General features: G+C 65.6%; 58 protein-coding genes and 1 other RNA gene (2 of these 59 running past the window's edge). 22 read left to right on the top strand and 37 right to left on the bottom strand.

The features are described from left to right. Window positions 1–965, top strand: partial view of an LLM class F420-dependent oxidoreductase gene (locus tag M1247_RS17520; RefSeq protein ID WP_317157891.1) — the 3' portion only. It extends 7 nt beyond the left edge of the window; 965 of the gene's 972 nt are visible here — the last part of the coding sequence; the start codon falls outside the window, past its left edge; it ends in the stop codon at window positions 963–965. Between the two features lie 30 nt (window positions 966–995). Continuing rightward, complete coding sequence (locus M1247_RS17515; protein WP_317157634.1) at window positions 996–2,474, top strand: flavin-containing monooxygenase; 1,479 nt, start codon at window positions 996–998, stop codon at window positions 2,472–2,474. Between the two features lie 72 nt (window positions 2,475–2,546). On the opposite strand, the gene M1247_RS17510 is transcribed toward M1247_RS17515, so the two are convergent. Further along, the gene (locus M1247_RS17510; RefSeq protein WP_317157633.1) at window positions 2,547–3,314 is read right to left on the bottom strand and encodes an AraC family transcriptional regulator; all 768 of its coding nucleotides are present in this window, start codon (window positions 3,312–3,314) and stop codon (window positions 2,547–2,549) included. A gap of 19 nt (window positions 3,315–3,333) precedes the next feature. Between M1247_RS17510 and M1247_RS17505 the strand changes: the two genes are divergently transcribed. Beyond that, window positions 3,334–3,696, top strand: a complete 363-nt coding sequence (locus M1247_RS17505) for a DUF4345 domain-containing protein (RefSeq protein ID WP_317157632.1) — start codon at window positions 3,334–3,336, stop codon at window positions 3,694–3,696. 73 nt (window positions 3,697–3,769) lie between these two features. Here M1247_RS17505 and M1247_RS17500 read toward each other — a convergent pair whose 3' ends face one another. Both M1247_RS17500 and M1247_RS17495 read right to left on the bottom strand, forming a co-directional pair. After that, complete coding sequence (locus M1247_RS17500) at window positions 3,770–4,912, bottom strand: Rv3169 family protein (RefSeq protein WP_317157631.1); 1,143 nt, start codon at window positions 4,910–4,912, stop codon at window positions 3,770–3,772. Next, window positions 4,912–6,048: a phosphotransferase family protein gene (locus M1247_RS17495; RefSeq protein ID WP_317157630.1), complete on the bottom strand. Its 1,137-nt coding sequence runs from the start codon at window positions 6,046–6,048 to the stop codon at window positions 4,912–4,914. Before M1247_RS17495 ends, M1247_RS17500 begins: the two co-directional genes overlap by 1 nt. Before the next feature lie 45 nt (window positions 6,049–6,093). Here M1247_RS17495 and M1247_RS17490 point away from each other — a divergent pair, with 45 nt between their 5' ends. The 5 genes from M1247_RS17490 (at window position 6,094) to M1247_RS17470 (ending at window position 10,029) form a co-directional block, all read left to right on the top strand. Beyond that, window positions 6,094–6,699 (top strand): TetR/AcrR family transcriptional regulator, encoded by a 606-nt coding sequence (locus M1247_RS17490; protein WP_317157629.1) that lies wholly within the window; start codon window positions 6,094–6,096, stop codon window positions 6,697–6,699. Between the two features lie 33 nt (window positions 6,700–6,732). Next, window positions 6,733–7,131 carry an SgcJ/EcaC family oxidoreductase gene (locus M1247_RS17485; protein ID WP_317157628.1) on the top strand — a complete coding sequence of 133 codons (399 nt, stop codon included), beginning with the start codon at window positions 6,733–6,735 and terminating at the stop codon, window positions 7,129–7,131. 33 nt (window positions 7,132–7,164) lie between these two features. Beyond that, window positions 7,165–7,857 carry a PIG-L deacetylase family protein gene (locus tag M1247_RS17480; RefSeq protein WP_317157627.1) on the top strand — a complete coding sequence of 231 codons (693 nt, stop codon included), beginning with the start codon at window positions 7,165–7,167 and terminating at the stop codon, window positions 7,855–7,857. A gap of 100 nt (window positions 7,858–7,957) precedes the next feature. Then, window positions 7,958–9,430: an FAD-dependent monooxygenase gene (locus M1247_RS17475; RefSeq protein WP_317157626.1), complete on the top strand. Its 1,473-nt coding sequence runs from the start codon at window positions 7,958–7,960 to the stop codon at window positions 9,428–9,430. Then, the gene (locus tag M1247_RS17470) at window positions 9,427–10,029 is read left to right on the top strand and encodes a TetR/AcrR family transcriptional regulator (RefSeq protein WP_317157625.1); all 603 of its coding nucleotides are present in this window, start codon (window positions 9,427–9,429) and stop codon (window positions 10,027–10,029) included. Before M1247_RS17475 ends, M1247_RS17470 begins: the two co-directional genes overlap by 4 nt. Window positions 10,030–10,120: 91 nt before the next feature. On the opposite strand, the gene M1247_RS17465 is transcribed toward M1247_RS17470, so the two are convergent. After that, window positions 10,121–11,050, bottom strand: a complete 930-nt coding sequence (locus M1247_RS17465; RefSeq protein WP_317157624.1) for a TIGR03619 family F420-dependent LLM class oxidoreductase — start codon at window positions 11,048–11,050, stop codon at window positions 10,121–10,123. 117 nt (window positions 11,051–11,167) lie between these two features. On the opposite strand from M1247_RS17465, the gene M1247_RS17460 reads away from it, so the two are divergent. Beyond that, window positions 11,168–11,845, top strand: a complete 678-nt coding sequence (locus M1247_RS17460) for a TetR/AcrR family transcriptional regulator (RefSeq protein WP_317157623.1) — start codon at window positions 11,168–11,170, stop codon at window positions 11,843–11,845. Here the strand turns inward: M1247_RS17460 and M1247_RS17455 are convergent. The 18 genes from M1247_RS17455 to M1247_RS17370 form a co-directional block, all read right to left on the bottom strand. Beyond that, window positions 11,842–12,606, bottom strand: coding sequence for an enoyl-CoA hydratase (locus tag M1247_RS17455; protein WP_317157622.1), 765 nt, complete (start codon window positions 12,604–12,606; stop codon window positions 11,842–11,844). The genes M1247_RS17460 and M1247_RS17455 overlap by 4 nt on opposite strands. 70 nt (window positions 12,607–12,676) lie before the next feature. Further along, the gene (gene nuoN, locus M1247_RS17450) at window positions 12,677–14,242 is read right to left on the bottom strand and encodes an NADH-quinone oxidoreductase subunit NuoN (RefSeq protein WP_317157621.1); all 1,566 of its coding nucleotides are present in this window, start codon (window positions 14,240–14,242) and stop codon (window positions 12,677–12,679) included. 2 nt (window positions 14,243–14,244) lie between these two features. Further along, the gene (locus tag M1247_RS17445) at window positions 14,245–15,849 is read right to left on the bottom strand and encodes an NADH-quinone oxidoreductase subunit M (RefSeq protein ID WP_317157620.1); all 1,605 of its coding nucleotides are present in this window, start codon (window positions 15,847–15,849) and stop codon (window positions 14,245–14,247) included. Further along, window positions 15,843–17,723, bottom strand: coding sequence for an NADH-quinone oxidoreductase subunit L (nuoL, locus tag M1247_RS17440; protein ID WP_317157619.1), 1,881 nt, complete (start codon window positions 17,721–17,723; stop codon window positions 15,843–15,845). The genes M1247_RS17445 and nuoL overlap by 7 nt, the downstream gene beginning before the upstream one ends. A 7-nt stretch (window positions 17,724–17,730) precedes the next feature. After that, window positions 17,731–18,030 (bottom strand): NADH-quinone oxidoreductase subunit NuoK, encoded by a 300-nt coding sequence (nuoK, locus tag M1247_RS17435; RefSeq protein ID WP_317157618.1) that lies wholly within the window; start codon window positions 18,028–18,030, stop codon window positions 17,731–17,733. Window positions 18,031–18,052: 22 nt separating this feature from the next. Further along, a complete protein-coding gene (locus M1247_RS17430; protein ID WP_458695230.1) occupies window positions 18,053–18,814 on the bottom strand; it encodes an NADH-quinone oxidoreductase subunit J in 762 nt (253 codons plus the stop codon). Continuing rightward, entirely contained in the window at window positions 18,811–19,335 is a 525-nt protein-coding gene (gene nuoI, locus M1247_RS17425) for an NADH-quinone oxidoreductase subunit NuoI (RefSeq protein WP_317157617.1), read from the bottom strand. Before nuoI ends, M1247_RS17430 begins: the two co-directional genes overlap by 4 nt. Beyond that, window positions 19,328–20,551 (bottom strand): NADH-quinone oxidoreductase subunit NuoH, encoded by a 1,224-nt coding sequence (nuoH, locus tag M1247_RS17420; RefSeq protein WP_317157616.1) that lies wholly within the window; start codon window positions 20,549–20,551, stop codon window positions 19,328–19,330. Before nuoH ends, nuoI begins: the two co-directional genes overlap by 8 nt. Next, the gene (locus M1247_RS17415) at window positions 20,548–22,935 is read right to left on the bottom strand and encodes an NADH-quinone oxidoreductase subunit G (RefSeq protein ID WP_317157615.1); all 2,388 of its coding nucleotides are present in this window, start codon (window positions 22,933–22,935) and stop codon (window positions 20,548–20,550) included. Before M1247_RS17415 ends, nuoH begins: the two co-directional genes overlap by 4 nt. A 100-nt stretch (window positions 22,936–23,035) precedes the next feature. Continuing rightward, a complete protein-coding gene (nuoF, locus tag M1247_RS17410) occupies window positions 23,036–24,352 on the bottom strand; it encodes an NADH-quinone oxidoreductase subunit NuoF (protein WP_317157614.1) in 1,317 nt (438 codons plus the stop codon). Beyond that, window positions 24,349–25,080 (bottom strand): NADH-quinone oxidoreductase subunit NuoE, encoded by a 732-nt coding sequence (gene nuoE, locus M1247_RS17405; RefSeq protein WP_317157613.1) that lies wholly within the window; start codon window positions 25,078–25,080, stop codon window positions 24,349–24,351. Before nuoE ends, nuoF begins: the two co-directional genes overlap by 4 nt. Then, window positions 25,077–26,414 carry an NADH dehydrogenase (quinone) subunit D gene (nuoD, locus tag M1247_RS17400; RefSeq protein ID WP_317157612.1) on the bottom strand — a complete coding sequence of 446 codons (1,338 nt, stop codon included), beginning with the start codon at window positions 26,412–26,414 and terminating at the stop codon, window positions 25,077–25,079. Before nuoD ends, nuoE begins: the two co-directional genes overlap by 4 nt. After that, on the bottom strand, window positions 26,414–27,109 hold the full coding sequence (locus M1247_RS17395) for an NADH-quinone oxidoreductase subunit C (protein WP_317157611.1): 696 nt from the start codon (window positions 27,107–27,109) through the stop codon (window positions 26,414–26,416). Before M1247_RS17395 ends, nuoD begins: the two co-directional genes overlap by 1 nt. Further along, a complete protein-coding gene (locus M1247_RS17390; protein ID WP_317157610.1) occupies window positions 27,106–27,660 on the bottom strand; it encodes a NuoB/complex I 20 kDa subunit family protein in 555 nt (184 codons plus the stop codon). Before M1247_RS17390 ends, M1247_RS17395 begins: the two co-directional genes overlap by 4 nt. After that, window positions 27,651–28,019, bottom strand: coding sequence for an NADH-quinone oxidoreductase subunit A (locus tag M1247_RS17385; protein WP_317157609.1), 369 nt, complete (start codon window positions 28,017–28,019; stop codon window positions 27,651–27,653). Before M1247_RS17385 ends, M1247_RS17390 begins: the two co-directional genes overlap by 10 nt. A gap of 184 nt (window positions 28,020–28,203) precedes the next feature. After that, window positions 28,204–28,602: an Rv3143 family two-component system response regulator gene (locus tag M1247_RS17380; protein ID WP_317157608.1), complete on the bottom strand. Its 399-nt coding sequence runs from the start codon at window positions 28,600–28,602 to the stop codon at window positions 28,204–28,206. A gap of 65 nt (window positions 28,603–28,667) precedes the next feature. Further along, a complete protein-coding gene (locus M1247_RS17375) occupies window positions 28,668–29,186 on the bottom strand; it encodes a YceI family protein (RefSeq protein ID WP_317157607.1) in 519 nt (172 codons plus the stop codon). 20 nt (window positions 29,187–29,206) lie between these two features. Then, window positions 29,207–29,596 carry a nuclear transport factor 2 family protein gene (locus tag M1247_RS17370; RefSeq protein WP_317157606.1) on the bottom strand — a complete coding sequence of 130 codons (390 nt, stop codon included), beginning with the start codon at window positions 29,594–29,596 and terminating at the stop codon, window positions 29,207–29,209. Between the two features lie 62 nt (window positions 29,597–29,658). Between M1247_RS17370 and M1247_RS17365 the strand changes: the two genes are divergently transcribed. Continuing rightward, a complete protein-coding gene (locus M1247_RS17365) occupies window positions 29,659–30,288 on the top strand; it encodes a class I SAM-dependent methyltransferase (protein ID WP_317157605.1) in 630 nt (209 codons plus the stop codon). A gap of 7 nt (window positions 30,289–30,295) precedes the next feature. On the opposite strand, the gene M1247_RS17360 is transcribed toward M1247_RS17365, so the two are convergent. The 10 genes from M1247_RS17360 to M1247_RS17315 form a co-directional block, all read right to left on the bottom strand. Then, entirely contained in the window at window positions 30,296–30,670 is a 375-nt protein-coding gene (locus M1247_RS17360; RefSeq protein ID WP_410506890.1) for a DUF6285 domain-containing protein, read from the bottom strand. Beyond that, the gene (locus tag M1247_RS17355) at window positions 30,631–31,596 is read right to left on the bottom strand and encodes a phosphotransferase family protein (protein WP_317157603.1); all 966 of its coding nucleotides are present in this window, start codon (window positions 31,594–31,596) and stop codon (window positions 30,631–30,633) included. The genes M1247_RS17360 and M1247_RS17355 overlap by 40 nt, the downstream gene beginning before the upstream one ends. After that, entirely contained in the window at window positions 31,593–32,849 is a 1,257-nt protein-coding gene (locus M1247_RS17350) for an acyl-CoA dehydrogenase family protein (RefSeq protein WP_317157602.1), read from the bottom strand. The genes M1247_RS17355 and M1247_RS17350 overlap by 4 nt, the downstream gene beginning before the upstream one ends. A 19-nt stretch (window positions 32,850–32,868) precedes the next feature. Then, window positions 32,869–33,480 (bottom strand): TetR/AcrR family transcriptional regulator, encoded by a 612-nt coding sequence (locus tag M1247_RS17345; protein WP_317157601.1) that lies wholly within the window; start codon window positions 33,478–33,480, stop codon window positions 32,869–32,871. Window positions 33,481–33,487: 7 nt separating this feature from the next. Continuing rightward, a complete protein-coding gene (locus M1247_RS17340; RefSeq protein ID WP_317157600.1) occupies window positions 33,488–34,399 on the bottom strand; it encodes a hydroxymethylglutaryl-CoA lyase in 912 nt (303 codons plus the stop codon). 1 nt (window position 34,400) lies between these two features. Continuing rightward, complete coding sequence (locus M1247_RS17335) at window positions 34,401–35,600, bottom strand: CaiB/BaiF CoA transferase family protein (RefSeq protein WP_317157599.1); 1,200 nt, start codon at window positions 35,598–35,600, stop codon at window positions 34,401–34,403. After that, window positions 35,597–36,823 (bottom strand): alpha/beta hydrolase, encoded by a 1,227-nt coding sequence (locus M1247_RS17330; protein ID WP_317157598.1) that lies wholly within the window; start codon window positions 36,821–36,823, stop codon window positions 35,597–35,599. Before M1247_RS17330 ends, M1247_RS17335 begins: the two co-directional genes overlap by 4 nt. Further along, window positions 36,823–37,914 carry a homogentisate 1,2-dioxygenase gene (locus M1247_RS17325; protein ID WP_317157597.1) on the bottom strand — a complete coding sequence of 364 codons (1,092 nt, stop codon included), beginning with the start codon at window positions 37,912–37,914 and terminating at the stop codon, window positions 36,823–36,825. Before M1247_RS17325 ends, M1247_RS17330 begins: the two co-directional genes overlap by 1 nt. Window positions 37,915–38,012: 98 nt before the next feature. Beyond that, the gene (locus M1247_RS17320) at window positions 38,013–38,627 is read right to left on the bottom strand and encodes a GrpB family protein (RefSeq protein ID WP_317157596.1); all 615 of its coding nucleotides are present in this window, start codon (window positions 38,625–38,627) and stop codon (window positions 38,013–38,015) included. Further along, window positions 38,624–39,790: an acyl-CoA dehydrogenase family protein gene (locus M1247_RS17315; protein ID WP_317157595.1), complete on the bottom strand. Its 1,167-nt coding sequence runs from the start codon at window positions 39,788–39,790 to the stop codon at window positions 38,624–38,626. Before M1247_RS17315 ends, M1247_RS17320 begins: the two co-directional genes overlap by 4 nt. A 436-nt stretch (window positions 39,791–40,226) precedes the next feature. On the opposite strand from M1247_RS17315, the gene M1247_RS17310 reads away from it, so the two are divergent. Continuing rightward, window positions 40,227–41,204, top strand: a complete 978-nt coding sequence (locus tag M1247_RS17310; RefSeq protein ID WP_317157594.1) for an esterase family protein — start codon at window positions 40,227–40,229, stop codon at window positions 41,202–41,204. Between the two features lie 73 nt (window positions 41,205–41,277). On the opposite strand, the gene M1247_RS17305 is transcribed toward M1247_RS17310, so the two are convergent. The 4 genes from M1247_RS17305 to hisN all read right to left on the bottom strand — a co-directional run bounded on the left by M1247_RS17305 (window position 41,278) and on the right by hisN (window position 45,889). Then, window positions 41,278–42,276 (bottom strand): oxidoreductase, encoded by a 999-nt coding sequence (locus M1247_RS17305; protein WP_317157593.1) that lies wholly within the window; start codon window positions 42,274–42,276, stop codon window positions 41,278–41,280. An 87-nt stretch (window positions 42,277–42,363) separates the two neighbouring features. Then, window positions 42,364–43,584 (bottom strand): acyl-CoA dehydrogenase family protein, encoded by a 1,221-nt coding sequence (locus M1247_RS17300; RefSeq protein ID WP_317157592.1) that lies wholly within the window; start codon window positions 43,582–43,584, stop codon window positions 42,364–42,366. 23 nt (window positions 43,585–43,607) lie between these two features. Beyond that, entirely contained in the window at window positions 43,608–45,005 is a 1,398-nt protein-coding gene (locus M1247_RS17295; protein ID WP_317157591.1) for an acyl-CoA dehydrogenase family protein, read from the bottom strand. Window positions 45,006–45,106: 101 nt separating this feature from the next. After that, window positions 45,107–45,889: a histidinol-phosphatase gene (hisN, locus tag M1247_RS17290; protein ID WP_317157590.1), complete on the bottom strand. Its 783-nt coding sequence runs from the start codon at window positions 45,887–45,889 to the stop codon at window positions 45,107–45,109. Here hisN and M1247_RS17285 point away from each other — a divergent pair. Next, window positions 45,862–46,254, top strand: coding sequence for a hypothetical protein (locus M1247_RS17285; protein ID WP_317157589.1), 393 nt, complete (start codon window positions 45,862–45,864; stop codon window positions 46,252–46,254). The two genes, hisN and M1247_RS17285, sit on opposite strands and share 28 nt — an antisense overlap. A gap of 74 nt (window positions 46,255–46,328) precedes the next feature. Here the strand turns inward: M1247_RS17285 and M1247_RS17280 are convergent, their stop codons facing one another. Continuing rightward, on the bottom strand, window positions 46,329–47,705 hold the full coding sequence (locus tag M1247_RS17280) for an FAD-dependent oxidoreductase (protein WP_317157588.1): 1,377 nt from the start codon (window positions 47,703–47,705) through the stop codon (window positions 46,329–46,331). A 151-nt stretch (window positions 47,706–47,856) separates the two neighbouring features. Between M1247_RS17280 and prfB the strand changes: the two genes are divergently transcribed. The 10 genes from prfB to M1247_RS17230 form a co-directional block, all read left to right on the top strand. Beyond that, the gene (gene prfB / locus M1247_RS17275; protein ID WP_317157587.1) at window positions 47,857–48,969 is read left to right on the top strand and encodes a peptide chain release factor 2; all 1,113 of its coding nucleotides are present in this window, start codon (window positions 47,857–47,859) and stop codon (window positions 48,967–48,969) included. Next, window positions 48,959–49,954 (top strand): mechanosensitive ion channel family protein, encoded by a 996-nt coding sequence (locus M1247_RS17270; protein WP_317157586.1) that lies wholly within the window; start codon window positions 48,959–48,961, stop codon window positions 49,952–49,954. Before prfB ends, M1247_RS17270 begins: the two co-directional genes overlap by 11 nt. After that, window positions 49,951–50,466: an Rv3103c family proline-rich protein gene (locus M1247_RS17265; RefSeq protein ID WP_317157585.1), complete on the top strand. Its 516-nt coding sequence runs from the start codon at window positions 49,951–49,953 to the stop codon at window positions 50,464–50,466. Before M1247_RS17270 ends, M1247_RS17265 begins: the two co-directional genes overlap by 4 nt. Window positions 50,467–50,511: 45 nt before the next feature. Continuing rightward, entirely contained in the window at window positions 50,512–51,201 is a 690-nt protein-coding gene (ftsE, locus tag M1247_RS17260) for a cell division ATP-binding protein FtsE (protein WP_317157889.1), read from the top strand. Further along, window positions 51,202–52,095 carry a permease-like cell division protein FtsX gene (gene ftsX, locus M1247_RS17255; protein ID WP_317157584.1) on the top strand — a complete coding sequence of 298 codons (894 nt, stop codon included), beginning with the start codon at window positions 51,202–51,204 and terminating at the stop codon, window positions 52,093–52,095. A gap of 13 nt (window positions 52,096–52,108) precedes the next feature. Then, a complete protein-coding gene (gene smpB, locus M1247_RS17250; protein WP_317157888.1) occupies window positions 52,109–52,597 on the top strand; it encodes an SsrA-binding protein SmpB in 489 nt (162 codons plus the stop codon). 129 nt (window positions 52,598–52,726) lie between these two features. Further along, window positions 52,727–53,095, top strand: a transfer-messenger RNA (tmRNA) gene (ssrA, locus tag M1247_RS17245). Between the two features lie 103 nt (window positions 53,096–53,198). Then, window positions 53,199–54,674, top strand: a complete 1,476-nt coding sequence (locus tag M1247_RS17240) for a tyrosine-type recombinase/integrase (RefSeq protein ID WP_317157583.1) — start codon at window positions 53,199–53,201, stop codon at window positions 54,672–54,674. Further along, a complete protein-coding gene (locus M1247_RS17235) occupies window positions 54,671–56,365 on the top strand; it encodes a hypothetical protein (RefSeq protein ID WP_317157582.1) in 1,695 nt (564 codons plus the stop codon). Before M1247_RS17240 ends, M1247_RS17235 begins: the two co-directional genes overlap by 4 nt. Continuing rightward, window positions 56,362–56,803: the 5' end (the start) of a hypothetical protein gene (locus M1247_RS17230; RefSeq protein WP_317157581.1), read on the top strand. Its footprint extends 1,646 nt past the window's final position; only the first 442 of its 2,088 coding nucleotides appear in the window; the start codon lies at window positions 56,362–56,364; its stop codon lies beyond the right edge, outside the window. The genes M1247_RS17235 and M1247_RS17230 overlap by 4 nt, the downstream gene beginning before the upstream one ends.

The following is a 56,803-nucleotide window of genomic DNA, read 5'->3' as shown; positions in this document are numbered from 1 at the left end:
CGTTGTTCGGCCCGACCGATGCAATATCGCGCGCCCGGGCGTTGGCCGAAGCCGGGGCAAGCGGCGTGTTCACCTTCGAAGGTCCGCACGACGTGTTCGCACCGCTGACCTTGGCGTCCACGGTCGGTGAGCTCGACCTGATGACCAATGTGGCAATCGCGTTTCCCCGCAACCCCATTCATCTGGCACACCAGGCCATCGATCACCAGATCCTGTCCGGCGGCCGGTTCACGCTCGGGTTGGGCACCCAGATCCGCACTCAGATCGAAAAGCGGTTCGGCGCCGACTTCGACCGGCCGGTGGCCAGGATGACCGAGCTGATCGCCGCACTGCGGGCGATCTTCGAGGCCTGGCAGACCGGTGAGCGGTTGGATTTTCGTGGCGAGTTCTACCGGCATACGCTCATGACGCCTACGTTCAGCCCGCGTGAGCACCCGTACGGCCCGCCGCCCATCTATCTCGGTGCGTTGGGGCCCAAGCTCACCCGGGCCGCCGCGGAATTCGCCGACGGCCTGCTGGTGATGCCGTTCGGATCGAAACGGTTCCTGCACGACGTGACGATGCCTGCGGTGCGTGACGGCCTCACGGCGGCCGGTCGGGACGGCGCCGATTTCGCCATCGTTCCGGAGATCATCGTGTCGGCCGGGGACAATCACGACGCCGCGCGCCGGCTGCTGGCGTTCTACGGGTCCACCCCGGCCTACCGCCCGGTGCTCGACGTGCACGGGTGGGGCGAGTTGCAGCCTGAGTTGAACGCACTGTCCAAGCAGGGCCGCTGGCAGGAGATGGGTTCGCTGATCGACGACGACGTGCTGCACACGATCGCGGCCTGCGGTAGCCCTGCCGAGATCGCCGCACACATCACCGACCGGGTCGGCGGGGTGTCCGACCGAATCTGCCTGTACCAGCCCGGTCCGATCCCGGTGGAGTCCCTGGCCCAGATCGTCGACGCGCTGCACCACTGAGCCTTATCGTGGGCGTGAGGAGGTTCAACGATGACCGCCAACGCTGCCGAGTACACCGATGTGTTGATCATCGGCGCCGGTATCTCGGGGATCGGTGCTGCTTATCGGATTCATGAGAAGAGCCCTGGGCTGACCTACACCATCCTGGAACGTCGTGAGCGGATCGGCGGCACCTGGGATCTGTTCCGCTATCCGGGCATCCGGTCCGACAGCGACATCTTCACGCTGAGCTACCCGTACGAGCCTTGGACCCGCCCGGAGAATGTGGCCGAGGGTGCCGACATTCGCGACTATCTCACCCAGACCGCTCACAAGCACGGCATCGACCGGCATATTCAGTTCAACACCCGGGTGCACGCCGCGGATTGGGACTCGTCGACAGACACCTGGACGGTGCAGGCCGAACACGACGGCGAGGCGAAGGCCTACCGGGCCCGCTTCGTGTTCTTCGGCACCGGGTATTACAACTACGACGAGCCGTACACCCCGGAATTCCCCGGGATCGAGAATTTCCGAGGCGAGGTGGCCCACCCGCAGTTCTGGCCTGAGGCTTTGGATTACACCGGCAAGCGGGTGGTGGTGATCGGCAGCGGCGCGACCGCGATCAGCCTGATCCCTGCGCTGGCCGAGCGGGCCGGACACGTGACGATGTTGCAGCGCTCGCCGACCTACATGATGTCGATGGCGCGCATCGACCCGATGGTGCAGGGCATTCGGAAGATTTTGCCGCGCAGGCTATCTCATCAGGTCGTCCGGTTCCGCAATGCGATGATCCACGTGTTGATGTACTTCGTGTTCCGCAAGGCGCCCGCATTCGGCCGGTGGCTGATCCGCAACCGTACGATCGCCGCGCTGCCCGAGGGATACCCCGTCGACATCCATTTCAAGCCGCGGTACAACCCGTGGGATCAGCGCATGTGCCTGGTTCTCGACAAAGACCTCTTCGAGCAGATCCGCACGGGCCGTGCGGAGGTGGTCACCGATCACATCGATCACGTGGATGCCGACGGGATCGTGTTGAGCTCCGGTGATCGTGTCGACGCCGACGTGATCGTGACGGCCACGGGTCTGCAGTTGCAGGCGCTCGGCGGCGTCACGTTCAGGATCGACGGCAACGAGATCAAGCCCACCGAGCGATTCGTCTACAAGGAGTTCCTCCTCGAGGACGTACCGAACATGGCGTGGTGCATCGGCTACACCAACGCATCGTGGACGCTGCGCGCGGACATGACCGCCCGCGCGGTGGCGAAATTGTTGGCGTACATGGGCAGCCACGGCTACACCCATGCCTATCCGCACAAGGGGCCGGTCCCGATGCCGGAGAAGCGGACATGGGACCTGGAGGCCGGTTACATCCAGCGTTCCGAGCACGCATTGCCCCGCTCGGGTACCAGACGGCCGTGGCATGTGCGGCACAACTACGTGCTCGACGCGATCGATCACCGGTTCGACCGCATCGAGGAGTCGATGGTGTTCGGCCGGGCGCCGGCGGAGACCTCCGTGGCGTAGTTGCCCCGCGAGCGTGCGTGTCTGCTGGGCGACACGCCGCAAATTCTCGGTGTTTTACGCACACTCGTGCGATCACGGCGTGCGCACAATGAGGCCCGTGGCAAGCAACTGGGTCGCCGAGAGCCCGAAGGTGGTCTTGAACCGGTCGGCCAGATGGGACGGGCTGGCGAATCCGGCCTCGGCGGCGGCGGTGGTGAGGTTCCGTCCGGCCGCGATCTCTGCTCCCGCACGCACCAGCCTGCTCCACAGCCGGTAGCGGCGCAGGCTCGTGCCGGCCTCCTGGCGGAACAGGTGCAGAAATCGCGACTCGGACAAGCCGGCGGCGGCCGCAAGATCGTGTGCGGACACTGAGATCGCGGGGTCATCGCGGATCTGCTTGGCGGCCAGTTCGATCCGTGGATCGACAGGGTGCAGTGCGGCCGGTGCGGCGGCGTCCAGCCAGCGGGAAGCGCCGGGGTCGTCCTGCGGGATCGTCAGCAGTTGTCGTTCGGCGGCGTGGCCGACTCCGATGGGCCCGCGGAAATCGTCGAACTTCTGCCGGCATGATGCTGCCCCCTCAGCGGCAGGATCCAAATAGCACGACACCATCGGGCCGTCCAGCGCCAGGTGGTGGGTGAGCCGCGGCGGAATCAGCGCGCTGCGTGCGACGATCTGCTGACCGCTCACGGTCACCGTCAACGGTCCGTCGACGCCGACCACCAGACACCACACCGAGCCGGAGTGCGGTTCCAGGCCGAGACCGGGCCCGGCGTAGAGCGCCTGCCCCGGCCACAACCACACCGTCGGGTAGCAGGTTTGTGGAAGCGGTGCAGCGGTCTCGGGGGCATGCTGAGCGGACATCGTGGACAGGAGGTTACCCGTGGTGGTGACGGTGATTGTCGTTGCAGGCGTGTTCTTTGTGAGTATGGGCCTGTACGCCCTGGCTGCACCCGCGGCACTGGTGCGACCGTTCGGCATTGTTCCCGAACAGGCCACGGCGCGTGCGGAAGTGCGGGCGGTGTACGGCGGATTCGGTCTCGCGATTGCAGGGATGCTCGGTTATGCGGCAGCCACACCGTCGGTCCGCACCGGTGTGCTCATCACCGTCGGCGCCGCGCTGGCGGGGATGGCCTTCGGCCGCATCGTCTCGTCGATCATCGACGGCCGAACCTCTTTCTACCCCAGCTGGTTCTACTGCCTCGTCGAGGTGATTGCGGCCGCCGCGTTGTTCTGGGCCGCCTAGCTTCCCCGGCGAGCAGACACTAATGTCCCCGAAAACGCGGTATTTCGGGTACCGCAGTGTCTGTTCGCGCAGGTTATGGAGCGACGGTCAGCCAGTCGGCGAACCCCGACGGGTCGTGACGGCCGAGCGCGCCGTGCTCGAACAGCCCCCATCCTTCGACGGGTGCGCCGCTGCCTTCGGTGCACGCCGCGCGGCCGACATGGTCGATCACGCCGAACCCGGCACGGCCGACGATCGCGGGATCGTTCATGTCGTAGGTGAGCCGTTCGGTGAACTTCTCGCCCTTCCACACCCCGTGAATCCAGTCCGAGTCGCCGCCGTATCCACCGCCGACGTGAATCGGCACGGGCAGTTTGGATTCGACGTCAAAGCGCACGGGCGTACCGTCGGCCGCGGTGGCGTCGATGGTGGCGCCGGTCGGGATGCGGGTGCCCGAGCGGTAGTGGATCTTGACGCGCGGCCAGCCGAGTTGTTCGACGCGGCCGTCCTTCCAGATCCGAGTGCAGTCGTTGAGCGACCGGAAACCGTTGGGTTCCTCCTGAATGATCATCACGACCGAGAACTCGTCGAAGGCCATCGGCACGTAGAGCCACCACATGCCCTCGAACGGGGGGTCGGCGGGTCGTCCGGCGGGCTCGGGTTCACCGATCGGCCGGATCCCCCAGGACCGGTCGCGTGACCCGATCCAGGTTTGTGGGTCGACATCGATCCGTTGCCCGTCGATCTCCAGATGCCCACTCCACGAACCTAACTGGGCGAACCGCTGCGCATTCAGCGTGACCCGGTTGCCGGCGCGCAGGATGTGCGGCTGCTCCTGAACGACGTCGAACAGGCCGTTCCAGGTCAGATCGGCAGCGATCCCGTCGGTCTCCTTGAGCGTGATCCGCAGCTTGTGCAGCGGTTCGACGACGTCGACGTGGTAGTTCATCACGTGTTGGTTGAGCCGGTCGCCGTCGATCGCGTCGGACAGGTGCACGGCGGTCTGGGTGTCCCCGCTGCCGCCGAATTTGCCGCTGCCGCGGCGGGATACCAGCAAGAAAGCGTCCTTGACCCCGAGGTTGGGGTAGTAGCCGATGCCGGTGATGACGAAGATGTCACCGGTGCGGTCATGGGCATTGAAGTAGGAACGGTCGTAGAAGTTCCGGTCCGAGGAACCCGGCCACGCGATGGGCTGCGGAACCTGGTGTACCGGGTATTCATCCATCGGGCCGAGCATCAGGACTCCTCAATCAGTCGACGTAGCAGGGAAGCGTGGTAGAAGGTCGATTCCACATCGTCGGGCTTCTCCATCTCTCCGAAACGCACCCGGCGGGCGGAGGTGCGCATGAACACGCAACACCAGATCACCCCGGAGTAGATGTAGAACCAGCGCAGGTCTCCGAGTTGCGCGCCGGTCAGCTTCTCATAGGTGGCGCGCACATCCTCCTCGCGCATCACATCGGGCAGGCCCGGTAGTCCAGCCAGCCCGGAAAGTTCCTGGAATACCATGTGCGCGAAGATGATCCACGAGACATCGAGTTCGCGGGGACCGATCGTCGCCATTTCCCAGTCCAGTACGGCCGCAGGCCGGAAGTCGTCGTAGAGCACATTGCCGATGCGTGAATCGCCCCACGCCAGAACGGTGTCCGACGCCGCCACCTCCGTGGGGAAGTGGTCTTCGAGCCACTCCAGCGCCCGCTCCACCAATGGCGCACGGCCGATATCGGGTACGCCGAACTGATACCAGTCCTTGAGCCAGCCGAAGTGTCGGCGCAGCGGGGTGTCGCCCGGCGGATCCACCTCGGAGAGAAATCCGAAGATGTTCTGGGCGTCGGGGATCGAGTGCAGCTTGGCCAGCACCTCGATGGTGCTGTCCTGCAGTGCACGACGCCGCTCGGCGGGCGCGTCGAAGAACCAGTTGTCGCCGAAGGTGTAGGGCATCACGTCCGGCGGCACCACGCCGTCGACCCGATCCATCAGGAAGAAGGGCGTACCCAGCACCGAACCGGTGGATTCCAGCCAGCGCACGCGGGGGACCGGCACATCGGTGCGTTCGGCGACCTGCCGCATCAGTTCGAACTGGTGGTCCAGTCGATACGACGAGAACACCGGCACATCCTCGGCCGTCGGTGCGACGCGGGCGACCATCCGTTGCTCGACACGTTCGCCGTCCTCGACCCATTCTGCGGTGAGCAGGATCGTCTCCGACGACATGCCGTTCGAGTCGACCCCGCTCTCCACGGTGACGCGGGGCTTCGCCCCGTCAGGCAGAAGTGTCGACAGCCAGTCGGCGAGCACGACGGGCAGCGTGCTGGTGTCCCGGCTCGAATGCTGCAGGCGGCTGACATCTTCGACAGCCGGTTCTTGTGCCATTCGATACTTCCTTACAGACGCAATTACGATACTGTTAGTAGCGTTATGAAAGCAGAGCCATCATCGGTTGGCAAGAGCGTCGGCGCCGGACGTCCCCGCGATCCACGTATCGACGCTGCCATCTTGCACGCCACCGCGGACCTTCTCGTCGAAATCGGCTATTCGAATCTCACGATCGGTGCGGTTGCCGAGCGCGCGCAGACCACCAAGACTGCGCTATACCGCCGCTGGTCGAGCAAGGCCGAGTTGGTTCACGAAGCGGTGTTTCCTGCCACGCCCACCGCGCTGACCGCCCCGGCAGGCGACATCGCCGCCGACGTACGCGCGATGATCGGGGCCGCCCGCGACTTGTTCACCAGCCCCGTGGTGCGGGCCGCACTGCCCGGGCTGATCGCCGACGTCGCCGCCGACGCCGAACTCAATGCGCGCGTGATGGCACGGTTCACCGACATGTTCAAAGCAGTGCGTGAGCGCGTGGTCGACGGTATGGCGCGCGGAGAAGTGCACGCCGACGTCGACCCGGACCGGCTGGTCGAAATCGTCGGCGGGGCCACGATGCTGCGGATGCTCTTGTGGCCGGACCGTGATCTCGATGACGACTGGGTGGCCCAGACGACCGCGATCGTGGTGCACGGCGTGGTAGCAGGTTGACCTCAATGGTTGTTGAGGTTGAACACTGGGACGGTGAACGCGAACGACGAACTGGACATTACGGCCGTGATGTCAGAGGCCACCAAGCTCTGGATCGCTCACGAGATGGATCGTTGGGGCGAGTACTTCACCGACGATGCTGACTTCGTGGCGCACAGTGGGCTGTGGTGGGCCTCGCGTCGCGACAACGTCGACGGCCATAAAGACGTTCCGGACGCCGTTGTCGCACAGAAGCGCAACTACACCCAGCGGCTCCAGTCCATTGCAGAGGTTGCCGACGGTGTGGCTCTGGTGCACACCCGCTGGCACTGGCCGAACCACGTGGCGCCCGGCGCGCAGGCACATGACCGTGCCGGCATCATCACCTACGTGCTGGTGAAACGGGATGGCCGCTGGCTGATCCGTGCTGCCCAGAACACCCGGATCCGCTAGCCATCGCGATGCACGGTGTGATGGCATAGGGCCATGGCTGAGACGTTCCCGAGAGACTGGCGTGAGGCGCTCGTGCTGGTGCCGCATCCCGACGATCCTGAATACGGCATCGGTGCCGCCGTCGCGAAATGGACCGATACCGGCCGGAAAGTGCACTACGCGTTGGCCAGCCGAGGTGAGGCGGGAATTGCCGGTATGGCACCCGAGGTTGCCGGGCCGGTACGCGAACGCGAACAACGGCGTTCCGCGGCGATCGTCGGCGTGGACGACGTACAGTTCTGGGATTTCCCCGACAGCGACATCCGCGACACGCCCGAGCTGAGGAACCGGATCGCCGGCGTCATCACCGAACTTCAGCCCGACGTGGTGGTCACCATCTACAGCGGGCCCGAATGGGCGCCGGGCGCTCCGAACCAGCGGGACCACATCGAGTTCGCCAACGCCGTTCTGGCGGCTTACGATTCGCTGGACGAGCCGCCGCGGTGGTTGTTCGAGAACGGCCCGCAGGCCTCGCATTGCGAAACAGTTGACGGCTACCAGGACGTCGCCGTCGATTCGTTGGCCGCCCATGAGGCCTACCTGTCGGTGCTCGAGCCGGAGACGCCGGTCGACGAGCAGGCGCGCCGCCAGATTGCATCCGCGACGCCGCGGACCGAGGAGTTCGGCGGGCAGCGCACCGTGGGATTCATTCTGAAACGTCACCGATCGGATTCGTCGCCGGTCTGAATGTGGCCGGCGAAAGGGGCAACCATGCTCTGGCGGTAAGCGCGATGGCGGCGTACATTTAGTTACGAGTCCGTTTCGTTAATTAAATGAAAGGCGTCGCATGGCCCCCGACAAGGTTCTGGTGGTGGGCGCAGGCCCGGCGGGCCTGGCACTCGCGTGCGGGCTACTTCAGCACGGCATCCCGGTGCGGGTGATCGACAAGGCGTCCGGCCCGGCCACCACCTCACGAGCGAACTTCCTGCATGCCCGTGGCTCGGAGGTGTTGGATCGTCTTGCCGCACTGGGTGATCTGCCGCAACGCTCGGTGCGGGCGATGCGGATCACCACCTATCTCGGTGACAAGCCGGTGATGAGGATCCGTTTCGGCGATCCCGGCATGCACACCGCCGCGCCTCCGATGGTGATATCGCAGGCCGACGTCGAGGCGGCCCTGCGCGATCGACTCGCCGAGCTCGGCGGTCAGATCGACTGGGGTGCACCGCTTGTCGATGTGCGTCAGGACGAAAGCGGTGTGACGGCGACCGTGGGCGAGGACGATATACGCACCGCGTGGTTGGTCGGTTGTGACGGCGCGGGCAGCACCACCCGACGACTCGCCGGAATTGGATTTCCCGGAGTGAAGCTGTCCGAACGGTTCCTGCTGGCCGACGTCACTCTGGACTGGGACCTTGACCGCACCGGCACCACCGGCTGGATCCATCCCACCGGGATGATTGGCGCGATGCCGATGCCCGGCGGCACATGGCGCATCATCGCCTACGATCCGGGACAGCCTGCCGAAAAGCCGACCGAGGCCGAGATCCTCGCTCGGCTTGAGCAGATCCTGCCCGATCGGACCGGACGCGACGTCCGCATCCGCGAGGCCTCGTGGTTGTCGATGTTCACCGTGCACCGCCGGCTCGCCGATACCTATCGTCACGGCCGGCTGCTGATCGCCGGCGATGCCGGCCACACACACGCTCCGTTCGGCGGTCAGGGCATGCTGACCGGATTGGGCGATGCGGAGAACCTCGCGTGGAAACTCGCGCTGGTGTGTGACGGCCGCGCCGACAGCGCGCTGCTCGACACCTATGAAGCCGAACGTCGGCCGTTGGCCACCGAGGTGCTGCGCAGCACCAGTGCCGTTACCAAGGTCAACGTCGCCCAAGGGCGCTTCGGCCGGTTCCTCCGCGATCGCGTGGTGGTGCCGATCGTCAACCTCCCCGCCGTGCAACGCTGGGTGACCTACCAGACCTCGCAGCTGTGGGTGAACTATCGCAAGGGCCCATTGGCCGGAAGCTCTTTGTTCACCAGGAGACCCAGGCCGGGTGACCGGGTCCCTGACTGCGAGTGCATACGTACCGACGGGACATCAGTTCGCCTTTACGCCGAATTGCGCGGACGCTGGGCGGTTCTTGGATCGGACACGGTGTTCGATTCCGCACGTGCACATCTCGGCGACCGGGTTGTGTTGTTGCCGGCCGCGGATCGGGACACCTTGCTGATCCGCCCCGACGGGCACCTCGCCTGGCGGGGTGAACACGCCCACGAAGCGGACGACTGGCTCCGAACCGCGTTGAGCGGCACCGCGTGACCGAGGTGGCTGCCCGCGGCAGGCCCCGCGACCCGGCGCTGGACACCGCCATCCTTACGGCGGCGCTGGACCTGTTTGTCAGTCATGGCATCGCCGGGATGAGTATCGAACAAGTCGCCAAACGGGCCGGAGTGGGAAAGCCGACCATCTACCGCCGCTGGTCCACCAAGGAGCGTCTGGTGGCCGAGGCGATCGAGACACTAGTCGTTGCTGACGTGCGTTGGCCGACCGGCGCGGAAATCGATGCCGGCGCGCCGGACGTACTCGTCCGCCGCAACATCGACGTCGCGGCGCGTACTGCGGCTGATCCGCAGTTCCGTGCGCTCGTCGCCCAGATCTACGGCTCGGCCGTCACCCACCCGCTGTTGATGCAGACCTACTGGGAAAACTACATCCTGCCGCGCCGCGAACTGAGCATGGCATTGCTCAAACGGGCGCAGTCCGACGGCGTGGTCGCCCCCGACGCCGATCTTGAGGTCCTGGTCGACATGCTCGCGGGCGCGGTGACCTACCGGGTGCTGCAGCCGAATCCACCGAACGCTCGGCAGATGAAGCGCTACCTCGAGTCGGCCTACCGTCAGGTCGGCCTGTTGCGTTGACCCCGCGAGCAGACACTAATGTCCCCGATTTCACACCTTTTCGGGTACCGCAGCGTCTGCTCGCCAAGATCGGTACGGGGCTCCGGAGTCTCTAGGGTGTCGGTGGCACCTGTGGTTTGACCTCCTCGATGACCCACTGTGCGTAGTCGAGGTACTCGTCGACGTCCCGGACAATTGGGAGCGGCACAGCGCTGACGGTCACACCCTGTTCGGCGAGACAGCTCAGCCGGTCCACGATCTCGGCTGCACTCATGCCCGGGCGGCCGTGTGGATCTTCGCGTACCGCGTGGCCTTCACCGACCCGGTTGGTGCCGAGTCCGTGCACGACGTCGAAAGGCCGCCCATCATAAGATGTCTGGGCCTTGATGAATGCGATCCGCTCGGCGATCTGCTCGGGGGGAGTCAGAAGCGACCACCAGCCGGACGCGTACTTCGCGGCCCTGCGCAGAGCGGCATCGGCGTCGCCACCGATCCAGATGGGCAGGTGTGGTTTCTGAACGGGCTTGGGTTCGAACGCGATATTGTCAAACGACACATACTTGCCTTCGAACCGTGGGGAATCGCTCGTCCACAGCTCGACAATCGCGGCAAGGTACTCGTCAGCCATCCGGCCACGCTCGTGGAACGGCACGCCGAGTAACTCGAATTCCCGCTGTAGCCAACCGACTCCGAAGGTGACCATCATTCGACCGCCGCTCATCCAGTCGGCAGTGGCCAGCGCCTTGGCCAGCACGATCGGGTGCTGCAACGGCAACACGGTGATGCAGGAGTTCAACCGTATCCGTTGGGTCGCACCGGCGAGATAAGCCTGAGCCACAGTTGACTGCAGGTAATGCGGGCCGGACAGCTCGACATGATCGCTGGGGATCACGAAATGCTCTGGTACCGCGATCATGTCGTAACCCCACTCGTCGGCACAGCGGGCCATCCGGGTCTGATCTGCGCCGGTCACCGACGCCTCCCACGGCTGCATGGTCGCCTTGAGCCGGAGCATGTGTGGCAGGTTGAAGACAAGTTTCACGCTGAATGCTCCGCTGTCGTTTCGGGGCCGAGAAATTACGACTCTATGATAATAGAGTCATTGTGCGCAAGCATGCGTGCGGCGTCACCGTCGGCTTTGTCGCTAGACTCTGCAGCGATGCGACGAAGTCCCAACCCAGATCAGCGGCGGCGGGTGCTGTGTGACGCCGCGATCCGACTGCTGGCCGAGGACGGCGTCAAGGGTGTGACCCATCTCAAGGTGGACCGCAAGGTGGGTATGCCCGACGGGACGACGTCCTTTTATTTCCGCACCAGCGCTGCGCTGCTGCGTGCAGTTGCCGATCGCGTCGCCGAACTTGATCTCAAGGATCTGACCGCAGCCACGGGTGAACCGCCTGACCCGTCCCAGCCTTCAGGGTTGGCCAAACTGGTGATCCGATCGGTCACCGGCGTGCGCTTGGCCAGGACCAGGGCGCGCAACGAGCTGGCGCTTCAAGCATCCCGCGACCCCGTGCTCGCCGATGCGCTCAGGCATTACACGGACTCGTTCTCCGCGCTCATCCGCGACACGGTGATCCGGCTACAGTTGCCGGGTGGCGATGATCCAGCGGTGGTGGACGAACAGACCTATGCCATCAGGATGTTCCTCGGCGGTGTGATGCTGGCGCTGGCCAGTGGTGACCGCAGAATCCGCACTGCCGACGAACTCGATCTGCTCATTTCGGGCATCGTCCGCGGAATCGGCGAGGACGCACGGAGAGATCTTCGGGCCGGCGCTGACCGTGGCACTGTAGGACCCGAGGATAAAGCGCCGACAACATCATCACCACGCTAACGGTCGATCTGGGACCTGTTGCGGTGCACCACCTCACGGTATTGCTCACCGAGCCCGTCGAAATCCCGTTCTTGGGCACTGGAGACCGCCTGCTCGGCGGCCAAGGCGGGCGCGATGACGGGTTCGGTGCCGCGGCGGTAGATCTCCTTGAGCCCGGCCATCGTCGCGCCCGGTACCTCAGCGATCTGATCCGCCAATTCCAAGGCACGGTCCAGCAGCTGATCGTGGGCCACCACTTCGGTCACCAGCCCGAGGCGCTCGGCCCGGACCGCGTCGAGCACCTCGCCGGTCATCGACAGCCGTCGCGCCATGGCGGCTCCGACCACCTGCGGCAGCCGCGCCGTCATCCCACCGCCGGGCAGGATACCCACCCGCGCGTGCGTATCGGCGAAAACCGCGCGCTCGGATGCGATCAGAAAGTCGCAGCCCAACGCCATTTCCAGGCCACCGGTGAAGGTGGCGCCGTTGATGGCCCCGATGATCGGCGTCTGCATGTGTGCCGTTCTGGTGATGCAGTTGTGCTTCTGGAAGCGCGCGAAGTACGCCATACCGTCGCGTTGCGCCTGCTTGAGGTCGACGCCGGCGCAGAACGCCGGATCGGCGCCGGTCAGCACCACCACACGCACGGCTTCGTCGGTGTCGGCGCTCTCCAATGCCGCATAGAGTGTCTCGATCAGCTCGTGGCTCAACGCGTTACGCGCTTCCGGCCGGTTGAGGGTCAATACGCGGACCGTGCCGTGGTCGTCGGTGCTGATTACCATCGCGAGCAGACGTGAATGTCCCCGGCAGGCGGGGTTTTGGGGTACCTACGCGTCTGCTCGCGCATCGGTGTCACGGCAGGAATGCCTCGGCGTTGTTGACCAGGTCCAGTAGCGGCTGGGGCAGGGCGCCGAGGGCGAACGTGATCACCGCGGTGACGGCGACGACGGCGGTCGTCAGCCCACTCGGCACCACCAATTCCGGTGCGTCTGTGGGTGGTTCGGTGAAGAACATCAGCACGATCACCCGCACGTAGAAGTACGCGGCAATGGCACTGGCAAGGACGCCGATGATGACCAGGGGGATCGCGCCACCCTCGCCCGCCGCCTTGAACACCGCGAACTTGCTGACGAAGCCACTGGTCAGCGGGATGCCGGCAAAAGCCAGCAGGAACAGTGAAAACACCGCGCCGACAATCGGATAGCGCCTACCCAGACCGGCCCATTGCGACATTGCCGTCGCCTCCTCGCCGTCGGCGTGGCGAACCAGGCCGACGACTGCGAACGCGCCCAGCGTGCTGAACCCATAGGCGAACAGGTAGAACAGCGTCGAGGACACTCCCGCCGGATTTGCGGCGATCACGCCGGTCAGGATGAAGCCCGTATGCGACACCGCGGAGTACGCCAGCATCCGTTTGACATCGGTCTGGGTGACAGCGGTGACGGTGCCGATCACCATGGTCAGGATTGCCACTGCCCACAGCACGGGTCGCCAGTCGTCGTGCAGTTGCGGCAACGCGACATAGAAGATGCGCAGCATCGCGCCGAAGGCGGCGATCTTGGTGGCGGCCGCCATGAACGCGGTGATCGAGGTGGGCGCACCCTGGTACACATCGGGTATCCACGAATGGAACGGCACGGCACCGACTTTGAACAGCACACCGACCAGCAGCAGACCGATGCCGATCAGGGCCAGCGGGGTGTTGGCCTCACCCGCCGCCACCGCGTCGGCGATCCCGGACAGCCGCAATGTGCCGGCATAGCCATACAGCATCGCCGCGCCGTACAGGAAGAACGCCGACGAGAACGCCCCGAGGAGAAAGTACTTCAGTGCCGCTTCCTGCGAGAGCAGGCGGCGCCGACGGGCCAGCCCGCACAGCAGATACAGCGGCAGCGACAGCACCTCCAGCGCGATGAACATCGTCAGCAGGTCGTTGGCCGCGGGGAACAGCAGCATCCCGGTGATCGCGAACATGGTCAGCGGGAACACTTCGGTCTGCATCACGCCGGCCCTCGTGGCCACGTCCTCGGTGACACTTCCCGCGACAGCGGACGCCTGCGGCGTGAACCCGTCCAAACCGCGCGCACCGCCGCGTGTTTCCACGGACGGCTGCCGCTCGGCGATGAGGAGAATCCCGAGGATGCCGACCAGCAGGATGGTGCCCTGCAGGAACAGCGCGGGCGCGTCGAGTACCACTGCGCCCAGCACCGCCGGGCGCCCGGGCGAGCCGTGCAGATCCCGGGACACCATCACCACGGCGGCCACGGCGGCCACCAAACCGACCAGGGCAAGCGACACTTGAGCTGCATAACGGCTTGCCCGCGGCGCGAAGGCCTCGATCAGCACCCCGGCGATCGCCACCGACACGACGATCAGCATGGGGGAGAGCAGACCGTATTCGACGCTGGGCGTGAGCATGTTCAGCGATCCCCCTCTGCCACAGTCGGCGGCGCACTCGGCGCCGGATCGGTCTGACCGATGGTGGTCAGGGTGTGCTCGACAGCCGGATTGATCACATCGAGCGCCGGCTTCGGGTAAATCCCGAGTATCAGTAGCAGCGCGATCAACGGGGCCACCACGACGAGTTCGCGGGGCACCAGATCATGTACGCCGCGCACCCCGTCGTCGTGTTCACCCACGGCCTCGCGCACCGGGCCGGTCATCATGCGCTGATAGGTCCACAGGATGTACACCGCCGAGAGCACCAGCGCGGTCGCCGCGAAGACCGCAACCACGGGGTATCGGGTGAAGGTGCCGATGAGCACCAGGAACTCGCTGATGAACGGTGCCAGGCCCGGTAGCGACAGGGTGGCCAACCCGGCCACCAGGAACGTGCCGGCCAGCACCGGTGCCACCTTCTGCACCCCGCCGTAGGCATCGATCAACCGGTTACCGCGCCGCGACACCAGGAACCCGGCGATCAGGAACAGTGCGGCCGTGGAGATCCCGTGATTGATCATGTAGAGCGCCGACCCGGACTGGCCCTGGCTGGTCATCACGAAGATACCCAGGATGATGAAGCCGAAGTGCGAAATCGAGGTGTAGGCGATCAACCGCATCACATCGGTCTGCCCGATGGCCAGTACCGCGCCGTATACGACGCCGATCGCCGCGAGCGTGATGATCACCGGACGGAAATACGTTGACCCGTCAGGGAACAACTGCAGGCAATAGCGCAGCATGCCGAACGTGCCGACCTTGTCCATGATCGCCATCATCAGTACCGCACTCGCGGGAGTGGCTTCGACCGCGGCGTCGGGCAACCAGCGGTGGAACGGCCACAGCGGTGCCTTCACCGCGAACGCGAACATGAAACCGAGGAACAGGGAGTTCACGACCGCCGGACTCATCACCAGTTCGCCCGACGACACTGCCGCGACGATGGCCCGGAAGTCGAAGGTCCCCGACTCGAAGGCGTCGCTGCCCGCCGTCACCACGTACAGGCCGATCACCGCGGCCAGCATGACCAGCCCGCCGAACAGGTTGTACAGCAGGAACTTCACCGCCGCTTTGGAGGCTTGGGCCTTGTTTGCCCCGTACCCGCCGATGAGAAAGTACATCGGGATGAGCATGGCCTCGAAGAACACGTAGAACAGCAGCACGTCCAATGCCACCAATGACATGAGCACCATGCCCTCGACGGCGAGCATCAGCGCGAGGTAGGCCTGCACCGACCGGCCGGCCAGTCCGGACTGTCGGGCCGCGTCGTTCCAGCCTGCGACGATCAGCAGCGGCATCAGCACGGCGGTGAGCACCACCAGTGCCAGCGCGATGCCGTCGACGCCGAGGATGTATCCCGTGCCGAAAGAGGGTATCCACCGGTGCGATTCGACGAACTGGTACTGCTCCGCGCCAGGGTCGAAGCCCACCGCGATCGCCGCTGTCACACCCAGCGCCGCCAGTGACACGATCAGTGCCACCCACTTGGCCAGCACGCGGTGTGCGGCCGGTATCGCCATCACCACTGCGGCGCCGACGACCGGGATCGCCCACAACACCGTCAGCCACGGGAACTCGTTCACCACAGTCGCACCGCCAGGATCGCCGCCACCACGAGGGCCGCGCCGCCGAGCATCGACAGCGCGTATGACCGGGCGAAACCGGTCTGCATCTGGCGCAACCCATCCGAGGATCGGCTCACCAGTGCGGCCAACCCGCTGGCCGCGCCATCGACACCCTTGTCGTCGACCTCGACCAGTGCCGCGGTCAATGTCTGGCCGCCCCGCATGAACACCGCCTCGTTGAATGCATCCCCGTAAAGATCCCTGCGCGCAGCCAGCGTCAAAGCCGACCCCTCAGGCACCTCGGCGGGCACGGACCGCTGTGCGTACATCCGGTACGCCACCGCGATGCCGACCGCGACCACCGCCAGCACGACGACGGTGACCACCCATGCCGGCACGGCGTGGTGGGCCTCGTGGGCGCCGACGACAGGCTCCAGCCAATGCGACAACGTGCCGCTGATCGCCAACGCGCCGCCGGAGAACACCGAGCCGATCGCCAGCAGGATCATCGGCCAGGTCATCACGGCCGGCGCTTCGTGGGGATGCGAGTCGGGTTCCCAACGTTTCTCGCCGAAGAACGTCATCAGCATCACCCGGGTCATGTAGAACGCGGTGATCCCGGCGCCCAGGATTGTGGCGCCTCCGAGAATGACCCCACGTACCCCGCCTGCGCCCAGCGCCGCCTCGATGATGCCGTCCTTGGAGAAGAACCCGGCCAGCGGCGGCACCCCGATGATGGCCAGATAGCCGAGCCCGAACGTCGCGAACGTGATCGGCAGCACCGTGCGCAGGCCGCCGTAGCGGCGCATGTTGACCTCGTCGTCCATCGCATGCATCACCGACCCGGCGCCGAGGAACAGGCCGGCCTTGAAGAATCCGTGGGTCAGCAGATGCATGATCGCGAACGCGTAGCCCGCCGGGCCCAGTCCGGCGGCCAGCACCATGTAACCGATCTGGCTCATGGTGGATGCGGCGAGGGCCTTCTTGATGTCGTCCTTGGCGCAGCCGATGATGGCGCCGAACAGCAGCGTCACCGCGCCCACGATGACCACCCCGGTCTGGGCGGTCGGGGCGATGTCGAATATCGGCCCGGACCGCACGATCAGATACACCCCCGCGGTCACCATGGTGGCCGCGTGGATCAGCGCCGAAACCGGTGTCGGACCTTCCATCGCGTCGCCGAGCCAGGATTGCAGCGGTACCTGTGCCGACTTGGCGCAGGCGCCGAGCAGGAGCAGCAGGCCGATGGCGGTCAGGGTCGGCTCGCTGATGGTCGGGGCGGCCGAGAACACCCCGGCGAACGAGATGGAGCCGACCGTGGCGAACATGATCATCACCGCGATGGCCAGGCCCATGTCGCCGACCCGGTTGACCACGAATGCCTTCTTCGCGGCGGTGGCTGCCGACGGCTTGTGCGACCAGAAACCGATCAGCAGATACGACGCGAGGCCGACACCCTCCCACCCGGCGTAGAGGCCCAGATAATTGTCGGCGAGCACCAGCAGCAGCATGGCCGCCAGAAACAGGTTCAGGTACGCGAAAAACCTTCGCCGGTCGGGATCGTCGGCCATGTAGCCGATCGAGTAGACATGGATCAGCGAGCCGACGCCGGTGATCAGCAGCACGAAGCAGACGGACAGCTGATCGAGTTGCAACCCGAAGTCGACGTGCAGTCCGCCCACGGGGACCCAGGAGAACAGGTTTTCGTGGATGGTCCGGTCCTGCGGGGACCGGCCGAGCATGCCCGCGAACAGCACGGCGCCGACAACGAACGCGCTGATCGACGCCGCGCAGCCCAGGAGATGGCCCCAGCGGTCAGAGCGTCGGCCGCTCAACAGCAGGATCAGCGCCCCCGCGGCCGGAAGGGCGATCAGCAGCCACACAGGAATCGTCATCGCACCCTTAATGTTTCAGCAGGCTGGCGTCATCGACCGAGGCCGAGTGGCGGGTGCGGAAGATGGTCATGATGATCGCCAGGCCGATCACCACCTCGCAGGCGGCCACCACCATGGTGAAGAAGGCCACCACCTGGCCATCGAGATGACCGTGCATGCGCGAGAACGCGACGAACGCCAGGTTCGCCGCATTGAGCATCAACTCCACACACATGAACATGACGATGGCGTTGCGCCGCAACAGCACCCCGGCGGCACCGATGGTGAACAACAGTGCCGACAAGTACAGGTAGTTGTCGGGATTCATCGTGGTCCTTGCGTCCGCAGATTCACTCGACCTCCTTTCGATTCGTGCTCATCGCACGCTGCGGCAGGATGGCGCTGACCGAGAGCTCGGCGTCCGAGCCGTCGGGAAGTCGCGCCGGGATGTCGACGGCGTTGTGCCGGGCGTAGACACCCGGGTTGGGCAGTGGGGTCGGATGTCCGCCCCGCTGGAAGCGTTCGACGGACAGTTCGCGCTGAGTCTTTCGGCGCTCGAACCGTTCCCGGTGGGCGAGCACCATCGCTCCCAGTGCGGCGGTGATCAGCAGCGCGCTGGTCAGCTCGAACGCCCACAGATACCGGGTGAAGATCAGCGCCGCCAGGCCTTCCACGTTGCCACCGCTGTTGGCCTCGGCCAGCCCGGTGAAACCGGCGACCGACACGTTGCCGATCCCGGCGATCAGCAGCACGCCGAACCCCACACCGGCCACCAACGCTGCGATGCGTTGCCCGCGTAGCGTTTCCACCAGAGACTCGGACAGGTCGACACCGATCAGCATCAGCACGAACAGGAACAGCATCATCACCGCGCCCGTGTAGACGACCACCTGCACCACCCCGAGGAACAATGCGTCCTGCGCGATGTAGAGCATCGCCAGCATGATCATGGTGCATGCCAGGAACACCGCCGAGTACACGGCTTTCGGTGCGGCGACCACGCCGATCGCGCCGAGCACCGCGATGGTCCCGAGGATCCAGAACAGCACCGCTTCGGAGGTCGATGTGCGTGCCGCGCCCTCGGCGGCCAGCGCCATGACCTCCGGCGTCATCGCATGTCCTCGGTGATCGGGGAGATGTTGCCCAGGTAGTAATCCTCGTCGGTGCTACCCGGCTCCATCTCATGCGGGGGCGCCTGCATGCCCGGTTGCAGCGGGGCCAGCAGCTTGTCCTTGCCCCAGATCAGATCCGCCCGGTTGTCATCGGCCATCTCGTATTCGTTGGTCATGGTCAGCGCCCGCGTGGGACAAGCCTCGATGCACAATCCGCAGCCGATGCAGCGCAGGTAGTTGATCTGATACACCTGGCCGTAGCGTTCTCCCGGCGAGAAGCGTTCTTCGGCAGTGTTGTCCGCGCCTTCGACGAAGATGGCGTCGGCGGGGCACGCCCACGCACACAGCTCGCAGCCGATGCATTTCTCCAGACCGTCGGGGTACCGGTTGAGTTGGTGACGACCGTGATAGCGCGGCGCCACCGGCCCCGGTTTCTCCGGATACATCTCGGTGACGGGTTTCTTGAACATCGAGCCGAAGGTGACCGCGAATCCGGCCAGCGCATCGAGGAACTTAGGCATCAGCGGTCTCCTTGCTGACGGCCGGCAGCGGTGGCACCGGGTATGCCCCGGTACTCTGCGCCGGCGTCGGTCGAATGGTCCTGCGCCGCAACGTTCGCCACAACGCCAATACGAGCACGGCGGCAACCAGGACGGCGAGGGTGATCAGTCCGGTGGACCAACCCTGGTAGCCCTGCGCGCGCAGGCTGTGGGTGACCGCGACGACCATGATCCAGCCCAGTGACACCGGGATCAGCAGCTTCCAGCCCAGCGCCATGAACTGGTCGTAACGCATCCGCGGCAGGGTGGCACGCAGCCACATGTAGAAGAACAGGAATGCCCACACCTTGGCGGTGAACCACAGCAACGGCCACCAGCCGGAACTGGCGCCCTCGATCATGTTGAACGGCCACGGAGCGTGCCAGCCGCCCAGGAACATGGTGGTGGCCAGCGCCGACACCGTGGTCATGTTGACGTACTCCGCGAGCATGAACATCGCGAACTTCAGCGACGAGTACTCGGTGTGGAACCCGCCGACCAGTTCCCCCTCCGCCTCAGGCAGATCGAATGGCGCACGGTTGGTCTCGCCCACCATCGAGGTCACGTACACCAGGAACGAGGGCAGCAGCAGGAACACGAACCAGGTGCGGTCCTGGGCGGCCACGATGCCCGAGGTGGACATGGTGCCGGCATAGAGGAACACCGCGACGAACGACAATGCCATCGCGACCTCGTAGGAGATCACCTGTGCGCTCGAGCGCAGCCCGCCGAGAAGCGGGTAGGTCGATCCGGATGCCCAACCGGCCAGCACGATGCCGTAGACGCCGATCGAGGTGACCGCGAGAATGTAGAGCACCGCGACCGGCAGATCGGTCAACTGCAGCGCGGTCCGGTGACCGAACACCGACACCTCGCCGCCCATCGGGATCACCGCGAACGCCATGAACGCCGGGATCACCGCAATCACCGGGGCCAACAGATACAGGGGTTTGTCCACCCCGGCGGGCATCAGGCCCTCCTTGAGGGCAAGTTTGACGCCGTCTGCCAAGGATTGCAGCAGGCCGAACGGGCCGACCCGGTTGGGGCCGTAGCGGTTCTGCATGCGGCCCAGCACCTTGCGCTCGATCAGGATCGCCGCCAGCACCGTCAGCAGCAGGAAGACGAAGACCGCAAGCGCCTTGCCGAGTATCAGCCACCACGGGTCGTGACCGAAAAGAGTCGGATCGGGATGCGTCACGATTCGGCCTGCCCGATCGACACCACAGCGCCCGCGTTCACCCCGAGTTGTCGGTGCACTGCCGAGCCTGGGGAGTTCAGCGGCAGCCACACCACACGGTCGGCCATCGCGGTCACTGTGAGCGGCAGGGTGATGGCACCGCGATCGGTGCGTACGGTCACCGGATCGCCTTCCGCCACGCCGATCTCAGCGGCGGTGGCCGCCGACAGCCGAGCGGTCGGCGTCGGGGCGGTGCCGGCCAGGTACGGCTCGCCGTCCTGCAATCGCCCGAGATCGAGCAGCATTCGCCACGCGGCGAGGACGGCCTGCCCGGGCTCGGGGGCAATCGGGGCCACCGCGGGCACCGCCGGTGCCGGTGTTCGCGGACCTGCCCAGGTGCCCAGCCGGGCCAGTTCGGCGTCGGCGGCCGCGGCCGTGGGCAGGCCGAGGTCGACGCCGATCTCGTCGGCCAGATAGTGCAGCACGCGCAGATCTGGGATCGCGTTGGTGTGCAGCGCGGGTTCAAAGGGCCGCGGCCTGCCCTCCCAGTTGATGAAAGTGCCGGCTTTCTCCACCACCGGGGCGACCGGGAAAACCACGTCGGCCAGTTCGGTGACGGCGCTTGTGCGTAGCTCCAGGCTCACCACGAACGGCGTCGCCGCCAGCGCGGCCAGCGCAGCGTCGGGATCAGGGAGATCGGTGACATCGACACCGCCGACCAGGAGCGCGCCGAGTCGGCCCTCGCCGGCAGCGGTGAGGATCGCGTCGGTGTCGCGTCCGGGGGTGTCCGGCAGCTCGGCTGCATTCCAGGCCGTGGTGGTTTGCGCGCGCGCCGCCGGGTCGGTGACGGGCCGGCCGCCGGGCAGCAGGTTGGGCAGCGCACCGGCTTCCAGCGCGCCACGCTCACCGGCGCGGCGTGGAATCCAGGCCAGTCGGGCGCCGGTCGTGGCTGCCAACCGGGCGGCGGCCGACAATGCGCCTGCGGATGCGGCCAGTCGTTCGCCCACCAGGATGACGGCGCCGGGGCGGCGCAGCCGGTCATCGGTGGCCAATCCGTCGAGCACGCCGGCTTCGGCACCCGGAGCGGACGGGAGCAGGATGCCGGACATCTTCGTCAGGCCGCGACTGGCGAACGGCGCGACCGCGAGCACCTGCACACCGTGCTTGCGGGCGGCCTTGCGCAACCGCAGGAACACGATCGGCGATTCCTCTTCGGGTTCGAATCCCGCGAGCAGCACGGTCGGCGCCTGCTCCAGTTCGGCGTAGTGCAACGACATCGGTGTTCCGGCGACGTGTGCCTCGAGGAACTCGGCCTCCTCTGTCGAATGTGCACGGGCCCGGAAGTCAACGTCGTTGGTGCCCAAGACCATCCGCGCAAACTTCGAGTACGCATAGGCGTCCTGTACGGTGCAGCGGCCGCCGACCAACACCCCGGTGCCCTGTGCCGCCGCGAGTCCGGCACTGGCCACGGCCAACGCCTCCGACCACGACGCGGGCCGTAACGTGCCGTCGGCGTCCCGCAGCAGCGGCGTGGTGATCCGGTCACCGACGGTGGGATAGACGAACGCCCAGCGGCCCTTGTCGCAATTCCATTCCTCGTTGACCTCAGGGTCGTCACCGGCAAGGCGACGCAGTACTTTTCCGCGACGGTGATCGGTGCGCTGGGCACATCCGGAGGAGCAGTGCTCACACACGCTGGGGCTTGACACCAGGTCGAACGGACGCGCCCGGAACCGGTAGGCGGCGCCGGTGAGCGCGCCCACCGGGCAGATCTGCACGGTATTACCGGAGAAGTACGACTGGAACGGCTCATCCGGGGCGATACCCACCTGCTGGAGCGCACCGCGTTCGAGCAGATCGATGAACGGATCACCGGCGATCTGCGCGGAGAACCGGGTGCACCGGGCACACAGCACGCAACGCTCCCGGTCCAGCAGGACCTGTGTGGAGATGTTGATCGGTTTCGGGAACGTCCGCTTGACGTCGTCGAAGCGCGTCTCGGGACGACCGTTGGACATGGCCTGGTTCTGCAGCGGGCATTCACCGCCCTTGTCGCAGACGGGACAATCCAGCGGATGGTTGATGAGCAGCAGTTCCATCACCCCGCGCTGCGCCTTGTCAGCCGCCTCGGAACTGAACTGCGTGCGCACCACCATGTCCGGCGTGCACGTCGTGGTACACGATGCCATCGGCTTGCGTTGGCCCTCGACTTCCACCAGGCACTGCCGGCAGGCTCCGACGGGGTCGAGCAGGGGATGATCGCAGAACCGGGGGATCTGCACACCCATCAATTCGGCAGCCCGGATCACCAAAGTGCCCTTGGGAACCGAGATCTGCTCGTCGTCGATGGTCAACGACACCATTTCCACCGGCGGGGTGTCTTTGGTGGGTTCAGCCAGCGTCACGCGTGCCCCCTTCTGCCGCACTTCTTCCGCGCGAGCAGACACTTATGTACCCGTCATGCCGCGAAAATGGGGACCTAACTGTCTGCTCGCGGGAGGTCATTTACACACCCACCCCTTCGGTGGCCATCAATGCCGAGGCGTGCGGATCGAACGGGCAACCGCCGTCCAGATGCGCCTCGTACTCCTCGCGGAAATGTCTGATCGACGACATGACCGGTGTCGCCGCACCATCGCCCAACGCGCAGAACGACTTTCCGAAGACGGTGTCGGAAATGTCGAGCAACTTGCCGATGTCGGCCTCGGTTCCCGCTCCGGTTTCCAGGCGGGCATAGATCTGGGCCAGCCAGTAGGTGCCCTCGCGACACGGCGTGCACTTGCCGCACGATTCGTGCGCGTAGAACTGCGTCCAGCGCCGCACCGCGCGCACCACGCAGGTGGTCTCGTCGAAGATCTGCAGTGCCTTGGTGCCCAGCATCGAACCGACCGACGCCATCCCTTCGTAATCCAGTGGCACATCGAGATGCTCGCCGGTCAGCAGCGGGGTCGAAGAACCGCCAGGGGTCCAGAATTTCAGTGTGTGACCGGTGCGTACCCCGCCGGCGTACTCGAGCAGTTCGCGCAGCGTGATCCCCAGCGGCGCCTCGTACTGGCCCGGCCGATTGACGTGGCCGGACAGCGAATACAACGTGAAACCGGGAGATTTCTCCGAGCCCATGGACCGGAACCAGTCGGCGCCGTTGAGCAGGATGGGTGGCACGCTGGCGATCGACTCCACGTTGTTCACCACGGTGGGGCAGGCATACAAACCGGCCACCGCGGGGAACGGTGGCCGTAACCGTGGTTGACCACGCCGCCCCTCCAGGGAGTCCAGTAGCGCCGTTTCCTCCCCGCAGATGTACGCGCCGGCGCCGGCGTGCACGATCAACTCCAGGTCGTAGCCCGAATCCAGGATGTTAGAGCCGAGGTACCCGGCCTCGTAGGCTTCGGCCACGGCCGCCTGCAACCGACGCAGCACGGGAACCACCTCACCGCGCACATAGATGAATGCGTGCCTGGCCCGGATCGCGTAGGAGGCGATGATCACGCCCTCGATCAGGAAATGCGGCGTGGTGAGCAGCAGCGGAATGTCTTTACACGTACCAGGTTCGGATTCGTCGGCATTGACCACCAGGTAGTGCGGCTTGGCGCCGGCCCCTTCGTCGCCCTGGGGGATGAACGACCATTTCGTCCCGGTGGGGAAGCCCGCGCCGCCGCGTCCGCGCAAGCCTGAATCCTTCACCAACCCGATCACGTCATCGGGCGCCATGGCCAGCGCGCGTTCGAGGCCCCGGTAGCCCTCGTGACGGCGGTAGGTGTCCAACGTCCACGGCTCCGGCTCATCCCAGAACCGGCTCAGCACCGGCGTCAGCGGCGTCATGCGTCAGCACCTCCCGCATCGCGGGCCGTCATGCCGTGCTGCTGTGCGACTCTCAGCCCGGCGAGGGTGGCGGGACCGGGGTTGCCGCCGGAAGCCTGCGGGTCGGCGAGCCCGGCCAGGATGCGTGCGGTTTCCCGGAATGTGCACAGCGGCGCCCCGCGGCTGGGTGCCGGCGCCTGACCGCTGCGCAGGCCGTCCACCAGATCACGTGCAGACGAGGGCGTTTGGTTGTCGAAGAACTCCCAGTTGACCATCAACACCGGGGCGTAGTCGCACGCGGCGTTGCACTCGATGTGCTCGAGGGTGACGCGTCCGTCGGCGGTGGTCTGGCCGGCCTCGATGTCCAGATGATCCTGCAACGCATCGAGAATCGCGTCGCCACCCATGATCGCGCACAACGTGTTGGTGCACACTCCGACCAGATACTCTCCGGTCGGGGTGCGTCGATACATCGAATAGAACGTCGCCACCGCGGTCACCTCGGCCTCGGTAAGACCGAGTTGTGCCGCGCAGAAACCGATTCCGGCCGGGGTCAGGCACCCATCCTCGGACTGCACGAGGTGCAGCAGCGGCAGCAGTGCCGAGCGGGCGTCCGGATAGCGGACGATGATCTGTTCCGCATCCGTGCGCAGCCGGGTGTCCACGTCCGCGGGATAGGCCGCGCGTCCGTTGATCGGTGGGCCGGCCTCATCGGGGCGTTGCCCGAGCTGCAGAAACACTTCGCTCACCTGTCCACCCCGCCCATCACCGGATCGATCGACGCCACCGCCGCGATCGCATCGGCGACCATGCCGCCTTCACACATCGCCGCGACCGCCTGCAGGTTGGTGAACGAGGGGTCGCGGTAATGAACGCGATACGGCCGGGTCCCACCGTCGGAAACCATGTGCACCCCCAGTTCGCCGCGGGGCGATTCCACCGCCACATACACCTGGCCGGCCGGTACCCGGATGCCCTCGGTGACGAGCTTGAAGTGGTGGATCAATCCCTCCATCGAGTGACCCATGATCTTGGCGATGTGTTCGGGGGAGTTGCCCAGCCCGTCAGGTCCGAGTTTCAGATCGGCGGGCCAGGCCAGCTTCTTGTCCGAGATCATCACCGGGCCGGGGCCCAGCTGTTCGAGCCGGTCCACGCACTGCTCGGCGATCTTGAGCGACTCCCGCATCTCCTTGACCCGGATGATGTACCGCCCGTAAGAATCACACCGGTCATCGGTGATGACGTCGAACTCGTAGTTCTCGTAACCGCAGTACGGCTGCGACTTGCGCAGATCAAGGGGGAGCCCGGTGGACCGCAGCACGGGCCCGGTGATGCCGAGTGCGATGCAGCCGGTGAGGTCCAGGTACCCGACGTCGATCGTGCGGGCCTTCCAGATGTGGTTCTCGTTGAGGAGATCCTCCAAGTCGCACAGGCGTTTCGGAAGCAGTTTCAGTAGGTCTCGCAGCTGGGTGATGCCGTCGTCGGGAAGGTCGGCGGCAAGACCGCCGGGCCGGATGTACGCGTGGTTCATGCGCAGTCCGGTGATCGACTCGAAGACCCGCAGAATCTCCTCGCGCTCGCGGAATCCGTAGAACATCGCGCTCATCGCGCCGAGTTCCATCCCGCCGGTGGCCAACGCCACCAGGTGTGAGGAAATCCGGTTGAGCTCCATCAGCAATACCCGGATGACGCTGGCGCGTTCGGGGATGTCGTCGGTGATGCCGAGCAGCTTCTCCACCCCGAGGCAGTACGCGGTCTCGTTGAAAAACGGTGAAAGGTAATCCATCCGGGTGACGAAGGTGACGCCCTGAGTCCAGTTCCGGTACTCCAGGTTCTTCTCGATTCCGGTATGCAGATAGCCGATGCCGCACCGGGCCTCGGTGATGATCTCGCCCTCGATCTCCAGAATCAGCCGGAGCACCCCGTGCGTAGACGGGTGTTGTGGGCCCATGTTGACGACGATGCGTTCGCCGGACCGGGCGGCGGCGCCTGCCCGCGCCGCAGCGACCACCTGATCCCAGTCCGCGCCGCCGACAACGACCACGGTTTCACCGCCTTCGGGCGGCACAGTCGAAGTGCTCATCAGTTGTACGACCTCCGCTGATCGGGCGGTGGGATCTGGGCGCCGTGGTACTCCACCGGGATTCCGCCCAACGGATAATCCTTGCGTTGCGGATGACCCACCCAGTCATCGGGCATCTCGATACGGGTGAGAGCCGGGTGACCGTCGAAGATGATGCCGAAGAAGTCGTAGGTTTCGCGCTCGTGCCAATCGGTACCGGGGTAGATCGCATAGACCGACGGGATGTGTGGATCCGAATCCGGTGCGGCGACTTCCACACGGATGCGGCGGTTGTGGGTGATCGACATCAGCGGGTACACCGCATGCAGTTCGCGGTCGGTGTCGTCGGGATAGTGCACCCCGCTCACTCCAAGGCACAGCTCGAACCGCAGCGCAGGGTCATCGCGCAGCACGCTGACCACCGCAGGCAGTTGGACGCGGTTGACCTCCAGGGTCAGTTCGTCGCGGAACACCACCACCCGCTCGATCGATACGGCGAACCGTTCCTCGCCAAGAACCTCGGCGAGTCGGTCGACGATTTCGTCGAAGTCGCCGCCGTAGGGCCGAGGGGATCCGCCGGGCAACGCAACGGGGCGCACCAGGCGCCCGTATCCGGAGGTGTCCCCGGTGCCTGCCGCGCCGAACATGCCCCGGCGTACCCCGATCACCTCGGGCGTGTCGCCGGTTCCGTGGGGGGCGTCGTCGGACGTGCTCACCGCAGCAATCCCTTGAGCTCGATGGTCGGCGTCACCGACAGCGCCGCCTGTTCGGCTTCCCGGACGGCCTCCTCGCGGTTCACCCCGAGTGGCATCTGCTGAATCTTGTCGTGCAGCTTGAGGATTGCGTGCAACAGCATCTCCGGGCGGGGCGGGCAGCCGGGCAGGTAGATGTCCACCGGCACCACGTGGTCGACGCCCTGGACGACGGCGTAGTTGTTGAACATGCCACCCGAGGAGGCGCACACGCCCATGGCCAGCACCCATTTCGGTTCGGCCATCTGGTCGTAGATCTGGCGCAGGACCGGTGCCATCTTCTGGCTGACCCGCCCCGCCACGATCATCAGATCGGCCTGCCGGGGGGTCGCGGAGAACCGCTCCATTCCGAACCTGGCGATGTCGAACCGGGGCCCGGCGGTCGACATCATCTCGATTGCGCAGCAGGCCAGCCCGAAGGTCGCGGGCCACAGTGACCCCTTGCGGACATATCCGGCCACGGTTTCCACGGTCGACAACAGGATGCCGCCCGGCAGGCGTTCTTCTAGTCCCAATTCAGGCCCCCTCGGCGCCAGACGTACGCGTATGCCACGAACACCGCGAGCATGAAGAGCAACATCTCGACCAGCGCGAACAGGCCGAGGTTGTCGAACGCCACCGCCCACGGATAGAGAAACACGATCTCGATGTCGAACACGATGAACAACATCGCCGTCAGGTAGTAGCGCATCGGCATGCGCTGGCCGGTGGCGCCCGCGGCGCCGGGTGGCATCGGCTCGATACCGCATTCGTACGCTTCGAGTTTGGACCGGTTGTAGCGCCGCGGTCCGATGACGAGTGCGATCCCCACCGACACCACCGCGAATGCGGCCGCGATCGCACCGAGAACCAGGATGGGTGTGTACAGGTTCATGCCGGGCGGTCGCTCCCCTCGGTGGGCTGTCGATGTGAGCTAACCCACAGCCTAGCGAGGATTGCGGCCCGCGCCACTCGTTTTGATTAGTATCGGTTACTATCGGGGCAGCGCGAGGCTGCGGCTAGAGCCGTGTCGTGAATATCAACGGCTACAGGGGAATTCATCCCCGAGCCCGTAGGGGTCATCGCGCAGGCGTGCGTAACAGCGATACCACCGCGTCACCGAGCCGGATCGGATCGATCGGGTGGGGGACAGCGGCTTCGGCCCGTGACCAGTTGGCCAGCCAGGCGTCGTCGGGCCGTCCGGTGAGCACCAGGATCGGCGGACAGTCGTCGATTTCGTCCTTGAGTTGCTTGGCGATCCCCATGCCGCCCACCGGGGTGGCCTCGCCGTCCAAGATGGCCAGATCAAACCCGCCGGCGTCCATCTGTTCGATCACGATCGCGGCGGTGGCGACCTCGAGATAGGCAAGCTCGGGCAAATCCGGATGTACCCGTCTGCCCAGCGCAAGCCGCACCTGCTCGCGGGTGCGGGCATTGTCGCTGTACACCAGAATACGCAGCGTCACGGGGTCGGGCATGGCGCCGATGCTACTGGGATAGTGGTCGGTCATGCCGATGACTCGGCGAATTCCATTGCGCCGCTTCAGACCCGGACGAACACCAGATCAGCGGACAGGTCGGTCTTCGGACCCACCATCCCCAGCATATTGCCAGAAACGCCGAAATCGCCCCGTTCGACGGTGCAGTGACCGGATACCTGCACGGCCCCGTCGTCGAGAACACGCACGCTGACCGGCAATTCGATGGCTCGGGAGACGCCCCGGACGGTCAGGGTGGTCTGCAGCAGGGCGGCGTCGTCCCCCGAGGGCTCAGCTTTGCTCGCCTCGACGGTGATGTCCGGATGATTGTCGACGTCGAAGAAGTCGGCCGACCGCAGATGCGCGTCCCGCTTGCCGATGCCCGTCTGCAGCGAAGTCGCGCGGATGCGCACGCTGCCGGTCACGCCGTCGGCCACTTTGCCGTCGCCGCTGAACTCGGTGAACGTGCCGGTGACCGTTGCCAGCCCCCACATCGTCTTGTTGCGGAAAGACAGCACCGACCGGTCGGCGGCCAGGTTCCAGGAGCCCGCGGTGCCGGTGAGGATGTTGTGCAGGGTGGTCATGGCGCCTCCATTGTGTCGGTTCAGCTGAGCAGCGGTTCGATGTCCTTGGGGTCGAAGTACTCGTCGATGCGGCTGATCAGGCCGTCGGCGCCGATCTTGATGACGATGCAGACCCGCAGTGCGATCGACGCACCGTTTCGGCCGGTGGCCCGCAGGATGTGTTGTTGGACGAACCCGCCATCGAACACCTGCCGGTCGAGTACCTGGTAGTGCCGCTCGGCGGTGGCGTTGATGAACCAGTCGATGACGCGAAGTGCCCGGCCGCGGTCGTTGTCCTTGAGATCCCCGGAGTGCCACACCGTGACGTCGTCTGCCCACAGCGCGGCGATGCCGTGGCTGTCGCTGCGTTCGATCGCGGTGAACAGCCGCTCGGCGACCTCTCCGATGACCTCAGCGTCCCCAAGGGACATCACATCGCCTTCCCGTGGTCGGGGTTGACCTGAACAGGTGTTGAGGTTGAACACTGGAATTCATGGATTCCACACCCGAGTTGTCCTTGTTCGACAAAGCCTACGAGTCTCACACCGCACCGTGGGTCATCGGTGAACCCCAACCGGCGATTGTCGCGCTGGAACGTGCCGGTCGGATCAGCGGTTCGGTGCTCGACGCGGGTTGCGGCACCGGTGAACACACCATCCTGTTGACCCGCCTCGGCTACGACGTGCTGGGCATCGACTTCGCGCCGAATGCGATCGAGCAGGCCCGTGCCAACGCCGCGGCCAAAGGGGTCGACGCGAACTTCGCCGTGGCCGACGCGATGAAGCTGGGCGACGGACCGCGCTACGACACGATCATCGACAGCGCGCTGTTCCACATCTTCGATGACGCCGACCGCCCCACCTACGTCGCGGGCCTGCACGCCGCGTGCCGGCCCGGCGGGGTGGTGCATGTGTTGGCGCTGTCGGATGCCGGCCGCGGTTTCGGCCCGGAAGTCAGCGAAGCCGTCGTCCGCGACGCATTCGCCGACGGCTGGGTGCTGGAGGCACTCGACACCACCACGTACCGGGGTGTCGTCGGACCGGCACAGACCGAGGAGATCGGCCTGCCTGCAGGCACCCACGTCGACGAGCCCGCCTGGCTGGCCCGGGCGCGCCGAACGTGAACGGCTACTACTGCTCGTCATAGCCAGGATGATTCGCCGCCACCCGACGGCGCACCAGAACACGCAGGCACGCCATGACGTCGTCGGCGCGACCGTCTAGCTCGCCTGCGCGGATCGCGGCCGCGAGCTGTGCTTCGGTATAGCACCCGAGTTCTGCCAGGGCTGCGGTGACGTCGGCATGGCCGTCGGCCAGCAGCTCGCGCTCGACCATCCGCAGGGCGTTGGCTGCCACGCGGGCGTGGAAGTTGACCGCACCACCGGTCGCCCCGCGCACGTCGGTGTCGAGGAACTCGGCGACGGCCGCGACCAGCTCGGCTGCGGTCGGCCGGCCGTACAGGTCGGTCACGATGCGCTCCCCTCGAGCAGGCTCAGCAGGTCCCATTCGGTTTCGCAGACCCGCCTGCCGATCGTGGCCAGTTCCACCGACCGGGTCTGCCCGCTCAGGTGCCGCTGCGCCTGGTAGCGGCAGATGATCCCCCATCGCAACGTCGCCAGTACCAACCACCAGCGCAGTGCGGCCCTGTCGACGGCGGCCCCGCCGGCATCCTCGTAGGCCCTCAGGAAGCTGTCGATGCTGCCGAGGCCGCCCGCCTCCATGCCGTGTGGCGCGCCGAACCGCCAGGCCCTGATGCAGAACCAGGCCAGGTCTTCATACACCTCGCCGAGGTGCACCAGCTCCCAGTCGAGCACCGCGGCCAGCTCGGACCCGTCGACGATGAGATTGCCCATCCGGAAGTCGCCGTGTACCAACCGACGTGGTGACGGATCGGGCCGGTGCGCTTCGAGCCACCGGAACGCCCACTCGAAGGTCGCTGTGGTGTCCATTTCGTCGAGCTGTCCGCGCCACTGGGTTGTCTGGTCCAGCTCGACGAGGCCGAGTTGGACCGGCGGCTGGGCGCGGTGAATCGCAGCCAGTGCCTGTGCGCACTGGGTCAGCAGGTTCGTCCGCCCCGCGTCGTCGAGCTGACGCTGGATGCGCCGCACGATGGTCTCCCCGGCGACGAAGTCACAGATCAGGAACGGGTTGTCGAGCGGCGCAACGGAATCATCGGCCACCAGGACGTGGGGGACCGGTGCCCCGGCCGCGGCCGCCGCCCGCTGTGCGCCCGCCTCCAATTCCATCCCGGCGTGCAGCTCATCGGGTGCCCCGGTGCGCAGGATCAGCTTTCGCGGGCCCTCGGCGGTGACCGCGACGAAGGACCACGTGGTGCGGCTCGCACCACCGGTCAGCTCGTGCAGATCTTCGACGGCGACCTCATGTCCGAGGACCGGGGCGAGCACGTCCGCGAGCCTCGCAGCGTCGGTCACTTCCTGGCCTTGCCGAACCCGAACAGCCGCTGCGCCACTCGGCGCATCTGGATCTCTTCGGCGCCCTCGGTGATGCGGTACCGGCGGTGATGGCGGTAGATGTGCTCGAACGGTTCGTGGCGGCTGTAACCGATACCGCCGTGCACCTGCATGGCGCGGTCCGCGGCCTCGCACACCAGGCGATTGGCGCGGTAGTTGGCCATCGACACCTTGTCGGACACTTCCATGTGGTGGTTACGGTCCAGTTCGGAGGCGGCGAACCGCACCAGCAGCCGGACCATCTGTGCCTCGGTCTGCAGTTCCACCAGCGGCCACTGCACGGCCTGGTTGACCGCCAGCGGCTTGCCGAACACCATGCGGTCATTGGCGTAGCCCACGGCCCGGTCGATGCAGTATTGCGCTGCCCCGAGGCTACTGGCCGCCTGACGGATCCGGTTCTCGTGCAGGAATGTCTGGCCTACCTCCAAGCCGCGATCGACTTCACCGAGCACCGCATCGGCAGGCACGCGCACGTCGGTCAATTCGACCTCACCGTGGTCCGTCGGCATGTTGAAGGTCCACCAGTAGAACGGAACGGTGAAGCCCGGGGTGTCGGTGGGTACCAGGAACGCGGTGATGCCGCGGGCCTGACCCGGCTCACCCGAGGTCCTGGCGAAGATCAGGTCGTGCGTGGCCCGGTGGACTCCGGTGTTCCACCGCTTGGTGCCGTTGATGATCCATCCCGAGTCGGCACTGTCGCCGTCTCGGACTGCCCTGGTTTCCAGCCAGGTGGCGTCTGAGCCGTGGGCCGGTTCGGTCAGCCCGAACGCCATCGACCGCTCACCGGTGAGCATCGCCTCGACCCAGTCCTTCTTCTGCGCCTCGGTGCCGAACCGGTCCATCATGATGACCTGAGGGAAGTTGCCGACGATCGACGACTCGTCCTGCAGGTCGTTGTGCAGTCCAAGGCCTTTGTGCGCCAGGTGCTCCCGGATGACAGCCATGTCCACATTGCTGCCGTCCCGCCCGCCGAACCGGGCGGGCAGACCGTACCGGAGCCAACCGGCGGCGTCGGCGCGGCGCCGCATCTCGTCGAGCAAATCCTCCCAGGCCCGCGCCGGAATGCCGCCGTTGTCCCAGTCGGTGCGGGCATACTCGCGCCGCTGGTCGAAGTACTGCATGTGTTCGCGTTCCAGCGGTTTGATCTCGGACTCGATGAACTCGTCCATCTCTGCGAGCAGGCCCGGAAGATGTTCTGGTAAAGCGAAGTCCACGGTGATGTCTCCTTCTGACTCAGAAGCCGTACAGGGTTTTCTTCCAGACCGTCGCCAGTGTCGCGATGGCGTCGGCGTCGCTGATCTCGATATCCAGGCCGGAGGTGCCGACGAACACCGTGGTGAAGTTCTCGAACAGCAGCGCGATCGCCGCTGCCACGTGCCGCGGTTGCAGGTCTTGCGCGTAGCCCTGCTCCTGTGCGCGGTGCACCGACGCCACGACGATGTCGATGCCGAATCGGCGGAACTCGTTCTGTACGTCAGCGAATCGCTGCTGGGTGGCGGCCAGTTGTGCGACCGCGATCATGATGCCGATGTTCTGCTTGAAGATGTTCCAGTACCCGGTGACCACCGAGGTGAAGAACTCGGTGTCCTCTGCGGACTCCGGCAGGTGCAGATTCAGTCCCGATGGTTCGACCACGTCGTGCAGGAAGGATTCGGCCAGTGCCGCGAGCAGGTCTTCCTTGTCGCCGAAGTACCGGTAGAACACCGCGGGGCTCTTGCCGGCTGCCGAGGTGATGTCGGCCAGCGTGGTGCCGTGGAAGCCACGCTCGGCGAAGAGTTTACGTGCGGCCAGCTCGATCGCCGATCGGGTCTGGCGGCCCTTGGAACCCAACTCGGCGGCAGTCATCGTGCGCTCAGCCCCGGATCCGGTCGCCCGAGCGCAACAGCGCGCTGGGTAGCTCGTGGCCCACCGCGAGTTGGGCGACGATGGCTGCATCGATGGTCCTGTCGAGGTCGACATCGACATCGACCTCGCTGTCGCGCAACAGGTATACGAGGTCCTCGGTGGCGATGTTGCCACTGGCCCCTGGCGCAAAGGGGCAGCCGCCCAACCCGCCCACCGAGGCGTCGAGCCTGCGTACGCCGGCCTGTACCGCGGCGTAGGCGCTGGCGAGTCCGGCGCCACGGGTGTTGTGGAAGTGCGCGCCCAGTGGAAGTCGGCCGGCGAGGGGGCGGACCTTCTCGATCAGTGTGGTCACCCGCCGTGGGGTGGCGGTGCCGATGGTATCGGCGATCGCGATCCGGTCGACGCCCGAACTCACCGCGGCCGAGACGATGTCGAGGACCCGCTGGGGATCGGTCGGACCGGCGAACGGGCAGTCCCATGCGGTGGCGACGATGACTTCCACCGAGGTGTCGTTGTCGTGCGCGATCGCCACGATTTCGGCGATCTGTGCGGTCGCCTCGGCCGAGGTCCTCGCGACGTTGGCTCTGCTGTGTGCATCCGACGCCGACACCACGTACTCGACCGACCGCAGTCCGGCCGCGATGGCGCGTTTGGCGCCATTGGGGCTGGCCACCAATGCGGAGAACTCCACATCGTGAGAGACCCGGTACCGGTCCAGATGTGTTGCCAACTCTGCGGCGTCGGCCAGCGCAGGCACCTTCGAGGGTGAGACGAACGCCGTCGCCTCCACTTCCCGCACCCCGGTCGCGACGACGGCCTCGAGGATTTCGAGCTTGGCCGACAACGGAATCGGGGCCTCGATCTGCAGGCCGTCGCGCAGGCACACCTCGCGAATGTCGACCTTGGTCGGCAGGCTCATGTCACAGCACCCCCTCGGTGCGCAGTGTCTCCAATTCGTCAGTGCTGTATCCGAGCAACCCGGTGTAGACCTCATCGTTGTGCTGGCCGGGCCGCGCCGACCCGCCGTTGCGGATGGTGCCCGGAGACTCCGACAGCACCGGAACGATCCCGGGGCCCTTGATGTTTCGCTCGATCCGGTCGTCCCAGTGGTCGGCGATCATGCCGCGGGCCCGCAGCTGGGGATCGTTGACAACCTCGGCGACTGTGTTGATCGGGCCGCTGATCACTCCGGCTTCCGACAGGGTGGAGATGATGTCGGCGGGTTGGTGTTGCGCTGCCCAATCACCGATGATCTTGTCCAACTCATCCTGATTGCGTCCGCGCGCAACGTGGTTGACGAACCGGTCGTCGGTGGCGAGTTCAGGACGCCCCATCGCTCCGCAGAGCCTCCGGAACACCGTGTCCTGATTGGCCGCGATCACCACCCAGCTGCCGTCGGCACTCTGATAGATGTTCGAGGGCGCGATGCCCTCGAGGCGCGTGCCTGACGGACCGCGCACCACCCCGCCGATGTCGTAGTCGGGAATGGTGGATTCCTGGATGGCCAGGCAACTTTCGGTCAGCGCGGTGTCGACGACCTGGCCTTCTCCGGTGATGCTGCGCCTGTACAGCGCGGCGAGCGCACCCTGTGCGGCGAACATGCCGGCCAGGCTGTCGCCCAGTGACAACGCCAGCCGCGGCGGGGGACCGCCGGGGAAGCCGTTCATATGCCGAAGCCCGCTGGATGCCTCGGCCACCGATGCATAGCCGGCTTTACCTGCGTCCGGCCCGGTCTGCCCGTATCCCGAGACGCGCACCAGGATGATGCCCTTGTTGCGTTCGTGCAGAACGTCGTAGCCCAGGTCCCATTTCTCCAGGGTGCCCGGCCGGAAGTTCTCTACGATCACATCGGAGCGCTCCACCAGTTGCAGGAAGATTTCCCGTCCGCGTGCGGTACGCAGATCCAGGGTGGCGGCCCTCTTGTTGCGGGCATGTACGGTCCAGAAGAAGTGGTGGCCGTCGAGTTCGGCCTGCCCCCAGGTGCGCAGCGGGTCGGGGGAGCCGGGGAGCTCGATCTTGATCACCTCGGCGCCCATATCGCCGAGTAGCCGCCCGGCGAAGGGTCCGGAGATCAGGGTGCCGAGTTCGAGCACCCTGACGCCGTCCAGAGCCCCGGTCATACCGGCTGCGCCAATCCGCGGTCACTGCGCTCCTGCCCGCCGAATCCGTGCCGGTGCAGCCAATCCGTGCAGACCCCGACCGCCTGGCGCAGTGTGCCGCGTTGATCCGGGCCGGAGTAGTAGTGGTTGGCACCGGGTATCTCGTACATCTCCTTGTCCGGATGCCCGATCGCCTCGTAGAGGCGCCGGGTGTGGCTCGGAGTGCAGGCGTCGTCGGCGAGGTTTCCGATGACCAGCGCGGGCACCGCGATGTCGGGGCCGGCCTTGACCGCGTCGCCGTTGGCGTCGTCGTAGCTCCACTGCGACAACCAGCTGCGCAGGGTGCAGAACCGGGCCAGACCCACCGCGGAGTTGTTCACCACTGCAGGATCGCCCAGATAGCAGGTCCCCGGGGTGCGTTCGTTGGGATCCACGGTCGGGTCAAGCCAGCGCGGGTCGGCCATGGTGCCGTGCACGACGAACGCGTATTCGTCATCGGGACGGCCCGCCGCCTTGAGTTCGGCAAGTTTTTCCTTGACCCACGCCGTGATCCGGCGGTTACGGGCGATCTGCGCCTGGTGATAGCGGTCAAGGAACTCGGGGGTGTACGGCGGCTGGTTCGGGTTGTCGCGGTTGTACAGATCAAGCTCCGGATCCCGCTTGGTCGGGTCGGTCTCGTCGATAATGGAGGCGTCCATCCACTCGGTCATGGTGCCGTGGCGGCTGATGTGGGCGGCGAGCAGCATGATCCCGTCGGCCGGGATGAGCCCCAGCGTGGTCAGGTCAGGGCCGTCGCCGGACGGGCTGGCGGTCACGGTCGGGTGCTGCGCCTGCTGCTGGTAGAACACCGACAGGGATCCGCCGCCGCTCCAGCCGGCCAGCACCACCTTGGAATAGCCGAGCCGGTTCTTGGCGTCCTTGATGCATTCGCCGAGATCCTCGACCACCTTCTCCATCAGCAGCGCCGAGTCGGTGCCCCGGAACCGGCTGTTGCAGTAGATGACATGGTGGCCGGCGCGGGCCAGCGCGTTGATCATCGGCAGATAGGCACCGCCGCCGATGGGGTGCATGAACACCAGCACGGTATCCGAGGGCCTGTCTTTCGGCTTGAGCTGGTAACTTTCCAGCACCACCAGTTCGGCGACGCCGCCGTACACGTCCCGCACGGACGAGTTGTTCTGGTAGGCAACCAGATACGGAATCCGGTCGTATTCATACTTGACGGGCGCCTCGGTCGTCGTCATCAGTGCTGCCCCAGATCGTTGGCGAGAATTTCAGCGGACGGGATGAGTCGGCGTCTGGTGTCGATCGCGATCACCGACCAGTCGACCCGGTCATAGTCGTCGAATTTCCGGCGGGCCCGTTCCCGGGCCTTCTCCGGTGCGCCGTGGTGAACCCCTTGCGGGGCATGGGAAACCAGTCCCGGCGGCATCGGAATGCCGTACAGCGAGCCGGCGTGGAAGAAGGCGATCTCGTCGTAGTCGACGTTGCGGTGATACCACGGCGTGCGCTCGGTGCCGGGCACGCTCTCGGCGGGCTTGGGCAGGAAGTTCATCACGTATACCCCGGTCGCCTGCATGAACAGGTGCACCGTCGGCGGCAGGTGCACGCTGTCGGAGGTGATGACGGTGTAGTCCTCGATATTGAAGGTGAACGGGAAGTTGTCGCCGCGCCAGCCTTCCACATCGAGCGGATGATGTTGGTAGAACAGAGATGTCGGTCCGCCGTCGTGGATGAGCCGGACTTCGTATTCGTCTCTGCCGTCATCGTCGATGGGCGCCGGCTCCGGAATCACGGTCTGCGCCGGATCGAACGGGAAGTGGCGGCCCAGGGTGCCTGCCGGGGGCACGCGGAACTCGTCGGTGGCCTGGATCATCAGCAGGGTGGTCTCGGCGGTGGGGATCTGGCGCCAGGTGCAGGCCTTGGGGAGGTAGATCCAGTCACCTTCGCGGTAGTCCAGCGGGCCGAACTCGGTTTCCAGCCGGCCCGACCCTTTGTGGACGAAGGACAGTAGGTCTCCGTCGACGTAGCGCACGAAGAACGGCATCTCCTCGGCGCGACGGCTCAACAGCACCAGGCAGTCGGCGTTGGAGAACATCAGCAGTGGGCCGCCGTCGGAGTCCGTGGCGTCACCGGGCTTGAGTTCCGAGGACAGCACATCGGTCGGGCGCAGCGGGCCGACGGTGCGGTAGGCCGTCGGATCGTTGCGCCGGTACATGTTCGCGGTCCGCCCGACGAAGCCGCCCCGGCCCAGCTCGTCGTCTTTGAGGCCGTCGAGATCGGCGTGCACGCGCTTGGGCGTCTTGCCTTTTCGCAAGTGGACGAAGGATTCCATGGTGTTGCTCCGGTGGGCGTCGACGAGGCTGCGGACAGGGATCGTGCCAAAAACTGAAACTGACGTTACTTTTATTTCAGTGTCGGGGCAAGGGCCGGTTACAGCAGGCCCGCGGCACGGAACATGCGGTCGTAGATCTCGCGGATCACGGGCTCTTTGCGGGCGTTGTAATCCATCACGTGCCCGCCACCGGGCACGGCCGACCGCTTGGCCTGCTCGTACCGGATCCGGTCCTGCGGGTGGGTGCGCAGCCAGTCCCGGAACATCTGGTGTCGGACGGTTTCCGGGCAATCCGGGCCGAACACGTGCAGATTCACCTGTGGTTGGTCGAGTCGCAGGCAGCGATGCTCATGCCAGTCGGGTTCGCGGACGGTCAGCCGGTAACCGATCCGCGTCAGCGACGGAAGATATGCATCTTCGTCGGCGGGGTCGGCGACCGTGAGATCGACATCGATCACGTCCTTGGCTGCCAAGCCCGCAACCGCGGTGGAGCCGACATGCTGCAGCTCAAGCACCCGCTCGCCGAGAGCCGCGCGAATATCGGCCGCCACCACCAGATAGCGCTGCGGCCACTGGGGGTTGTAGGGCACGATCTCGACAGGTCTGGGCGGGGGAGGCCCGTCGACCCACGGGTTTGTGGACGGATCAGGTTCGTGGTGGCGCGTGATTTCCTCCGGGGTCGGCACTGTCTCGACGGTAGCCCCGATGCTCACACCATGGCGATAGGCGAGACCCGCATGCCGATCGACAACGCCCCGGCAAGTTCACGGCTGGTGTCGTAGTCGAAGATCACATGCCCGGAGAGCACGTCGACGTCGCGCTTGATGCGCTGCAGTGGATTGTCGAGGAAGTGCGCACTGGCGCCCGACGAGCTCAGCAGTAGCGCGATGACCGCCTGCGACTCGTGGACGATGTGCGCGGCCGCCAGTCGGGCCTGACCGCGGAGGTCGCGGGACACCGGGTCCCCGGTGCCGAGTACGTGCTCGATCTCGCCGACGGTGTCGTCGAGCAGGCCGCGCAACGCGCGCAGTCGGACCTGGGCCTCTCCGAGGTGGGCCTGGGCGGCAGGCTTGTCCTGCTGTTTGACCCCTTCGTAGGCGATCACCCGCTCGCCGAGTCGCTCGGCGTAGATCTGGGCGGCACGCTCGGCGCCGCCCAGCGCGGGCATCGCGGCCAGCAGGGCCAGTGCGGGAACCATCGGCCAGCGGTACGTCGTCGCACTGTGCACTTTCGTGCCGGGCGCCGTTCCCGAGTAGATGTCGAGCACCCGCACCAGCCGATGTTCGGGCACGAATGCGTCGGTGATGACGACGTCGTTGGAACCGGTGGCTCGCATTCCGTCGGTGTGCCAGACGTCCTCGACTCTGATCTCGGTCGCGGGCAAGAGGGCCAGCGCGGGGTAGATCGCCTCGTCAGGTCCGCACAATGCACCCACCATGATCCAGTTGGCGTCCATCACGCCGGTGGCCCAGGACCACCGGCCGCTCACGCGCACACCGCCTTCGGCGGGTAGGCCGCGGCCTGTCGGGGCCAGCGGTGCGGGCGCCAAAAAGGGTCGCGTCGCGTAGCCCTCGGCCTGCGCCTGCTCGTCGAAGAGCGCGAGCATCCAGTTGTGCAGTGCGTAGAAGCCGATCGTCCACGCACTCGACGCGCACGCGTGCGCCATCCGGCGGACCGGATCCAGGAGTGCCGGGAAATCCGCCTGTTGGCCGCCGTAGCGGACCGGGACGAGCAGGTCGGTGAACCGGGACTCGGCGAGGTCGGCGAGTGTCTCGGCCGGGAGCCGTCGCGCGTCCTCGGCTTCGCGGGCACGTTCAGCCAGTCGGGCGATGAATTCGCTGGTGATGCCCGATTCCACGGTGGTGGGTGACGTCATGACCGGAAATTACCATACTTTTAAGTATGGCTATGCGCGTGTCGCGCTGCATAAGTGTTCGGCGACGATCCGGTAACCCTCAGGACACCGGTTGTGAACAGATAGATGTCAGTTGGTGTGGTGCAGTCGTGTCGAGCTGTCATCATTTCGATATCTCTGCAGGTAGATGGCCATGCGGCGAGAAAGATGCAAAGTCGAGTCGCCTGCAGTTTTCGCAGGAAGTGCTGGTGGGGACCGCGTCGCGGTTTTCTCTCATTGCAGCCTCATGATTTACTCAAGGCGCACAACTGAATTCTCTCGGTCCGCACTTCTGAAGCACCGGGCTCAGTAAGAGCGGGCGCGACAACGTGGCGAAACTATCGCCACGATGCCGCTGGGTGATCCTTGATCGCGCAGTACTGGGCGTAATAAACCGGAAGACGGATGGATTCGCAGTATGACCTTCATTGACAAGATTCGTGGCCATTGGGCCCGCCGGATGACGGTGGCGGCCATGGCAGCCCTGCTGCTGCCTGGCTTGATCGGCGTTGTCGGCGGATCGGCGACCGCGGGAGCCTTCTCCCGCCCAGGTCTGCCGGTCGAGTACCTGATGGTCCCCTCGCCGTCGATGGGCCACGACATCAAGATTCAGTTCCAGAGCGGTGGGCCGGGTTCGCACGCGGTGTACCTGCTCGACGGCCTGCGCGCCCAGGATGACTTCAACGGTTGGGACATCAACACCAACGCGTTCGAGATGTTCCTCGACAGCGGCCTGTCGGTGGTCATGCCGGTCGGCGGTCAGTCCAGCTTCTACAGCGACTGGTACAACCAGGCGTGCGGTAAGGCGGGCTGCACCACGTACAAGTGGGAGACCTTCCTGACCCAGGAGCTGCCGCAGTGGCTGCAAGCCAACCGCGACGTCGCATCGACCGGCAACGCCGCGATCGGTCTGTCGATGGCCGGCTCGGCCTCAATGATCCTGGCGGCCTACCACCCCGAGCAGTTCATCTACGCGGGCTCGATGTCGGGCTTCCTGAACCCCTCCGAGGGCTGGTGGCCGTTCCTGATCAACATCTCGATGGGTGATGCCGGCGGCTTCAAGGCGAACGACATGTGGGGTCCGACCGAGGATCCGAACAGCGCCTGGAAGCGAAACGACCCGATGGTGCAGATTCCCACGCTTGTCAAAAACAACACGCGGCTCTGGGTCTACTGCGGTAACGGACAGCCCAATGAGCTGGGCGGCGGCGATCTGCCCGCCACCTTCCTGGAGGGCCTGACCATTCGCACCAACGAGACGTTCCGCGACAACTACATCGCCGCGGGCGGCAACAACGCTGTGTTCAACTTCCCGGACAACGGCACGCACAACTGGGCTTACTGGGCCCGGGAACTGCAGGCCATGGTTCCCGACCTGCAGCGGGTGCTGGGCTAACCACCCCTCGCCAGCAGACGCAAAACTGCCCCAAATCTTCGGATTTGGGGCAGTTTTGCGTCTGCTGGCGGGCTCAGAAACCGCCGGCGACCCGCACTACGGCCCGCCCGGAGTAGCGTCCGGCACGCACCTCGTCGATGACGCCGAGCACATCCTTGACGTCGACTTCGTGGGTCATCTCGCCCAGGTGCGGCGGTTTCAGCGGGCCACCGAGTTGCTCCCACAGCGCGCGGCGATGACGGATCGGCATGAGCACCGAGTCGATGCCCAGCAGTGCCGCGCCGCGCAGGATGAACGGCATCACGGTCGTGTTCAGCGCGGCCCCGCCGGTGAGTCCGCTGGCCGCCACTGCGCCGCCATACCGCAGCGTGCTGAGCACATCGGCCAGCGTCGCACCGCCGACGCAGTCCACCGCGCCCGCCCACCGGGCCCGGGCCAACGCCCTGGGCTTTGCGTCGGGGTCGGCAGGTAGCCGGCCGATGACCTCTGCGGCGCCCAGTGTCTTCAGCCACTCGGACTGGTCGGCCTTGCCCGTCGAGGCCACCACCTGATATCCCGCGGCGGCCAGGAGATCGACGCTCACCGAGCCGACCCCACCGGTTGCCCCCGTCACCACGATGGGACCGTCGTCCGGGGTGATGCCGCGGTCGGTGAGTGCCCGCACGCTCAGCGCGGCGGTGAAACCAGCGGTGCCGATCGCTGCGCCCTCGCGCGGGGTCAGCGGGCCCAAGGCCACGACCTCGTCGGCAGGCACCCGGGCGTACTCGGCGTAGCCGCCGTGGTGACCCGTGCCGATCTGGTAGCCGTGGGCCAGCACAAGATCGCCGGGTGCGAAGTCGTCGGACTCCGATGCCACCACTTCGCCGGTCAGGTCGATGCCCGGGACGATCGGGTAGTCACCCACCACGCCACCCTTGGGGGTCAGCGCAAGTGCGTCCTTGAAGTTGACGCTGGAGTAGTGCACACGGATGGTGACCTCACCCGGCGGAAGCGCGGATTTCTCGAGCGTCTCGACCGCCGCGTGGATGCGGTCACCGTCTTGCCGCGCCATGAGCGCCTGAAACGTGTCCATGGGCTCACCCTAGTTGGCCGAGCAGACGTGAAAGTCCCCGAAAACCGGTGTTTTCGGGGACCTCCGCGTCTGCTCGCGCAGAAGGGTTTACTTCAGCTCGGACGAGGACAGGCCCAGCAACCGGCGGGCCACCACCAACTGCTGAATCTGCTGGGTGCCTTCGAAGATGTCGAGGATCTTGGAATCGCGGGCCCACTTCTCCAGCAGCGTCTGCTCCGAATAGCCTGTGGTGCCTGCCATTTCGACGGCCTTCAGGGTGATGTCGCTGGCCACCCTGGCGGCCTTGGCCTTGCCCATCGAGGCTTCCTTGGAGTTGGGAATGCTGTTGTCGGCCTGCCACGCCGAACGCACGGTCAGCAGGTAGCCGGCTTCCCAGTCGGCCTCCATCCGCAGAAACTCCGCGGCCGCGGCGCTCTGCGCATGCGCGGGCTTGTCGTAGGAGATCTCGACGCCCGCGTCGGTGAGGATGGCGCGCAGATCTTCCAGGGCGGCGCGGGCGATTCCGACGGCCATCGCCGCGACGATGGGGCGGGTGTTGTCGAAGGTCTCCATGACCCCGGCGAAGCCTTTGTCCACGTGGACTTCCGGATCACCCAGCAGGTTGTCCTTGGGGATGCGGGCGTTGTCGAAGCGGATCACCGCGGTGTCGGAGGCCTTGATGCCGAGCTTGTGCTCGAGGCGTTCCACGGTGACGCCGGGATGCTCGCGCGGCACGATGAACGACTTGATCGCCGCGCGGCCCAGCGACTTGTCGAGCGTCGCCCACACCACGATGTGGGTGGCGCGCGAACCTGCGGTGACGAAGATCTTCTCGCCATTGATCACGTACTCGTCACCGTCGAGCACGGCAGTGGTGGACACGGCGGCCGAATCGGAGCCGAAGCCGGGTTCGGTGATGGCCATGGCGGCCCACACGTCCTTGCCCAGTTTTTCGAGCTGCTCGGGGGTAGCCACCGACGAGATCGCCGCGTTGCCCAGGCCCTGACGTGGCACCGACAGCAGCAGGGCGACATCGCCCCAGCTGATCTCCACCGCGTTGAGCAGGGCGGACATGTTGGCGCCGTTGACGGTCACCTTGCCGCCCTGGCCGTTGGCGTCGTCGCGGAACGCCTCGGCGCCGGCGAACGAGATCGTCTTGGCTCCCGAGATGCCTTCGAAGAGGCTGGCCAGCGTGTCCAACTCGACGGGGTAGGCGTGCTCGGCGAGGTCGTACTTGCGCGAGATCGGGCGAAGCATCTCGGCAGCGCCCTGATGGCCCTTCTCGATGACCGCCGCAAGTTTGCGGGGCATTTCCAGATTGATTGCCATGATTAATCTTTCGAGTCGGAAGGTTAGAGAACGACGACGCCCTCGGCGACACCGATTGCCCGCAGATCGCGGTACCAGCGCTCGACCGGGTGTTCCTTGGTGTAACCGTGACCGCCCAGCAACTGGACGCCGTCCAGGCCGATCTGCATGCCCTTGTCGGTGCCGAGTTTGCGGGCCAGCGCGGCCTCGCGGGCGAACGGCAGCCCCTGCTCGGCACGGGCGGCCCCGCGCCAGGTGATCAGCCGCAGGCCGTCCAGTTCGATCGCGATGTTGGCGCACATGAACGCCACCGACTGGCGGTGGGCGATCGGCTCACCGAACGCCTCGCGCTCCTTGATGTAGGGGACGACGTAGTCGAGTACCGCGTGCGAGGTCCCGACGGCCAGCGCGGCCCAGCCGAGCCGGGACAACGCGATCGCCTCCGAATAATCCTGATCCGTCGCGCCGTCCTCGCCGAGCCGGTTGCCCAGCGGCACCGTCACGTTGTCGAGTTCGACGCGGCCGAGGGCGGCCGCGCGAATCCCCATGCTGGGATCGGCGGTGACCGTCAGCCCCTGGGACGACGCCTCGACGATGAACAGCGCAGGCTTGCCGTCCAGTTGCGCCGCAACGATGAACAGTTCGGCCTCGGCGGCGGCCGGAACCAGCGACTTGACGCCGGACAAGCGGTAACCGCTCGGGGTGCGCACCGCGGTGGTCTTCAGCGCGGTGGGGTCGAACAGCGCGTGCGGTTCGGCGATCGCCACGCATGCCTGGGGGACGTTCTCGCCGGCGAACTCTTTGAGATAGGTGGCTTGCTGGTCTGCGCTGCCCCAGTGGGTCAGCGCAGAGGCGACGCCGCCGGGAGCCAGGATCGGCAGCGCCAGCCCCATGTCGCCGTAGGCCAGTGCCTCGGCGACCAGCGCGGTGGTGACCGTGCTGCGGTGTTCGGCGATGCCGTCGAAGTCCTCGGGCACATTGACTGCGGTGATGCCCAGCTCAGCGGCCTTGGCGATCAGGTCGGCCGGGTAGGCGGCTGCGTCGTCGGCATCGTATGCGGCGGGCCGCAGGATCTCTTCGGCGAACTCGTCGACCGTCTCGAGAATCAGCTTCTGGTCGTCGGTGGGCGTCAGATCGAAGTAGTCGGCGCCGCTGGCGGGCAGCCGGGTGGGCGCCTTGCCCAGGCCCTGGATCCGTTTGAACTGGCGGGTGGACGCGCCTGCCGCCGAAAATACCTGTTTCACACCGTATTTCAGGCCGCGGTTGAGCGGGTCACGCAGACCGTAGCGATCCAGGAACTCCTGGCCGACGATGGGAGTGATCAGCGCCAACCCGATGTCGGTCGCTGTCCTCTTGTGTTTGTGCAGGCCCACGGCACTTTGCTGGCCGGAGCGTGCGGGACGTAGTGCAGAGCCGTTCTTGGACGGCAGGGTGTTGGTCATGTCAGTGCCTCTGTTGGTCGTGGCGACGCCATTGACCATATCTTACTCCAGAGTAAGGTTGCGCGGCTGTTACCAACTTCACACGCCGGGGTGACGCCGACTCAGCGTGCGGAAAGCCTGCTGAGCACCGCGTCGTGGAGCAGTCCGTTGCTCGCCAGCGCACTGCCGCCGTGGGGCCCGTCGGCACCATCGATGCTGGTGAACGCCCCGCCTGCCTCACGGATCAGGATGTCCAGCGGGGCGATGTCCCACAGCTTCACCTCGGGTTCGCAGGCGATGTCCACCGCGCCCTCGGCGACCATGCAGTACGACCAGAAATCTCCGTAGGCGCGCACCCGCCACACTTCGTCGGTCAGCGCGAGGAACCGGTCCCGGCGGTCCTCCCAACCGGTGGTCAGGTCCGAATAGGACAGGCTCGCCGCCGTGAGTTCGCTGACCCCCGACACCGATAGTTTGCGGGTCGCCCCGCCGAACGAGCCGAACGCGCCCTGGCCCGCTCCGGCCCACCAACGGCGCGCCAACGCCGGGGCGCTGACGACGCCGACGACCGGCACCTCGTCCTCAAGTAGCGCGATCAACGTGCACCACACGGGGACACCACGGACGAAGTTCTTCGTCCCATCGATCGGATCGAGCACCCACTGCCTGCCGGTGGACGCGGTGGTGCCGCCGAATTCCTCGCCGAACACCGTGTCATCGGGCCTTGCCGCGGCCAACGCCGCACGAAGGGCCTCCTCGGCCCCGCGGTCGGCGTCGGTGACCGGGGTCAGGTCGGGTTTGGTCTCGACACGCAGATCCATGGCTCCGAACCGGTCCATCGTCAGCTTGTCGGCCTGGTCGGCCAGCGCCAGTGCCAATGTCATGTCATCTGCGACGGTGTTCATGGCAGCAGTCCTACCATGGCCGGGTGTGGGAATTCGGCATCATCTTGCTGCTCGTCGGTGCGCTCGTGTTGCTACTGGCGCCGCGGATCATGCGAAAACGTGGCATCCGCGGCGACATGGCGCAAGGCACCCTGCTGATCACCGGCGTGAGTCCACGCCCGGACGTCCCGGGGGAGCAGTTCGTCACCATCACCGGTGTCATCAACGGGCCGACGGTCAACGAGCATGTGGTGTATCAGCGCATGGCGGTCGATGTCGGCCAGTGGCCGTCGATGGGGCAACTGGTGGATGTCGTCTACTCACCGAAGAACCCGGACAACTGGGCCTTCGCTGCGCAGCAGCCGCCTCCTGGTCCCCCCGCCTGATCACCGGAACTGCATTCCCGGTCGTCAGATCGCCCGGTAAGCAACCCTGGCGTCAGTCTCGGCGCCAAGAAGACTCAGCCGTGGGCAATTCGCAGGAGCTCGGCAACTTTGGCCAGCTTGACCCGTGGCCTGCCCGCAGACTCGCCGGCTGCACGCTCATGTGAATCGATCAGCTGCCAATGGTCGTTGGTGACCAGGTCGGGCTGACGTTTCTCCAGCCAGGCGGTGAGCTCGGCGGCATGGTCTGCGCCGAAATCGCCGAGGTCGGCGCCGCCGAGGTCGTCGAGCAGCGTGGTGACCGTGTCCGCTGAATCCTTCTTGTTGCTGCCGATGACGCCCGACGGGCCACGCTTGATCCAGCCGACCACGTATTCGTTACGGCTGCCGTTGATACGGCCGTCGGTGTGCGGAATGGTGCCCGACCCCTCGTCGAAGGGCAGTCCGGGTGTCGGCACGCCGCGATATCCCACCGCGCGGACCACCAGTTGTGCGGGCAGCTCTTCGCGGTCGCCGGTGTCCTTGGCGACGACACGTCCGTCGGCGTTCCGGACAAGCTCGTTGCGGCCCAGCACGATCGAGGAGACGTGCCCGTCGCCACGCAACTCGATGGGGGAGGTGCCGAAACGGAACACGATGCGGCGCTTGGCCTCACGCGGCTCCTGCGCGGCGTACTTGCGCAGCACCTTGATGTTCTGCTTGACGGTCTTGCCCGCTGCTTCCAGATCTTCGTCGGTGATACCGGCGAAATCCGCGGGATCCAGGATGATCTCGACGTCGCGCAGCGCTTCGAGATCGCCGAGCTCGCGCAGCTCCAGCGTGGTGAAGGTGGCCTGCAGCGGTCCGCGCCTGCCGATGACGACAACCTCTTCGACCCCACGGGTGTCCAGCGAGGACAACGCGTGATCGGCGATGTCGGTGTTGGCCAACGCGCGGGGATCGCTGACCAGGATGCGTGCCACGTCCAACGCGACGTTGCCGTTGCCGACCACGACTGCGCGGCCACCGGAAAGGTTCGGGGCGATCTCGCCGAAATGCGGGTGCGCGTTGTACCACCCGACGAAGTCGACGGCCGCGACGCTGCCGGGCAGGTCCTCGCCGGGGATGTTCAGAGCGCGGTCGGACTGTGCTCCGACGGCGTAGATCACCGCGTCGTAGCGTTCGGACAACTCTGCCGCCTGAACGTGCGTGCCGACTGCGACGTTGCCGAAGAACCGGAAACGGGGATCGGCAGCGGTCTTTTCGAACTGCGCGCTGATCGACTTGATCTTGGGATGGTCGGGCGCCACCCCCGACCGCACCAAACCCCACGGGGTCGGCAACATCTCGATCATGTCGACACGCACATCGGGGTGGGCATCGGTTTCGGATGAATCGGCAAATTTGAGCAATGACGACGCAGCAAAGAATCCCGACGGACCTGAGCCGACAATCGCCACGTGATATGGGCGCATACATTGAGCTTTCTGATAACCAGTCACTCTCCCGGCCACGCGCAAGGGGCTGTCGCGACGCAACCGGGTTGGGTACACCCCGATGCTAAACGCGGATTCGCCGTGCTGCCGCCGGTCGGGGAGATCTGACACGCCGGTACCCTGAACAGTCGTGGATCCAGACCGTCAAGCAGATATCGCCGCACTCGACACCACCCTGACAACTGTGGAGCGGGTGCTCGACGTCGATGGTTTGCGCGACCGTATCGCCAAGCTCGAGGCCGAGGCGTCCGACCCGACCCTGTGGGACGACCAGTCGCGCGGGCAGAAAGTCACCAGCGAGTTGTCCTACGCCCAGGGTGAGCTGCGCCGCGTGCAGGACTTGCGGCAGCGCGTCGAGGATCTGCCGGTGCTCTACGAGCTTGCCGCCGAAGAAGACGCCGAGGGCGGCGAGGCGATCGGCGAGGCGGATGCCGAGCTCAAGAAGCTGCGCGAAGACATCGAGGCGATGGAGGTGCGCACGCTGCTTTCGGGCGAGTACGACGAGCGCGAAGCCGTCGTCACCATCCGGTCCGGGGCGGGCGGTGTGGACGCCGCCGACTGGGCCGAGATGCTGATGCGGATGTACGTCCGCTGGGCCGAGCAGCACAATTACCCCGTCGAGGTGTTCGATACGTCCTATGCCGAAGAGGCGGGCATCAAGAGCGCGACGTTCGCGGTGCACGCGCCGTTCGCCTACGGCACGCTGTCGGTGGAGCAGGGCACCCACCGGCTGGTGCGGATCAGTCCCTTCGACAACCAGAGCCGGCGCCAGACCTCCTTCGCCGATGTCGAGGTGCTGCCGGTGGTCGACACCACCGACCACATCGAGATTCCCGAGAACGACGTGCGTGTCGATGTGTACCGGTCCAGCGGTCCAGGCGGCCAGTCGGTCAACACCACCGATTCCGCCGTCCGGCTCACCCATATACCCACCGGTATCGTGGTGACTTGTCAGAACGAGAAGTCACAGTTGCAGAACAAGGTTTCGGCCATGCGTGTGCTCCAGGCAAAGTTGCTGGAGCGCAAGCGGTTAGAAGAACGCGCTGAGATGGATGCGCTCAAAGGCGATGGCGGCAGTTCCTGGGGAACTCAGATGCGGTCCTATGTTCTGCAGCCCTACCAGATGGTGAAGGACTTGCGCACCGAGTACGAGGTCGGCAATCCGTCGGCCGTGCTGGACGGAGATCTCGACGGGTTCCTGGAAGCTGGAATCAGATGGCGCAACCGAAAAGATGACGACTAATACCGTGACAGCAACTGTGCTGGCTTTCCCGATGGCCGAACGCTGGCACGATTTCTGGCACGGCGAGTTCGGGGTATGGATCCTGACCAAAGGGATTCACATTGCGTTGTTGTTGATCGGCGGATTGTTGGCCGCGCGCTTCATCAATTGGGCAGCGCGGCGGGTCGTGCGGCGCATCGACATCGAATATGAGGAAAGCGATCAGCTGGTGCGCTCGGAGAGCGCCAAGCACCGGCAGGCGGTCGCGTCGGTCATTTCGTGGGTATCGGTGGCGATGCTGGCCGTCATCGTGCTGGTCCAGGTCATCAACGAGTTGGCGGTGCCGATCGCCTCGCTGGTCGCCCCGGCCGCCGTCATCGGTGGCGCGTTGGGCTTTGGTGCGCAACGTGTCGTGCAGGATCTGTTGGCGGGTTTCTTCATCATCACCGAAAAGCAGTACGGCTTCGGCGACCTGGTCAGGCTGACCATCGTCAGCGGCGGCGAGGCCGAGGGCACCGTCGAGGATGTCACGCTGCGGATCACCAAGCTGCGGTCGTCCGAGGGCGAGATGTACACCGTTCCCAACGGCCAGATCGCCAAGGCGCTGAACCTGTCCAAGGACTGGGCGCGCGCAGTGGTGGACATTCCGGTGCCGGTGGGCGCCGACCTCAACCTGGTCAACGACGTGTTGGACGAGGTGGCCGAGAAGGCCGCCGAGGACCCCCAGCTGTCCAAGCTGGTGCTGGACAAACCGCAGCTCATGGGTGTGGAGAGCATCGGCGTCGACACCGTGAACCTGCGGATGGTCGCCCGCACGCTGCCAGGCAAACAGTTCGAGGTGGGCCGTCGGTTGCGGGTGCGGGTGGTGCGGGCCCTGCGTCGTGCGGGGATCGTGACGGCTTCCGAGGCGTCGGTCGCCGCGGTCGGTGACATCGCCCATCCCGCCGCCGCTGCCGAAGCGCAGCGGGCCGCTGCGCAGGGCTCCGCCGAGGAGCCCGAGAAATGAAAATCGACCTGACCGTCGTCAAGGACGTTGCCGGGCGCCTCTGGCGGAGCCGCTTGGGCACCGTCCGGACGTCCACGGTGGTGCTGATCATCGCCTTCGTAGCGTTGTTCTGGGTTCAGCAGACCTATGCGCCCGAGCGCACCGAAACCCGCCCGCCTGGCCAGCAGGTGGTCCCCCCGGGTTTCGTGCCCGATCCCGAATTCACCTGGGTGCCGCGGACCAACGTCCGCCCGCGGACCACCACGGAGACCACCACCCCGACCACGACGACGGAGACCACCACGACGACGAGCCCGACAGAGACGACGAGCCCGACGGAGACCAGCACGACAGATACGACGAACCCGACAGAGACACCCGTACCCGGTCCGCAGACCACGGTGATCGATCCGGACGGTCCCGGTCTCCTGCCGGCCGTGACCTTTCCTGTGCCTCCCGGAGCGGCGCCGCCGCTGCCCGCAGAGCAGCCCCAACCCGGAGCGGAGCCCGTGGCACCGACGTTGCCGCGATAGCGTGACCCGGCCTTTGCGTTCGCACCGCTACACTGGCGTGCCGTGATGATCACCCTCGACCACGTGACGAAGCATTACAAGTCTTCGGCGCGCCCAGCACTCGACGATGTCTCGTTGAAGATCGACAAGGGTGAGTTCGTCTTCCTGATCGGGCCGTCGGGCTCGGGCAAGTCCACGTTCATGCGGCTGCTGCTGGCCGCCGAGACGCCCACTGCCGGCGATATTCGCGTCTCGAAGTTCCACGTGAACAAGCTGCGGGACCGCAATATCCCGAGCCTGCGGCAGGTCATCGGCTGCGTGTTCCAGGATTTTCGCCTGCTGCAGCAGAAGACCGTGTTCGAGAACGTGGCCTTCGCACTGGAGGTCATCGGCAAGCGCGGCGACGTGATCACCCGGGTCGTGCCCGATGTCCTGGAGATGGTCGGCCTGTCGGGGAAGGCCAACCGGCTGCCCAGCGAACTCTCCGGCGGCGAGCAGCAACGTGTGGCCATCGCCCGCGCGTTCGTCAACCGCCCGCTGGTGCTGATCGCCGACGAACCGACCGGAAACCTCGATCCGGAGACCAGCAAGGACATCATGGATCTGCTCGAACGGATCAACCGCACCGGAACGACGGTGCTGATGGCCACCCACGACCATCACATCGTCGACTCGATGCGCCAGCGGGTTGTCGAACTCGAACTTGGCCGGCTGATCCGAGATGAACAGCGCGGCGTCTACGGAATGGATCGCTAAGTGCGCTTCGGCTTTCTTATCAATGAGGTTCTGACCGGGCTTCGTCGCAACGTCACCATGACGGTTGCGATGATCCTGACCACCGCCATCTCCATCGGGTTGTTCGGTGGTGGTCTGTTGGTGGTGCGGTTGGCCGACCAGTCGCGCGACATCTACCTGGACCGGGTGGAGAGTCAGGTGTTCCTGACCGACGACATCTCGGCCAACGATCCGACGTGTGACGGTGACGCCTGCAAGGCGCTGTATCGCAAGATCGACGACCGTGACGACGTCAAGTCGCTGCGCTTCCTCAACCGCGACGAGGCGTACGACGATGCGATCCGAAAATTCCCGCAGTACAAGGACGTCGCAGGCAAGGATGCCTTCCCGGCGTCATTCGTGGTCAAGCTCAACGACCCCGAGCAGCACGCAGAATTCGACAAGGCGATCGCCGGGCAGCCGGGGGTGCTCAATGTGCTCAACCAGAAGGACCTCATCGACCGGTTGTTCGCCGTCCTGGACGGGCTCAGTAGCGCCGCGTTCGCGGTAGCACTGGTGCAGGCGATCGGTGCGGTGCTGCTGATAGCCAACATGGTCCAAGTCGCGGCGTACACACGACGCACCGAAATCGGCATCATGCGGTTGGTGGGCGCCACCCGGTGGTACACGCAGCTGCCCTTCCTGGTCGAGGCGATGCTGGCCGCGCTCATCGGTGTGGTCATCTCGATCGTCGGGCTGATCGTGGTGCGTGCGGTCTTCCTGGAGAAGGCGCTCGACCAGTTCTATCAAGCGAATCTGATCGCCAGGATCGACTACGCCGACATCCTCTATACCTCGCCGATTCTGTTGTTCGTCGGTGTGGCGATGGCCGGTGTCACCGCATATGTCACCCTCCGGCTCTACGTACGCAGGTAGGTGTGTGACAGTCGTGACCAAGAAGTCCAGCCCCGCCGGCAACAAGCAGATTGTGGCGAGCAATCGCAAGGCACGGCACAACTACACGATCCTCGACACCTACGAGGCGGGTATCGCCCTGATGGGCACCGAAGTGAAGAGCCTGCGTGAGGGGCAGGCCTCGCTGGCTGACGCGTTCGCCACGGTCGACGACGGCGAGATCTGGCTACGCAACGTGCACATCGCCGAGTATCACCACGGCACCTGGACCAACCATGCGCCGCGGCGCAACCGCAAACTGCTGCTGCACCGCAGCCAGATCGACAACCTGATCGGCAAGATCCGCGACGGCAATCTCACGCTGGTGCCGCTGTCGATGTACTTCTCCGAAGGCAAGGTCAAGGTCGAGTTGGCGCTGGCCCGCGGTAAACAGGCCCACGACAAGCGCCAGGATCTGGCGAAGCGCGATGCCGACCGGGAGATCACCCGCGAGCTGGGGCGCCGCGCCAAGGGCATGAGCTGATCCCTCTTTGCACCACTCGCACCACTCGCACCACTTGCACACCGCGAGTGACACGGAATAATGCCTTGGCTTTTGCGGTTGAGGCTGGCGTACCATTGATTGTCCTGCCGGAAATTGGCAGGTGTGCGAGGGGCTGATCGGTTTCGACTTCGCGCATCGAATCAAGGGAAGCGTGCCGGTGCAGGCAAGAGACCACCGTAAGCGTCGTTGCAACCAATTAAGCGCCGATTCCAATCAGCGCGACTACGCACTCGCTGCCTAAGCGACTGCGTGTCTGTCAGACCGGGAGCGCCCTCGGCCCGGACCCTGGCATCAGCTAGAGGGACAAACCCATACGTCCGGTCACGGGATGTATGGGGACATCAAACAGTGACTGGGATCGTCATCACGGCTTGTTCGCGAGACCGGGAGATCCGAGTAGAGACATAGCGGACTGCGCACGGAGAAGCCTCGAGGAAGTGCCGTAGGACCCGGGTTCAATTCCCGGCAGCTCCACCAGTAGTACCCAGATAACTTCATATTTGAGACCTCCTTGCCGACAGCAAAAAGTGTCATACCCGTGGAGTACCACGGGATGCACAGTCGGCAAGGAGGTTTCTTCATGCGGATAGTCGTAGTCCAGAGAAGCGCCCGTGCGCGCGAAGCACTGCGCGCTCCCGACGGCGCGGCATCGCTCCCGTGGTCATCGGTTGTGGAATCGCTCGACCGACACGATGTCCCCGACGGACTGCCGTTCATCGTCGACGACGATGGCTCGCTGACCGGTTGCGACCGACTCAACACCTACCTGCTGACCGCGTGGCGTCAACGCGCCTACGACCTCGATAGCCTCCGGAGCTTCCATGCCTACCACCTCGCCCGGCTGCTGCGGTTTATCCGAGCGCGGCGTTGCGGGGAATTGGTAGACCTCACCGCGGCAACGACCGAGGACCTGACCGCTTACCGCGATGCCCGCCGGCAGGAAGTCCAAGACACCACGCTGGCCACCGAATTCGGCTGCTTCTCGTCGTTCTTCTATTTTGCGACCCAGGTCGGCTGGATGGAGAAAGACCCGATCCCGCGCTGGGGCCGCAGCAACCGCAACACCCTCATTTCCCGAACGAAGCACGAGCGTCGAGCGCGCTTTCTCAAGGCGGCTCAGACCAAGCATTTTCTCGAGGTCGGCTTGCGTGGTGACGGCTACGCCCAGGAGGGTGCGCCCGGCTATCCGGAACGGGACTATGTGTATGGGCTGTTGCTCGCAACTACCGGTTTGCGTCGTGAGGAGTGCGCGTTTCTCCTCGACGTCGAGGTGCCGGTCCCGGAGACGATGGGATCTGAGTCCATCCACGTCTTCGATCGGCTCGGCAAGAAGCAGGTAGTCCGATCGATCTATGTCACCGCGCAGGTAGCCCACGCCGCCGACCTTTACCGCCAGACTGAACGGCACCGAGTGGTGCAGGCGGCCCAACGCAGCCTGCGCGCCAAGGTCTGCGACGGCTCACTGCTGGTGATCGACGATTTGATTGAACGGCGGGGAAAGCTCTACGTCGCCATCGGATCCCAGCGCATTCCGTTGGTCCGGTTCACGAACAAGCATCGCGCCGAAGCCGTCCGGGTTCTCGACGACGGCACCATCGACCCACTCGCGTTGTTCGTGTCCCGCAGCGGGCTCCCACCCGGTCTCGAACGCTGGAACCAACTGTTCGCCGACGCTCGAGAGCGAGTCCGCAACTCCGGCCACCGAGACCAGCCGCCCCGCCACGTGCACGTGACACCGCACACGATGCGGCATTCCTACGCGGTGCGCATGCTGGCTGCGCTCATGAATGAAGGTCGGCAGCGCGCCGGAGACCCCTACCTGCTGCTGGCGAACCCCGTACTGACCATGAAGGAACTCCTCGGCCACGCCAGCGTCCAGACCACCATGCACTACCTCCACGCCGCGGAAACATGGACCGAGGACGTACCGGCCGCCCTCGCGGCAACTGCAGCTGACCTTGTCGGACACATCGAATCAGATCCAGGTCCCGACGCCGAGACCATCGAGGACGACTGGGAGTCGGACGTCGGACCCGGGATCGGAGACGTTCAGTGAGGGGCTCCTACTCGACCCCCGACATGCCCGAGAATTCGGTGACGCCGCGGGCACAGAACGATGGCAAGTTCACCTTCGAATGGACTGACTACGACGATCAGCTATCGGTGACCATCGACCCGGCCACCTTCGAGACGCCGGTCATCGCAGCCGAGCTGGCCGCGACCTGGCTCCAAGTGCTCACCGAGTTCGGCCGCAATGAGCGATCACTCACAACGGGTCTCCTGGACCTACTTCGATCGATGGGAGCGTTGCCGCTGACCGACGACGAGAAGACCACATTCGCGGTACGTGACTTGCGTCGGGCACACCTGGATTTGTGGGAACTCAACATGCTCGCGCGCCACCGAGAAGCAAAGTCAGACACCGCCTATCGCAACGTCGTCCACGTCTTCGCGCTCCTTCGACGGCACGAAGACGACCACCCAGGTGTGCTGCACAAGGAGGTCGCCGACCGGTTAGCGCGACAACCGAGGCTATGGCATCACCGCAACGACGGACTGCCGCCGCTGAGCGAGGAGGAAACCCGTGCATGGCGCCGCTGGGCCTACCAGAAGGCGAAAACTGCCTTGTCCCGGCCGGATCGAGGCATCGGCGACATCGACGTGCAGTCCGCCACGCATGTCCTACTCAGCCTCGCAACCGGCGAACCACCTGAGGTGCTCCGCGCGCTGACCGTTCACGACATCGAAGCCAACGCCGACCCGTCCGTGGAGGAATCCTTGACTGCGTTGCCGCCGATCGACAGACTCGGCTACCTCGCAGAGAACGACCTCATCGAACTACTCCGCGTCCGATACACCAAGAACCGTTCGCACGAGACCTACGACGAGGTGTATGCCCGCCGCGACACCGCACCCTTCACCGCGTTTCGCTGGGCATTGATGCTCAACGCTGCAGCTCGCTCAGAATCCGGCCATCCGTTGCTGATCCTCATGAAGGACGCTCGGGGAACAGTGAGGCAACCACCGTGGCAGCGTGCGACCTACCGGCTATCTGAGATCGCCGAGCGGAACAATCTCCCATTATCGGGTCCCAACCATTGGGCACGACTGCGCAAGGTGGCCACGACCCGTGAGGTGCTCGCCGACCCCAAGGCCTATCTATCGAACGGGCGCCGGCACTCTGCGAAGACCTTCTTCGGCCACTACACCAACAGCACTGTTCTCCGCGGCGAAGCCGGCCGGATTCTTATCGACAGCGTCAACGACATGTTCGACAGTGCCATCAGCGGTCCCACGATCGTGACCCCGGAGGCGGAACAGGCCCTGCGAGCCGGCGCCGACGCACCCGGCATCGATCCGGACATCGCCCGAGCTTTGGTGGCTGGCCAACTCGACGGACCGCATGCCGGATGCCGCGACCCTCTCGACAGTCCCTACGAGAAGAAGGGCACCGTCTGTACCAAGTCCATCACCGGTACCTGCTTCGCATGCCCCAACGCCCTCATCACGCTGCACCACCTGCCAGCCGCCCTCGCGATCCAGGACGTGACACATCCCGACCGCGCCGCCGACCCTAGAACCTGGCAGACGCACTGGAAATCCATCTACGACACCATCACTGACGTGGTCCTGCCGGCCTTCACTCCCGAGCAGGTCCAGCGAGCCCGCCAGCAAGCTAACCTGACACCGATCGACGCGGGCGTTCTCAACGACATGCGCGGCGTCGAAGAAGACCCGGCATCATGAGGGTAGGAGCGTCCCCGCGAAGCTCCGCCGCGTCGTGGAGTAACCCCTTCACCGCGGCGATGCGCGTCTGGCCCCACCTTGCCCGCGGCCCGCAATACGGCGACGACCCATGGGATCTCGCCCTCGTGGCCAACCGGGTCAACATGGGAGAGCGCTACATTCACTTCGCCAACGCTCCGGATGTGCACCGCATGACAGTCAAGAACATCCTCATGACGGTCGCAGCCCCCGGCCGCGAAGTCGTCGTAGAGGCGGGCGTCGTCCGCCGCGGCGAGGGAACACCACCAGCAGGGCTATACGACTGCTTTCGCAAGCTCGCCGTCATCGCCAAGTGGTCCGAGGACAACGGAATCGCCCGCTTCGCCGACTGGACTCAATCCGACGCCGATCGATTCCTCGATGACCTCCGCACCGGCCAGCACCGGGCAGGCGGCGTCG

This window comes from Mycobacterium appelbergii, from assembly GCF_032883035.1.
GTDB classification, from domain to species: Bacteria; Actinomycetota; Actinomycetes; order Mycobacteriales; family Mycobacteriaceae; genus Mycobacterium; species Mycobacterium appelbergii.
Note: the sequence above shows the minus strand (reverse complement) of the source record. Positions and strands in the feature narration are given on the sequence as shown.

Bases quoted from the DNA above. Each gene is read 5' to 3' on its own strand.
- M1247_RS17515 (WP_317157634.1), top strand. From the start codon at position 996: ATGACCGCCAACGCTGCCGAGTACACCGATGTGTTGATCATCGGCGCC.
- M1247_RS17510 (WP_317157633.1), bottom strand. From the start codon at position 3,314: ATGTCCGCTCAGCATGCCCCCGAGACCGCTGCACCGCTTCCACAAACC.
- M1247_RS17500 (WP_317157631.1), bottom strand. From the start codon at position 4,912: ATGCTCGGCCCGATGGATGAATACCCGGTACACCAGGTTCCGCAGCCC.
- M1247_RS17495 (WP_317157630.1), bottom strand. From the start codon at position 6,048: ATGGCACAAGAACCGGCTGTCGAAGATGTCAGCCGCCTGCAGCATTCG.
- M1247_RS17490 (WP_317157629.1), top strand. From the start codon at position 6,094: ATGAAAGCAGAGCCATCATCGGTTGGCAAGAGCGTCGGCGCCGGACGT.
- M1247_RS17480 (WP_317157627.1), top strand. From the start codon at position 7,165: ATGGCTGAGACGTTCCCGAGAGACTGGCGTGAGGCGCTCGTGCTGGTG.
- M1247_RS17475 (WP_317157626.1), top strand. From the start codon at position 7,958: ATGGCCCCCGACAAGGTTCTGGTGGTGGGCGCAGGCCCGGCGGGCCTG.
- M1247_RS17460 (WP_317157623.1), top strand. From the start codon at position 11,168: ATGCGACGAAGTCCCAACCCAGATCAGCGGCGGCGGGTGCTGTGTGAC.
- M1247_RS17455 (WP_317157622.1), bottom strand. From the start codon at position 12,606: ATGGTAATCAGCACCGACGACCACGGCACGGTCCGCGTATTGACCCTC.
- nuoN (WP_317157621.1), bottom strand. From the start codon at position 14,242: ATGCTCACGCCCAGCGTCGAATACGGTCTGCTCTCCCCCATGCTGATC.
- nuoL (WP_317157619.1), bottom strand. From the start codon at position 17,723: ATGACGATTCCTGTGTGGCTGCTGATCGCCCTTCCGGCCGCGGGGGCG.
- nuoK (WP_317157618.1), bottom strand. From the start codon at position 18,030: ATGAATCCCGACAACTACCTGTACTTGTCGGCACTGTTGTTCACCATC.
- M1247_RS17430 (WP_458695230.1), bottom strand. From the start codon at position 18,814: ATGACGCCGGAGGTCATGGCGCTGGCCGCCGAGGGCGCGGCACGCACA.
- nuoI (WP_317157617.1), bottom strand. From the start codon at position 19,335: ATGCCTAAGTTCCTCGATGCGCTGGCCGGATTCGCGGTCACCTTCGGC.
- nuoF (WP_317157614.1), bottom strand. From the start codon at position 24,352: ATGACGCCGCTGACGCCGGTGCTGAGCCGGTTCTGGGATGAGCCGGAG.
- nuoD (WP_317157612.1), bottom strand. From the start codon at position 26,414: ATGAGCACTTCGACTGTGCCGCCCGAAGGCGGTGAAACCGTGGTCGTT.
- M1247_RS17385 (WP_317157609.1), bottom strand. From the start codon at position 28,019: ATGAACCTGTACACACCCATCCTGGTTCTCGGTGCGATCGCGGCCGCA.
- M1247_RS17380 (WP_317157608.1), bottom strand. From the start codon at position 28,602: ATGCCCGACCCCGTGACGCTGCGTATTCTGGTGTACAGCGACAATGCC.
- M1247_RS17375 (WP_317157607.1), bottom strand. From the start codon at position 29,186: ATGACCACCCTGCACAACATCCTCACCGGCACCGCGGGCTCCTGGAAC.
- M1247_RS17370 (WP_317157606.1), bottom strand. From the start codon at position 29,596: ATGTCCCTTGGGGACGCTGAGGTCATCGGAGAGGTCGCCGAGCGGCTG.
- M1247_RS17365 (WP_317157605.1), top strand. From the start codon at position 29,659: ATGGATTCCACACCCGAGTTGTCCTTGTTCGACAAAGCCTACGAGTCT.
- M1247_RS17360 (WP_410506890.1), bottom strand. From the start codon at position 30,670: ATGGGACCTGCTGAGCCTGCTCGAGGGGAGCGCATCGTGACCGACCTG.
- M1247_RS17345 (WP_317157601.1), bottom strand. From the start codon at position 33,480: ATGACTGCCGCCGAGTTGGGTTCCAAGGGCCGCCAGACCCGATCGGCG.
- M1247_RS17340 (WP_317157600.1), bottom strand. From the start codon at position 34,399: ATGAGCCTGCCGACCAAGGTCGACATTCGCGAGGTGTGCCTGCGCGAC.
- M1247_RS17335 (WP_317157599.1), bottom strand. From the start codon at position 35,600: ATGACCGGGGCTCTGGACGGCGTCAGGGTGCTCGAACTCGGCACCCTG.
- M1247_RS17330 (WP_317157598.1), bottom strand. From the start codon at position 36,823: ATGACGACGACCGAGGCGCCCGTCAAGTATGAATACGACCGGATTCCG.
- M1247_RS17325 (WP_317157597.1), bottom strand. From the start codon at position 37,914: ATGGAATCCTTCGTCCACTTGCGAAAAGGCAAGACGCCCAAGCGCGTG.
- M1247_RS17315 (WP_317157595.1), bottom strand. From the start codon at position 39,790: ATGACGTCACCCACCACCGTGGAATCGGGCATCACCAGCGAATTCATC.
- M1247_RS17310 (WP_317157594.1), top strand. From the start codon at position 40,227: ATGACCTTCATTGACAAGATTCGTGGCCATTGGGCCCGCCGGATGACG.
- M1247_RS17305 (WP_317157593.1), bottom strand. From the start codon at position 42,276: ATGGACACGTTTCAGGCGCTCATGGCGCGGCAAGACGGTGACCGCATC.
- M1247_RS17300 (WP_317157592.1), bottom strand. From the start codon at position 43,584: ATGGCAATCAATCTGGAAATGCCCCGCAAACTTGCGGCGGTCATCGAG.
- M1247_RS17295 (WP_317157591.1), bottom strand. From the start codon at position 45,005: ATGACCAACACCCTGCCGTCCAAGAACGGCTCTGCACTACGTCCCGCA.
- M1247_RS17285 (WP_317157589.1), top strand. From the start codon at position 45,862: ATGTCATGTCATCTGCGACGGTGTTCATGGCAGCAGTCCTACCATGGC.
- hisN (WP_317157590.1), bottom strand. From the start codon at position 45,889: ATGAACACCGTCGCAGATGACATGACATTGGCACTGGCGCTGGCCGAC.
- M1247_RS17280 (WP_317157588.1), bottom strand. From the start codon at position 47,705: ATGCGCCCATATCACGTGGCGATTGTCGGCTCAGGTCCGTCGGGATTC.
- M1247_RS17270 (WP_317157586.1), top strand. From the start codon at position 48,959: ATGACGACTAATACCGTGACAGCAACTGTGCTGGCTTTCCCGATGGCC.
- M1247_RS17265 (WP_317157585.1), top strand. From the start codon at position 49,951: ATGAAAATCGACCTGACCGTCGTCAAGGACGTTGCCGGGCGCCTCTGG.
- ftsE (WP_317157889.1), top strand. From the start codon at position 50,512: ATGATCACCCTCGACCACGTGACGAAGCATTACAAGTCTTCGGCGCGC.
- M1247_RS17240 (WP_317157583.1), top strand. From the start codon at position 53,199: ATGCGGATAGTCGTAGTCCAGAGAAGCGCCCGTGCGCGCGAAGCACTG.